49 protein-coding genes, 1 tRNA gene and 2 riboswitches (1 of these 52 running past the window's edge) are annotated in these 57,291 nt (G+C 66.2%); of the genes, 33 read left to right on the forward strand and 17 right to left on the reverse strand.

Annotated elements, in window-relative coordinates:
- From atpA to ACIP1U_RS11060, 13 genes are all read left to right on the forward strand, one after another.
- Positions 1–1,012: F0F1 ATP synthase subunit alpha (gene atpA / locus ACIP1U_RS11000; RefSeq protein WP_400314650.1), on the forward strand; the 1,012-nt coding region annotated here is incomplete at its 5' end.
- A gap of 74 nt (positions 1,013–1,086) precedes the next feature.
- The gene (gene atpG, locus ACIP1U_RS11005) at positions 1,087–1,962 is read left to right on the forward strand and encodes a F0F1 ATP synthase subunit gamma (protein ID WP_400314652.1); all 876 of its coding nucleotides are present in this window, start codon (positions 1,087–1,089) and stop codon (positions 1,960–1,962) included.
- A 33-nt stretch (positions 1,963–1,995) separates the two neighbouring features.
- Entirely contained in the window at positions 1,996–3,399 is a 1,404-nt protein-coding gene (gene atpD / locus ACIP1U_RS11010) for a F0F1 ATP synthase subunit beta (protein ID WP_400314653.1), read from the forward strand.
- Between the two features lie 96 nt (positions 3,400–3,495).
- Positions 3,496–3,912: a F0F1 ATP synthase subunit epsilon gene (locus ACIP1U_RS11015; RefSeq protein WP_400314654.1), complete on the forward strand. Its 417-nt coding sequence runs from the start codon at positions 3,496–3,498 to the stop codon at positions 3,910–3,912.
- A 758-nt stretch (positions 3,913–4,670) separates the two neighbouring features.
- Positions 4,671–5,111: a CoA-binding protein gene (locus ACIP1U_RS11020; RefSeq protein WP_400314655.1), complete on the forward strand. Its 441-nt coding sequence runs from the start codon at positions 4,671–4,673 to the stop codon at positions 5,109–5,111.
- Between the two features lie 48 nt (positions 5,112–5,159).
- Complete coding sequence (locus tag ACIP1U_RS11025; protein WP_400314656.1) at positions 5,160–6,110, forward strand: alpha/beta hydrolase; 951 nt, start codon at positions 5,160–5,162, stop codon at positions 6,108–6,110.
- 98 nt (positions 6,111–6,208) lie between these two features.
- On the forward strand, positions 6,209–7,300 hold the full coding sequence (hemE, locus tag ACIP1U_RS11030) for a uroporphyrinogen decarboxylase (protein WP_400314657.1): 1,092 nt from the start codon (positions 6,209–6,211) through the stop codon (positions 7,298–7,300).
- A 522-nt stretch (positions 7,301–7,822) separates the two neighbouring features.
- Complete coding sequence (locus tag ACIP1U_RS11035; RefSeq protein ID WP_400314658.1) at positions 7,823–10,120, forward strand: primosomal protein N'; 2,298 nt, start codon at positions 7,823–7,825, stop codon at positions 10,118–10,120.
- Between the two features lie 193 nt (positions 10,121–10,313).
- On the forward strand, positions 10,314–14,303 hold the full coding sequence (gene putA / locus ACIP1U_RS11040) for a trifunctional transcriptional regulator/proline dehydrogenase/L-glutamate gamma-semialdehyde dehydrogenase (protein ID WP_400314659.1): 3,990 nt from the start codon (positions 10,314–10,316) through the stop codon (positions 14,301–14,303).
- Between the two features lie 191 nt (positions 14,304–14,494).
- Complete coding sequence (locus tag ACIP1U_RS11045) at positions 14,495–15,646, forward strand: branched-chain amino acid ABC transporter substrate-binding protein (RefSeq protein ID WP_400314660.1); 1,152 nt, start codon at positions 14,495–14,497, stop codon at positions 15,644–15,646.
- A 166-nt stretch (positions 15,647–15,812) separates the two neighbouring features.
- Positions 15,813–17,771: a tetratricopeptide repeat protein gene (locus ACIP1U_RS11050; protein ID WP_400314661.1), complete on the forward strand. Its 1,959-nt coding sequence runs from the start codon at positions 15,813–15,815 to the stop codon at positions 17,769–17,771.
- A gap of 158 nt (positions 17,772–17,929) precedes the next feature.
- Positions 17,930–19,153, forward strand: coding sequence for a cation:proton antiporter (locus ACIP1U_RS11055; protein ID WP_400314662.1), 1,224 nt, complete (start codon positions 17,930–17,932; stop codon positions 19,151–19,153).
- The gene (locus ACIP1U_RS11060; RefSeq protein WP_400314663.1) at positions 19,153–20,268 is read left to right on the forward strand and encodes a YbdK family carboxylate-amine ligase; all 1,116 of its coding nucleotides are present in this window, start codon (positions 19,153–19,155) and stop codon (positions 20,266–20,268) included. Before ACIP1U_RS11055 ends, ACIP1U_RS11060 begins: the two co-directional genes overlap by 1 nt.
- A gap of 64 nt (positions 20,269–20,332) precedes the next feature.
- On the opposite strand, the gene ACIP1U_RS11065 is transcribed toward ACIP1U_RS11060, so the two are convergent.
- The 8 genes from ACIP1U_RS11065 to ACIP1U_RS11100 all read right to left on the reverse strand — a co-directional run bounded on the left by ACIP1U_RS11065 (position 20,333) and on the right by ACIP1U_RS11100 (position 29,484).
- Positions 20,333–21,166: an alpha/beta hydrolase gene (locus tag ACIP1U_RS11065; RefSeq protein ID WP_400314664.1), complete on the reverse strand. Its 834-nt coding sequence runs from the start codon at positions 21,164–21,166 to the stop codon at positions 20,333–20,335.
- 10 nt (positions 21,167–21,176) lie between these two features.
- Positions 21,177–21,650 carry an OsmC family protein gene (locus ACIP1U_RS11070; RefSeq protein WP_400314665.1) on the reverse strand — a complete coding sequence of 158 codons (474 nt, stop codon included), beginning with the start codon at positions 21,648–21,650 and terminating at the stop codon, positions 21,177–21,179.
- A 26-nt stretch (positions 21,651–21,676) separates the two neighbouring features.
- Positions 21,677–22,414 (reverse strand): MBL fold metallo-hydrolase, encoded by a 738-nt coding sequence (locus ACIP1U_RS11075; RefSeq protein WP_400314666.1) that lies wholly within the window; start codon positions 22,412–22,414, stop codon positions 21,677–21,679.
- 213 nt (positions 22,415–22,627) lie between these two features.
- Positions 22,628–24,004, reverse strand: a complete 1,377-nt coding sequence (locus ACIP1U_RS11080; RefSeq protein WP_400314667.1) for an L-serine ammonia-lyase — start codon at positions 24,002–24,004, stop codon at positions 22,628–22,630.
- 150 nt (positions 24,005–24,154) lie between these two features.
- A complete protein-coding gene (gene gcvP, locus ACIP1U_RS11085; RefSeq protein WP_400314669.1) occupies positions 24,155–27,085 on the reverse strand; it encodes an aminomethyl-transferring glycine dehydrogenase in 2,931 nt (976 codons plus the stop codon).
- Between the two features lie 105 nt (positions 27,086–27,190).
- The gene (gene gcvH, locus ACIP1U_RS11090) at positions 27,191–27,571 is read right to left on the reverse strand and encodes a glycine cleavage system protein GcvH (protein WP_029046545.1); all 381 of its coding nucleotides are present in this window, start codon (positions 27,569–27,571) and stop codon (positions 27,191–27,193) included.
- A 99-nt stretch (positions 27,572–27,670) separates the two neighbouring features.
- Entirely contained in the window at positions 27,671–28,798 is a 1,128-nt protein-coding gene (gene gcvT, locus ACIP1U_RS11095) for a glycine cleavage system aminomethyltransferase GcvT (protein WP_400314670.1), read from the reverse strand.
- A 95-nt stretch (positions 28,799–28,893) separates the two neighbouring features.
- Positions 28,894–29,019, reverse strand: a riboswitch (glycine riboswitch).
- Between the two features lie 21 nt (positions 29,020–29,040).
- Positions 29,041–29,127, reverse strand: a riboswitch (glycine riboswitch).
- A 129-nt stretch (positions 29,128–29,256) separates the two neighbouring features.
- Positions 29,257–29,484, reverse strand: coding sequence for a glycine zipper 2TM domain-containing protein (locus tag ACIP1U_RS11100; protein ID WP_013958366.1), 228 nt, complete (start codon positions 29,482–29,484; stop codon positions 29,257–29,259).
- Positions 29,485–29,733: 249 nt separating this feature from the next.
- On the opposite strand from ACIP1U_RS11100, the gene ACIP1U_RS11105 reads away from it, so the two are divergent.
- On the forward strand, positions 29,734–31,830 hold the full coding sequence (locus ACIP1U_RS11105; protein ID WP_400314671.1) for a UvrD-helicase domain-containing protein: 2,097 nt from the start codon (positions 29,734–29,736) through the stop codon (positions 31,828–31,830).
- A gap of 225 nt (positions 31,831–32,055) precedes the next feature.
- Here the strand turns inward: ACIP1U_RS11105 and ACIP1U_RS11110 are convergent, their stop codons facing one another.
- The gene (locus ACIP1U_RS11110) at positions 32,056–32,424 is read right to left on the reverse strand and encodes a hypothetical protein (RefSeq protein WP_400314672.1); all 369 of its coding nucleotides are present in this window, start codon (positions 32,422–32,424) and stop codon (positions 32,056–32,058) included.
- A gap of 47 nt (positions 32,425–32,471) precedes the next feature.
- Positions 32,472–33,593 (reverse strand): ABC transporter substrate-binding protein, encoded by a 1,122-nt coding sequence (locus tag ACIP1U_RS11115; protein WP_400314674.1) that lies wholly within the window; start codon positions 33,591–33,593, stop codon positions 32,472–32,474.
- Between the two features lie 220 nt (positions 33,594–33,813).
- Here ACIP1U_RS11115 and hemN point away from each other — a divergent pair, with 220 nt between their 5' ends.
- Complete coding sequence (hemN, locus tag ACIP1U_RS11120; RefSeq protein WP_400314676.1) at positions 33,814–35,295, forward strand: oxygen-independent coproporphyrinogen III oxidase; 1,482 nt, start codon at positions 33,814–33,816, stop codon at positions 35,293–35,295.
- Between the two features lie 74 nt (positions 35,296–35,369).
- Here hemN and ACIP1U_RS11125 read toward each other — a convergent pair whose 3' ends face one another.
- Positions 35,370–36,248, reverse strand: a complete 879-nt coding sequence (locus ACIP1U_RS11125) for a c-type cytochrome (RefSeq protein ID WP_400314677.1) — start codon at positions 36,246–36,248, stop codon at positions 35,370–35,372.
- 453 nt (positions 36,249–36,701) lie between these two features.
- Between ACIP1U_RS11125 and ACIP1U_RS11130 the strand changes: the two genes are divergently transcribed.
- From ACIP1U_RS11130 to ACIP1U_RS11185, 12 genes are all read left to right on the forward strand, one after another.
- Positions 36,702–36,777, forward strand: a tRNA-Arg gene (locus ACIP1U_RS11130).
- 592 nt (positions 36,778–37,369) lie between these two features.
- Entirely contained in the window at positions 37,370–37,699 is a 330-nt protein-coding gene (locus tag ACIP1U_RS11135; RefSeq protein WP_400314678.1) for a hypothetical protein, read from the forward strand.
- A gap of 2 nt (positions 37,700–37,701) precedes the next feature.
- Positions 37,702–38,892, forward strand: coding sequence for a phage/plasmid replication protein, II/X family (locus ACIP1U_RS11140; protein ID WP_400314679.1), 1,191 nt, complete (start codon positions 37,702–37,704; stop codon positions 38,890–38,892).
- A gap of 10 nt (positions 38,893–38,902) precedes the next feature.
- Positions 38,903–39,232, forward strand: a complete 330-nt coding sequence (locus ACIP1U_RS11145; protein WP_400314681.1) for a single-stranded DNA-binding protein — start codon at positions 38,903–38,905, stop codon at positions 39,230–39,232.
- A 13-nt stretch (positions 39,233–39,245) separates the two neighbouring features.
- A complete protein-coding gene (locus ACIP1U_RS11150; protein ID WP_400314683.1) occupies positions 39,246–39,443 on the forward strand; it encodes a hypothetical protein in 198 nt (65 codons plus the stop codon).
- The gene (locus ACIP1U_RS11155) at positions 39,436–39,774 is read left to right on the forward strand and encodes a hypothetical protein (protein ID WP_400314685.1); all 339 of its coding nucleotides are present in this window, start codon (positions 39,436–39,438) and stop codon (positions 39,772–39,774) included. Before ACIP1U_RS11150 ends, ACIP1U_RS11155 begins: the two co-directional genes overlap by 8 nt.
- 354 nt (positions 39,775–40,128) lie before the next feature.
- Positions 40,129–40,374: a hypothetical protein gene (locus ACIP1U_RS11160; protein ID WP_400314687.1), complete on the forward strand. Its 246-nt coding sequence runs from the start codon at positions 40,129–40,131 to the stop codon at positions 40,372–40,374.
- 81 nt (positions 40,375–40,455) lie between these two features.
- Entirely contained in the window at positions 40,456–41,964 is a 1,509-nt protein-coding gene (locus ACIP1U_RS11165) for a hypothetical protein (protein ID WP_400314688.1), read from the forward strand.
- Between the two features lie 8 nt (positions 41,965–41,972).
- Entirely contained in the window at positions 41,973–42,302 is a 330-nt protein-coding gene (locus ACIP1U_RS11170) for a DUF5455 family protein (RefSeq protein WP_400314689.1), read from the forward strand.
- Between the two features lie 2 nt (positions 42,303–42,304).
- Positions 42,305–43,117, forward strand: a complete 813-nt coding sequence (locus ACIP1U_RS11175) for a zonular occludens toxin domain-containing protein (protein ID WP_400314691.1) — start codon at positions 42,305–42,307, stop codon at positions 43,115–43,117.
- 183 nt (positions 43,118–43,300) lie between these two features.
- The gene (locus ACIP1U_RS11180) at positions 43,301–44,065 is read left to right on the forward strand and encodes a hypothetical protein (RefSeq protein WP_400314693.1); all 765 of its coding nucleotides are present in this window, start codon (positions 43,301–43,303) and stop codon (positions 44,063–44,065) included.
- 20 nt (positions 44,066–44,085) lie between these two features.
- Positions 44,086–44,349: a hypothetical protein gene (locus ACIP1U_RS11185; RefSeq protein ID WP_400314694.1), complete on the forward strand. Its 264-nt coding sequence runs from the start codon at positions 44,086–44,088 to the stop codon at positions 44,347–44,349.
- A gap of 187 nt (positions 44,350–44,536) precedes the next feature.
- On the opposite strand, the gene ACIP1U_RS11190 is transcribed toward ACIP1U_RS11185, so the two are convergent.
- A complete protein-coding gene (locus ACIP1U_RS11190) occupies positions 44,537–44,902 on the reverse strand; it encodes a hypothetical protein (protein WP_400314696.1) in 366 nt (121 codons plus the stop codon).
- On the opposite strand from ACIP1U_RS11190, the gene ACIP1U_RS11195 reads away from it, so the two are divergent.
- Complete coding sequence (locus tag ACIP1U_RS11195; RefSeq protein ID WP_400314697.1) at positions 44,892–45,833, forward strand: tyrosine-type recombinase/integrase; 942 nt, start codon at positions 44,892–44,894, stop codon at positions 45,831–45,833. The genes ACIP1U_RS11190 and ACIP1U_RS11195 overlap by 11 nt on opposite strands.
- Before the next feature lie 125 nt (positions 45,834–45,958).
- Here ACIP1U_RS11195 and ACIP1U_RS11200 read toward each other — a convergent pair whose 3' ends face one another.
- Positions 45,959–47,710, reverse strand: coding sequence for a diguanylate cyclase (locus ACIP1U_RS11200; protein WP_400314698.1), 1,752 nt, complete (start codon positions 47,708–47,710; stop codon positions 45,959–45,961).
- A gap of 308 nt (positions 47,711–48,018) precedes the next feature.
- On the opposite strand from ACIP1U_RS11200, the gene ACIP1U_RS11205 reads away from it, so the two are divergent.
- Positions 48,019–48,846, forward strand: a complete 828-nt coding sequence (locus ACIP1U_RS11205; RefSeq protein ID WP_400314699.1) for a MipA/OmpV family protein — start codon at positions 48,019–48,021, stop codon at positions 48,844–48,846.
- 52 nt (positions 48,847–48,898) lie between these two features.
- Entirely contained in the window at positions 48,899–49,303 is a 405-nt protein-coding gene (gene arfB / locus ACIP1U_RS11210; RefSeq protein ID WP_400314701.1) for an alternative ribosome rescue aminoacyl-tRNA hydrolase ArfB, read from the forward strand.
- Between the two features lie 26 nt (positions 49,304–49,329).
- On the opposite strand, the gene htpX is transcribed toward arfB, so the two are convergent.
- Together htpX and ACIP1U_RS11220 are read right to left on the reverse strand one after the other, a co-directional pair.
- Positions 49,330–50,208: a protease HtpX gene (htpX, locus tag ACIP1U_RS11215; protein ID WP_400314703.1), complete on the reverse strand. Its 879-nt coding sequence runs from the start codon at positions 50,206–50,208 to the stop codon at positions 49,330–49,332.
- Between the two features lie 147 nt (positions 50,209–50,355).
- On the reverse strand, positions 50,356–50,706 hold the full coding sequence (locus ACIP1U_RS11220) for a hypothetical protein (protein ID WP_400314704.1): 351 nt from the start codon (positions 50,704–50,706) through the stop codon (positions 50,356–50,358).
- Between the two features lie 193 nt (positions 50,707–50,899).
- Between ACIP1U_RS11220 and ACIP1U_RS11225 the strand changes: the two genes are divergently transcribed.
- The 3 genes from ACIP1U_RS11225 (at position 50,900) to ACIP1U_RS11235 (ending at position 52,961) form a co-directional block, all read left to right on the forward strand.
- Positions 50,900–51,361, forward strand: a complete 462-nt coding sequence (locus ACIP1U_RS11225; protein WP_400314706.1) for a Cd(II)/Pb(II)-responsive transcriptional regulator — start codon at positions 50,900–50,902, stop codon at positions 51,359–51,361.
- A 487-nt stretch (positions 51,362–51,848) separates the two neighbouring features.
- Entirely contained in the window at positions 51,849–52,277 is a 429-nt protein-coding gene (gene rnk / locus ACIP1U_RS11230) for a nucleoside diphosphate kinase regulator (protein ID WP_400314708.1), read from the forward strand.
- Positions 52,278–52,547: 270 nt separating this feature from the next.
- Entirely contained in the window at positions 52,548–52,961 is a 414-nt protein-coding gene (locus ACIP1U_RS11235) for a hypothetical protein (RefSeq protein WP_400314710.1), read from the forward strand.
- Positions 52,962–53,160: 199 nt separating this feature from the next.
- On the opposite strand, the gene ACIP1U_RS11240 is transcribed toward ACIP1U_RS11235, so the two are convergent.
- Both ACIP1U_RS11240 and ACIP1U_RS11245 read right to left on the reverse strand, forming a co-directional pair.
- A complete protein-coding gene (locus tag ACIP1U_RS11240) occupies positions 53,161–56,307 on the reverse strand; it encodes a multidrug efflux RND transporter permease subunit (protein ID WP_400314711.1) in 3,147 nt (1,048 codons plus the stop codon).
- 436 nt (positions 56,308–56,743) lie between these two features.
- A protein-coding gene (locus ACIP1U_RS11245; protein WP_400314713.1) for a neutral zinc metallopeptidase crosses the window boundary here: on the reverse strand, positions 56,744–57,291 show its 3' portion. Its footprint extends 322 nt past the window's final position; 548 of the gene's 870 nt are visible here — the last part of the coding sequence; its start codon lies off the right edge, out of view; its stop codon occupies positions 56,744–56,746.

Genomic DNA, 57,291 nt, shown 5'->3' on the forward strand with positions numbered 1-57,291 from the left:
CGTCGCTGTCGACGCCATCATCAACCAGAAGGGCAAGGGCGTCTTCTGCGTGTACGTGGCAATCGGCCAGAAGGCTTCGACGATCGCCAACGTGGTGCGCAAGCTGGAAGAGCACGGCGCGATGGAATACACCGTCGTCGTGGCCGCCGCCGCTTCGGACTCGGCCGCCATGCAGTACCTGGCTGCCTACGCCGGCTGCACGATGGGCGAGTACTTCCGCGATCGCGGCGAAGACGCGCTGATCGTTTACGACGATCTGACCAAGCAAGCCTGGGCGTATCGCCAGGTGTCGCTGCTGCTGCGCCGCCCGCCGGGCCGTGAAGCCTACCCGGGCGACGTGTTCTACCTGCACTCGCGCCTGCTGGAGCGTGCTGCCCGCGTGAACGCCGAGTACGTCGAGAAGTTCACCAACGGCGCCGTCAAGGGCAAGACCGGTTCGCTGACCGCGCTGCCGGTGATCGAAACGCAGGCCGGCGACGTGTCCGCGTTCGTGCCGACCAACGTGATCTCGATCACGGACGGCCAGATCTTCCTGGAAACCGATCTGTTCAACGCCGGTATCCGCCCCGCCATCAACGCCGGTATCTCGGTGTCGCGCGTCGGTGGTGCTGCACAGACCAAGGTGGTGAAGAACCTGTCCGGCGGTATCCGTACCGACCTGGCCCAGTACCGTGAACTGGCTGCGTTCGCGCAGTTCGCCTCGGACCTGGACGATGCCACCCGCAAGCAGCTCGAGCGCGGCCGCCGCGTGACCGAACTGCTCAAGCAGCCGCAATACCAGCCGCTGCAAGTGTGGCAGCTGGCCGCGTCGCTGTTCGCCGCCAACAACGGCTTCCTCGACAACGTGGAAGTGAAGGACATTCTGCCGTTCGAGAAGGGCCTGCACGACCATCTGAAGACCAAGTACGCCGACCTCATCAACCGCATTGAAGAGACCAAGCAGCTCTCGAAGGAAGATGAGCCCGCCCTGCGTGCCGCTGTCGAGGATTTCAAGAAGTCCGCCGCGTTCTAACCGCGTGATTCCACGACACCGCCGCCGCGCCTGGCTCACGCCGGCGCGGCGATGGTTCGGATGGAGAGGAAGATATGGCCGGAACGAAAGAGATTCGAACCAAGATCAAGAGCGTGCAGAACACGCGCAAGATCACCAAGGCGATGGAGATGGTCGCCGCATCCAAGATGCGCAAGGCGCAGGAGCGGATGCGCCATGCCCGTCCCTACGCCGAGAAGGTGCGCAACATCGCGGCGCACCTGGCTACGGCCAACCCCGAGTTCAAGCACCCATTCATGCAGGAACGCGACGTCAAGCGCGTCGGCATGATCGTGGTCACGACCGACAAGGGGCTGTGCGGCGGCCTGAACACGAACGTGTTGCGCGCCGTGACCAACGAACTGAAGTCCCTGCAGGGCCGCGGCGTGGAAGTGCAAGCCACCGCCATCGGCACCAAGGGCATGCAGTTCCTGGGCCGTGTCGGCGCGAAGGTGATCTCGCACGTGGTGCACCTCGGTGACACCCCGCATCTGGAAAAGCTGATCGGCGCGATCAAGGTCCAGCTCGATGCCTTCACCAATGGTGAGGTCGACGCGGTGTACCTGGCGTACACCAAGTTCATCAATACGATGAAGCAGGAACCGATGGTTGAGCAGCTGCTGCCGCTCGCCGCCGACAAGCTGGTCCAAACCGAAGAAGAGAAGCGCGCCTACTCGTGGGATTACATCTACGAGCCCGACGCCCAGACCGTAGTGGAAGAGCTGCTCGTCCGCTACGTCGAGGCGCTGGTGTACCAGGCCGTGGCCGAGAACATGGCGTCCGAGCAATCGGCGCGCATGGTGGCCATGAAGGCTGCGTCCGACAACGCCAAGAACGTGATCGGCGAACTGCAACTGGTCTACAACAAGACCCGTCAGGCCGCGATCACCAAGGAACTGTCGGAAATCGTCAGCGGTGCAGCTGCGGTCTAAGGCGTCACGAATTCAAGCTATCGGAGATACGAAATGAGTATCGGAAATATTGTGCAGTGTATTGGCGCCGTGGTGGACATCGAGTTCCCCCGCGACGCAATGCCGAAGGTGTACGACGCGCTCGTGCTGCAAGACAGCGGCGAGGGCTCGTTCGCCGAGAAGGGCCTGACCTTCGAAGTCCAGCAACAGCTCGGTGACGGCGTGGTGCGTACCATTGCCCTGGGCTCGTCGGACGGTCTGCGCCGCGGCATGGCAGTGAAGGGCACCGGCGCCCCGATTTCGGTGCCGGTTGGCCACGGTACCCTGGGCCGTATCATGGACGTGCTGGGTCGCCCGATCGACGAAGCCGGCCCGATCGAATCGGACGAACTGCGTGCGATTCACCAGAAGGCACCGAAGTTCGACGAACTGTCGCCTTCCGTTGACCTGCTCGAAACCGGCATCAAGGTGATCGACCTGGTCTGCCCGTTCGCAAAGGGCGGCAAGGTGGGTCTGTTCGGTGGTGCTGGCGTGGGCAAGACCGTCAACATGATGGAGCTCATCAACAACATCGCCAAGCAGCACAGCGGTCTGTCGGTGTTTGCCGGCGTGGGCGAGCGTACCCGTGAAGGGAACGACTTCTACCACGAAATGAAGGACTCGAACGTGCTCGACAAGGTGGCCATGGTGTTCGGCCAGATGAACGAGCCGCCGGGCAACCGTCTGCGCGTGGCGCTGACCGGCCTGACCATGGCCGAGCGCTTCCGTGACGAAGGCCGTGACATCCTGTTCTTCGTGGACAACATCTACCGCTACACGCTGGCCGGTACCGAAGTGTCCGCACTGCTGGGCCGTATGCCTTCGGCCGTGGGCTACCAGCCGACGCTGGCTGAAGAAATGGGCAAGCTGCAGGAACGTATTACGTCGACCAAGACCGGCTCGATCACGTCGATCCAGGCCGTGTACGTGCCTGCGGATGACTTGACCGACCCGTCGCCTGCCACCACCTTCCTGCACCTGGACTCGACCGTGGTGCTGTCGCGTGACATCGCTGCGCTGGGTATCTACCCGGCAGTGGATCCGCTGGATTCGACCTCGCGCCAGCTGGACCCGCAGATCGTCGGTACGGAACACTACGAAGTGGCCCGCCGCGTGCAGCAGACCCTGCAGCGCTACAAGGAACTGCGCGACATCATCGCGATTCTGGGCATGGACGAACTGTCGCCGGAAGACAAGCTGGCAGTGAACCGCGCTCGGAAGATCCAGCGTTTCCTGTCGCAGCCGTTCCACGTGGCGGAAGTGTTCACGGGTTCGCCGGGCAAGTATGTGCCGCTGAAGGAAACCATCCGCGGCTTCAAGATGCTGGTCGACGGCGAGTGCGATCACCTGCCCGAGCAGGCGTTCTACATGGTCGGCTCGATCGACGAAGCCTTCGAGAAGGCCAAGAAGCTCCAGTAAGCCTTGTTTCAATGCCCCCGCGTTTGCGGGGGCGGCGGTGCATCGCGCCAAGCGGTGCAGCCGTCAGAAGCGAAGCGATTGGAGAAAGGATCAGATATGGCAACCATTCTTGTAGACGTCGTCAGCGCGGAAGCGTCGATCTTCTCCGGCCAGGCGAAGTTCGTTGCGCTGCCGGGCGAGTCGGGTGAGCTGGGCATCCTGCCGGGCCACACGCCGCTGATCACGCGCATCCAGCCGGGTGCGGTGCGCATCGAGAAGGAAGACGGCAGCGAAGAGTTCGTGTTCGTTGCCGGCGGCATTCTCGAAGTGCAGCCCAAGCTCGTCACCGTGCTGGCCGACACCGCAATCCGCGGTGGCGACCTGGACGAAGCCAAGGCCCAGGAAGCCAAGCGCGCGGCCGAAGAGCTGATGCAAAACCAAAGCAGCGATCTGGACCTGGCACGTGCCCAGAGCGAGCTCGCCGTGGCGGCTGCGCAGCTGGCTGCCATTGCCCGCCTGCGTCGTAAGAAGTAACTGCTTCGGTAGTGCTGTCGCGTTGTTGTTTTTTCGATGCGACATTTAAAAAAGGCAGCCGCAAGGCTGCCTTTTTTGTAGGCCCAGCGATATGCTTTCGCTTGCCTTGGACAAAAAAAAGCGCGCGGGCCGGGGAGGCTCCGCGCGGACGGGAAAATCCCTTCGAGGGGTCAATTCGAAGGAACGGGTTCGGTCCAGGTGACAATCAAAGCGCATCGGATACCTGATATCCGCTACAGGCTGCAAAGGCCACGCGCTAAACGGTCTTCCTGGTGCTCCGGTCCAGCGGCGTTTTTGCTGGATCGGAAAATCGGGTTGCTGCAAGAAACGCTACAAAAAGGCTTTCTTCACCACGCCCCTTTTAGGTCTGCACAGCAATCTTTGCTGGGGCGCCGCACCCAGACAGCGGGTGTGTCAATGCATTGTGGGGGAAACTCCCCGGCATGGCAGTAACAAAATGTATCGTTTTGCAAGAAGTTGAAAGTCTCTTGCACCGACATCCGCTGCGTTCACCACATTTCTTCGCGTTGACATCACGTTCGCCGCTGAAACGTGCCGATATCGTATCATTCACGGGTCGTTTTTCGTGTTCGCTCTCGCACTATGTCCATCCGGTGATTCGCGGTTACGATTCGACGCGTCCACCGCGCTGGACGGCCCCCGGCTGACGGAAGCGACACGGTTGTCCCCGGTTATCCAGTAGTTGTCCAGCCGTTATCCCAAGACTTGTCCAGTAGTTGTTCACAGCCGGAGGCGGAATGCACCCAGAGATGCAGCCAGCGATACAAGCCATGCTGGCGATGAAGACTGTGGCGGTGGTTGGCCTGTCCGACCGCCCCGAGCGCGCCAGCCATGAAGTGGCGGAATTCCTGCGGGGCCACGGCTTCCGTATCGTGCCGGTAAATCCACGCCACGCCGGCGAGCGCATCCTTGGCGAGACCTGTCACGCGAGTCTGCAACAAGCCTCCGAGGCGATGGCCGCCAGGGGAGCCCGTATTGAATGGGTCGACATCTTTCGCCGTGCCGAAGACACGCCCGGGGTGGTCAATGACGCCATCGCCATCGGTGCGCGCGGGGTCTGGCTGCAGCTTGGCATCGTCAATGACGAAGCCGTGCGCCGAGCCGCTGCGGCGGGACTGCTGGCGGTCCAGGACTGCTGCAGCAAGATTGAACTGACGCGCGCACTGGCGCCGCGCTGAGCCCCGCCAGCACTGACCCGTTTTCGTTTTTACAAGCCCTCGCCGACCATGGCCATCGATCCAGAACTGACTGCCTACTACCGCGGCCTGGCCGAGCGCTATGCCGGCGTGCCCGCGCCTGCAGACGCCGCCGCGCGCCGCGCCCGCTTCGCCGAGATCGTCGCGACTTCGCTGCTGCCGGACCCCGAGGGTATCACCGTGCAGGACCTGCAGATCCCGCTGCCGGGCCGCACGCTTGGCGCGCGGCTGTTCCGGCCACAGGCCGAAGCCCGGCCGCGGCTGATCGTGTACTTCCATGGGGGCGGCTGGGTCATCGGCTCGCCCCAGACCCACCATACTGTGGCGGCATTGCTCGCCGCGGATACCGGTTGCACGGTGGTCAGCGTCGACTACCGGCTGGCGCCCGAGCATCCATTCCCCGCGCCTTGCGACGACGCCGTGGAAGCGGTGGCGTGGCTGGCGGGCCAGCGGCAGGCGCTGGGCCTGGCACCAGACTTCCTGGCGCTGGCCGGCGACAGCGCAGGTGGCCACCTGGCAGCGCAGGCAGCACAGCAGCTCAACGGCGGCAATGCGGTGCGGGTCGACGCCCAACTGCTGATCTACCCGGTCACGGCGCCGGTACTGGCCACGGAAAGCTACCGAGCCTTTGCCGATGGCCCTGGGCTGACGCGCGACGAAATGGCCTGGTTCTGGACTCAGTTCATCGGCGCCGAGGCCCTCGCGCAAGGCGCGGCGCATGTCGACCCGCGCGTGCACCTGATGGCCGCAGCACCGGTTCGGCCGCCCGCGACCGTGATCGTGGTCGCGGCCCACGACGTGCTGCGCGACGATGGGCTGGCCTATGCCGACTACCTGGTGCGCCACGACGCACCGGTGATTACCATCGAGGCCAGCGGCATGGCCCACGGCTTCGCGCGGCTGCAGCCTGAAGCCCGGCGTGCGCGCGAATGGATGCGGCGTGCCGCCGGAGCCTTCCGCGACCTGCTCGACGACGCCTGAGCCGTAGCCACGGCGCGTCGGGCGCGCACCCGGAGCACACCCTGAAGCGCCGGTGCGCGCCGCCCATCCCTTAGAATAGCGGTCTTACGAGGATGACCATGACCGCACTGCAGAACGATACCTTCCTGCGCGCGCTGCGCCGCCAGCCCACCGAATACACGCCGCTGTGGCTGATGCGCCAGGCAGGCCGCTACCTGCCCGAGTACAACGCCACGCGCGCGCGCGCCGGCAGCTTCCTCGGGCTGGCCAAGAACCCGGCTTACGCCACCGAGGTGACACTGCAGCCGCTGGACCGCTATCCGCTGGACGCGGCCATCCTGTTCTCCGATATCCTGACCGTTCCCGACGCCATGGGCCTCGGCCTGTCGTTCGCCCAGGGCGAAGGCCCGCGCTTCGCGCATCCGCTGCGCACTGAAGCCGACGTGCAGAAACTGGCCGTGCCCGACATGTCTTCGCTGCAGTACGTGTTCGACGCAGTCAGCGAGATCCGCCGGGCGCTGGTGCAGGACGGCCGCCAGCGCGTGCCGCTGATCGGCTTCTCGGGCAGCCCGTGGACGCTGGCGTGCTACATGGTCGAAGGCGGCGGCTCGGACGACTTCCGTACGGTCAAGGCGATGATGTATGCCCGCCCGGACCTGATGCACCGCATTCTGGAAATCAACGCGCAGGCCGTATCGGCATACCTGAACGCCCAGATCGAGGCGGGCGCGCAGGCCATAATGATCTTCGACACCTGGGGCGGCGCGCTCGCCGACGGCATGTACCAGACGTTCTCGCTGGCCTATATGCGCCGCGTGCTTGCCGGACTGAAGCGCGAGCACGCTGGCGAGCAGGTGCCGGCGATCGTCTTTACCAAGGGCGGCGGACTGTGGCTCGAGGCGCTGGCCGATACCGGCGCCGACGCGATCGGGCTGGACTGGACTGTCAACCTGGCCGCGGCGCGCCACCGTACCGGCGGGCGGGTGGCTTTGCAGGGCAATATCGACCCCACCGTGCTGTTCGCGCCCGAGGCGGCGATCCGCGAGCAGGTGCGCGGTGTGCTGGACAGCTACGCGGCGGGCGGCGGCAGCGACGGCCATGTGTTCAACCTTGGCCACGGCATCTCGCAGTTCACCCCGCCCGAGCATGTCACCGTGCTGGTCGACGAAGTGCACGCCTACAGCCGCAAGCTGCGCACCGCGCAGAAGTGACCCGGGCGATATGCGTCGCTGCGGCCGGGCTCGCCGCGCCCCGCGCTGCAGCGAAACGCGGCGGCGCGTACCCGGTGATGCGGGAGCCGCGCCGCTCACGCCTGTCAAGTTAACTTTTTTGCCAGCATTCGCCAAAAAGGTGCCCGGAGTTGATTGTCGGGGCTTGACTTATGCACACCGATAGGTTTGCCGCAGTGCAAGAGAGGGTAACGCCTTAACCTATACGGGGGATGTTTGCAAGGTCTTGATTTTTAAGGATTTGGAAGATTTGCAAAGCGCGGGCCGATGCCAGTGGAATCCTTGATTTCCGGGCCTTCCGGGCGCTCCCGAGCGACTTTTCAACAAAGTTATCCACAGGGGCGTTGGAATTAGTGGAAAACCAGTCATCTATCATCGACTTAGGGCCACATTTCAAGTTTTACTTTAAGTTGATGTTGCGCTGCACACAAAACCGCCCGCTCCCGCCGTGCTGCCGCCCCGTGCACAGCCATTGCGCAATTGGCATGCACCAGGTCAGGTCCGATGGCGGACGATAGCAGCGCCGCGACCATATCGAGTGGCGGCCCGGCCATCGCGCTGCCGATCGTCCGTGTGGCCCTGGATACACCCGCTGACGATTGCTTCGACTACCTGGCGATGCCCGAGGTAGCGCCCGGCGACCTGGTCGTGGTGCCATTTGGCCGCCGCAACCTGGTCGGCATGGCTGTGGAGCGCGCTGTCACTTCCAATGTGCCGCCCGACCGACTGCGCCCGGTGGCACAGCGCCTGGACTGGATGCCGCCGCTGCCGCCCGACTGGATCGCGCTGGCCGCATTTGCCGCGCGCTACTACCAGCGCCGCCTGGGCGAAGTCATGCTGCCGGCGCTCCCGCCGGCGTTGCGCGAAGCCGAAAGTTGGCCGGGCTTGGCGCAGCGTGCCCGCACCGACGAATACCGCCTGTTGCCTGCGCATGTGGAAAACTTGCTGGCCGCTGTGCCGCCGCGTGCCCGCAGCGTGCGGGCGCTGGCACAGGCGCTCGCCGAACGCGTGGCCGCCGGCACGCCACTGGCGCTGGCCGATGCGCGCGCGCTGTGCGCTGCGGCACCGGCTCGGCTGGCCGAATGGCAGGCTGCCGGCTGGGTCGAAGCCGATCGCATCGCCCGGCCGCTGCTGCCAACCGCCCCAATGCAAGCGCCGTCCGCGGCCCCCGCTTTGCACGACGAGCAGCGCGCCGCGGTGCAGGCGATCGCCGAAGCGCAGGGTTTCGCTTCGTTCCTGCTGCACGGCGTCACCGGCAGCGGCAAGACCGAGGTCTACCTGCACGCCATGCAGGCCGTGCTGGAGCGCGATCCGCACGCCCAGGTGCTGATGCTGGTCCCCGAAATCAACCTGACGCCGCAGTTGCAGACGCGCATCGCCGCGCGTTTCCCGCACCTGCCGCTGGCGGTGCTGCACAGCGGCCTGGCCGACCAGGAGCGCAGCCTGCAGTGGCTGGCAGCGCACTGCGGCGAGGCCCGTATCGTGCTGGGCACGCGCATGGCCGTGATGGCGTCGTTGCCGGCGCTGGCACTGATCGTGATCGACGAAGAGCACGATACCTCCTACAAGCAGCAGGAAGGGCTGCGCTACTCGGCGCGCGATCTGGCGGTGTGGCGCGCCAAGCAGCGAGGCATTGCGGTCGTGCTCGGTTCGGCCACGCCCTCGATGGAAACCTGGTGGCGGGCAGGGCAGGGCACTTACCGCAAGCTGGTGCTGCGCGAGCGCGCCCAGGCCGATGCCGCGCTGCCAGTGGTCCGGCTGGTCGACCTGAACCATGAGCGGCAGCGCCAGCGCGCGTTGTTCGAGGGGTTGTCGGTGCCGCTGCTGGAAGCCATCGACGCCCGGCTGGCGCGCGGCGAACAGAGCCTGCTGTTCCTGAACCGGCGCGGCTACGCGCCGGTGATTGCCTGTGACAGCTGCGGCTGGCTGTCCAACTGTCCGCGCTGCTCGGCGTATTTGGTGCTGCACCGGCCGGAGCGGCGCCTGCGCTGCCACCACTGCGGACTGGAGGCCCCGGTGCCGCACCACTGCCCGGACTGCGGCAATGTCGATATTGCGCCGCTTGGTCGCGGTACCCAGCGCATCGAGGAAGCGCTGGCGTCGCGTTTCCCGCAGGCCCGCATCGCCCGTATCGACGCCGATTCCACCCGGCGCAAGGGCAGCGCGCAGGCGATGTTCGACGAAGTCCACGCCGGCGAAGTCGACATCCTGGTGGGCACCCAGATGGTCGCCAAGGGTCATGACTTCCAGCGCGTAACGCTGGTCGGGATCGTGCATCCGGACGCCGCCATGTTCAGCCACGATTTCCGCGCCGCCGAGCACCTGTTCGCGTCGCTGATGCAAGTGGCGGGGCGCGCCGGGCGCGCCGGGCTACCGGGCGAGGTGCTGATCCAGACCCGCTATCCGGACACCCCGGCATTGCAGGCGCTGACGCGCCATGACTATGATGGATTCGCGGCCAGCCAGTTGCGAGAGCGGCGCCAGGCCGGGTTACCCCCGTTCTGCTTCCAGGTGCTGGTCACCGCGGAGCACGGCGAGTTGGAGCGGGCCCTGCAGTTCCTGCAGGCAGCGCGGCGGCACGCCGACTCCTGCCAGTTGGCGGCCGAGGTGCAACTGCACGACCCGGTGCCGATGTCGATGGTGCGCATCGCCAACCGCGAGCGCGCCCAGATGCTGGTCGAGGCGACCTCAAGGCCCGCGCTGCAACGGTTCGTGGCTGAGTGGGTACAGACTTTCGCGGAGGCAGGGAGGGAGGCGAAAGGGGTGCGCTGGCAGCTGGAAATTGATCCGCTCCGGATATGAGCCCGGTGCGGCGGGCGGTATGAGTGCAACCCACTTATCAGGGTTAACGTTAGGGTTGCACTAGGTTGCACCTTTAGGTTTTTCGGGAGTAAGATCGCGCCAGCTCAAAGGCTGCGGCCGGTCGTGCGTCCGTGCCTTGTGGCATCGGCGCGGTATTACCGGCGGCGCCCCAGTTTTTCGGAGAACTGCCCGCATGGCCACCACCACTCTCGGCGTCAAGCTCGACGACGCCTCGCGCGATCGCCTCAAGCGTGTCGCCCAATCCATTGACCGCACGCCGCACTGGCTGATCAAGCAGGCCATCTTCACTTACCTGGAGCAAGTCGAGCGCGGGCACCTGCCGCACGAGACCAGCGCCGCCGGTTCGGCCGACGCCGATGGTGCCGACGCCTCCGACCTGGTCCCGGCCGACGGCGCGCCGCAGCCGTTCCTGGAATTCGCGCAAAGCATCCAGCCGCAATCGGTGCTGCGCGCCGCCATCACCTCCGCCTACCGCCGTCCCGAGACCGACTGCGTGCCGGTGCTGCTGGAACAGGCGCGCCTGCCGCAGCAGCAGGCCGAAGCCGCCATCAAGATGGCCAAGACGCTGGCCACGCGGCTGCGCGAGCAGAAGGTCGGCACTGGCCGCGAAGGCCTGGTGCAGGGCCTGATCCAGGAATTCTCGCTGTCGTCGCAGGAAGGCGTGGCGCTGATGTGCCTGGCCGAGGCGCTGCTGCGCATTCCCGACAAGGCCACCCGCGACGCGCTGATCCGCGACAAGATCAGCGGCGCCAACTGGCAGTCGCACCTGGGCCAGAGCCCGTCGCTGTTCGTCAACGCCGCCACCTGGGGCCTGCTGCTGACCGGCAAGCTGGTCGCCACGCATACCGAATCGGGCCTGACCAAGGCGCTGACGCGCATCATCGGCAAGGGCGGCGAGCCGCTGATCCGCAAGGGCGTGGACATGGCGATGCGCCTGATGGGCGAGCAGTTCGTCACCGGCGAGACCATTTCCGAGGCGCTTGCCAACGCGCGCAAGTACGAGGCACAGGGCTTCCGCTATTCCTACGACATGCTGGGCGAAGCGGCCATGACCGAGGCCGATGCCGTGCGCTACCTGGCTTCATACGAGCAGGCCATCCACGCCATCGGCCAGGCCTCGCGCGGCCGCGGTATCTATGAGGGCCCGGGCATTTCGATCAAGCTGTCGGCGCTGCATCCTCGCTACAGCCGTGCGCAGCATGAGCGTGTGATCGGCGAACTGTACGAGCGCCTGAAGTCGCTGACGCTGCTGGCGCGCCAGTACGACATCGGCATCAATATCGATGCCGAGGAAGCCGACCGGCTGGAGATTTCGCTCGACCTGCTCGAACGCCTGTGCTTCGAGCCCGAGCTGGCCGGCTGGAACGGTATCGGCTTCGTGGTGCAGGGCTACCAGAAGCGCTGCCCGTTCGTGATCGACTACCTGATCGACCTGGCCCGCCGCAGCCGCCACCGCCTGATGATCCGCCTGGTCAAGGGCGCCTACTGGGACAGCGAGATCAAGCGTGGCCAGGTGGAAGGGCTGGAGGGCTATCCGGTCTACACGCGCAAGGTCTACACCGATGTGTCGTACGTCGCTTGCGCGCGCAAGCTGCTGTCGGTGCCGGACGCGATTTATCCACAGTTCGCGACGCACAACGCGCATACGCTGTCCGCTATCTACCAGATCGCCGGCCACAGCTACTACCCCGGCCAGTACGAGTTCCAGTGCCTGCACGGCATGGGCGAGCCGCTCTACGACCAGGTGGTTGGCCCGACCGCCGACGGCAAGTTCAACCGGCCGTGCCGCATCTACGCGCCGGTCGGCACGCATGAAACGCTGCTGGCCTACCTGGTGCGCCGCCTGCTGGAAAACGGCGCCAACACCTCGTTCGTGAACCGCATCGCCGACGACACCATCTCGCTGGACGAACTGGTCGCCGACCCGGTCGCCGTGGTCGAGGCCATGCATCGCGACGAAGGCACGCTGGGCCTGCCGCATCCGCGCATTCCGTCGCCGCGCACGCTATATGGCAAGAGCCGTCCCAACTCGGCCGGCATCGACCTGGCCAACGAACACCGCCTGGCGTCGCTGTCGTCGGCCTTGCTGGCGGGCGCCAGCGAGCGCCAGGTCGCCGAGCCGATGCTGGGCGCCGCGCTGGTCGCTGATTCGCCGCGCGCTGCCGACGCCATCACCACGCCCGTGCTGAACCCCGCCGACCACCGCGACGTGGTCGGCCAGGTCACGGAAGCCAGCCAGGCCGACGTCGACGCCGCGCTGCAGGCCGCCGTCAACGCCGCGCCGATCTGGCAGGCCACGCCGCCGGACGTGCGCGCCGCCGCGCTGGAGCGCGCCGCGGACCTGATGGAAGCCCAGATGCAGTCGCTGATGGGCATCATCATGCGCGAGGCCGGCAAGACCTTCTCCAACGCCATTGCCGAAGTGCGCGAGGCGGTGGACTTCCTGCGCTACTACGCCGCCGAAGTTCGCCGCGGCTTCGACAACGAGACCCACCGGCCGCTGGGCCCGGTGGTCTGCATCAGCCCGTGGAACTTCCCGCTGGCGATCTTCACCGGCCAGGTGGCCGCGGCGCTGGCCGCCGGCAACCCGGTGCTGGCCAAGCCCGCCGAGCAGACGCCGCTGATCGCCGCCGCAGCGGTGAAGCTGCTGCGCGAAGCCGGCGTGCCGGCCGGCGCGGTACAACTGCTGCCGGGCCGCGGCGAGACCGTCGGTGCCGCGTTGGTGGGAGATGCCCGCGTCAAGGGCGTGATGTTCACCGGCTCGACCGAGGTCGCGCGCATCCTGCAGCGTAACGTCGCCGGGCGTCTGGACGCCGCCGGCCGCCCGATCCCGCTGATCGCCGAGACCGGCGGCCAGAACGCGATGATCGTCGACTCCTCGGCGCTGGCCGAGCAAGTGGTCGGCGACGTGGTCAACTCCGCCTTCGACTCGGCCGGCCAGCGCTGCTCGGCGCTGCGCGTGCTATGCCTGCAGGAGGACGTGGCCGACCGCGTGCTGGAGATGCTCAAGGGCGCGATGCAGGAACTGACCATGGCCAACCCGGATCGCCTGTCGACCGACGTCGGCCCGGTGATCGACGAAGAGGCGCGCGCCAACATCGTGCGCCATATCGACGCCATGCGTGCCAAGGGCCGTCGCGTCCACCAGGCCGATCCCAACGCCGCGCAGGGCGCCAGCTGCCGCAATGGCACCTTCGTGCCGCCGACGCTGATCGAGCTGGACAGCATCGAGGAACTGAAGCGCGAGGTGTTCGGCCCGGTGCTGCACGTGGTGCGCTTCCCGCGCGCGGCGCTCGACACCATGGTCAGCCAGATCAACGGCACCAACTACGGCCTGACGCTGGGCATCCATACCCGTATCGACGAGACCATCTCGTTCATTGTCAGCCGCGCCCATGTGGGCAACCTGTACGTGAACCGCAATATCGTCGGTGCCGTGGTCGGCGTGCAGCCGTTCGGCGGCGAGGCGCTGTCGGGCACCGGTCCCAAGGCGGGCGGCCCGCTGTACCTGCACCGGCTGCTGTCGGTGTGTCCGCAGGACGCGGTGGCACACAGCGTGCGCGCGGCCGACGTGACAAACCATGCCGAGCCGGTCGGCGCGGACGATGAAGCCGCGCGCGCCGCCGAGGCCTTCCGCAACTGGGCCGCCACCGAGTTGCCCGCGGTCGCCGACGCCTGCGCGCGATTTGCCGCGGCATCGCCGTCGGGCCTGGCGGTGACGCTGGCCGGTCCCACCGGCGAGCGCAACACCTACACGCTGCTGCCACGCGGACGCGTGCTGTGCCTGGCCGCGCAGGAAGCCGACCTGGCGCTGCAGCTGGGTGCCGTGCTGACCGTCGGCGCGCACGCCGTGTGGCCGGAAAACCCTGTTGCGCGGGGGCTGTTTGCACGGCTGCCTAAGGGCGTACAATCGCGCGTCCGCATGGTGGCTGACTGGACCGCCGAGGACATCGCCATCGATGCGGTGCTGCACCACGGCGACTCCGACCAGCTGCGCACGGTGTGCGAACAGGTGGCGGCGCGCCCGGGGCCGATCATCGGCGTGCAGGGCCTGGCGCAAGGCGAACCGACCGTCGCGCTCGACCGCCTGCTGATCGAGCGCTCGCTGTCGGTCAACACCGCGGCCGCGGGCGGCAATGCAAGTTTGATGACGATCGGCTGAGGCATTCTCGGACGCGCGTCTTGTCGAAGCGCGCGGCGGCGGCAGCGATCCTGCCCCGCCGCGTATACCAAGGAGGGCGCGGCACTGCCAGGCCGCGCCTGGAAAAATACGCCGCTCATGGCGCCATACCGGCAACACCGCGGCACCACCGCGGCACCAGAGCGGCACCAATTGGGACCCAAGGAGATCTGATGAGCTCGACATTCCACAAGACGGCAATGACCGTTGCCCTGACCCTGGCCGGCCTGACCGGCGCCTCCGCCGCGTTCGCGCAGGCACAGGAAATCAAGCTGGGCTACGCCGGCCCGATGACCGGCGGCCAGGCCCAGTATGGCAAGGACATGCAGAACGGCATCGTCCTCGCGATCGAGGACATGAATGCCACCAAGCCCAAGATCGGCGGCAAGGAAGTCAAGTTCGTGCTGGTCTCCGAAGACGACCAGGCCGACCCCAAGACCGGCTCGGTAGTCGCGCAGAAGCTGGTCGACAACGGCATCCAGGGCATGCTGGGCCACTTCAACTCGGGCACCACCATCCCGGCGTCGATGGTCTACAGCCGCGCCGGCATTCCGCAGATCGCCATGGCGACCGCGCCGGAATACACCAAGCAGGGTTTCAAGACCACCTTCCGCATGATGACCTCCGACACCCAGCAGGGTTCGGTGATCGGTGCCTTCGTGGTGAAGAAGCTGGGCGCGAAGAACATCGCCATCGTCGATGACCGCACCGCCTACGGCCAGGGCCTGGCCGACGAGTTCGAGAAGGCCGCCAAGGCGGCCGGCGGCAAGGTCGTGCGCCGCGAGTTCACCAACGACAAGGCGGTGGACTTCAAGGCCGTGCTGACCAACATCAAGCGCAGCAACCCGGACATCATCTTCTACGGCGGCGCCGAGACCCAGTCCGCGCCGATGGCCAAGCAGGTCAAGGAGCTGGGCATCAAGGCCCCGCTGGTGTCGGGCGAGATGTCCAAGACCGACAACTTCCTGAAGCTGGCCGGTCCCGCCGCCGAAGGCACCGTCGTGTCGCTGGCCGGCCTGCCGCTGGACCAGATGCCGGGCGGCGCCGCCTACGAGAAGAAGTACGAGAAGCGCTTCGGCTCCAAGGTGCAGACCTACTCGCCGTATTCGTATGACGGCGCCACCGCGATGATGACCGCGATGGTCAAGGCCGGTTCGGCCGATCCGGCGCGCTACCTGCCGGTGCTGGCCGCGACCAGCATGCAGGGCGTGACCACCAAGACGCTGGCCTATGACGGCCGCGGCGACCTGAAGGACGGCGGCATCACCGTCTACAAGGTGGTGGGCGGCAAGTGGACCGTGCTGGAAACGGTTGGCGGCAAGTAAGCAGTCATTGCCCGCCGGCAAGACGCCACCCTCGGGTGGCGTTTTGTTTTCGTTTTGTGCAAGAGCTTAAGAAAGCGGCTGCCGCGCCGATGGTTGTCCGAATGCGGATCGCCCTCATGGCGCATAATCCCGCACTCGCTTATCAAAAATGCAGAAGGAGCAGTACGTGTCCGTGCAGGAAGTCAGCTACGACCACGCCATCGAGCTTGCCAACCGGGGCCGCTTTGCCGAAGCCCTGCAGATTGCCGACCAGCTTGCGCAGGCCCGGCCCGAGGTGGTCGATTTCGTCACGCTGCGCGCGCGGCTGCACTTCGACAACGGCGATGCGGCCGCGGCGCTTGCCGTGCTGGACGAGGCGCTCGCGCGCCTGGACAGCCTGCCGCTGCAGCCGCCGCACCGCTGGGCCTCGCGCGGCGTGATCGCGCACCGCTACGGCGCCATGCTGATGAGCCTGGGCCGCGACGCCGAGGCGCGCCCGTGGCTGCATGAGGCCGCGCAGCGCAGCGGCCTGCTGTCGGGCGAATGGCCGGCGCATTTCCATGCCGGGCTGGCCGCGCTGCGCATGAACGACATGGCCGCAGCGGCACGCTACTGGCACGATTTGATGTTCCGCAATCCCGACCTGGGCGCCGAGGACATCGCGCCGCTGGTGCGCGACTACATTGCCCGTGCCGAGGCCGCCGGCGCGCCGGTGGAGCCGCTGATGCGCGTCTGCCTGGGGCGCGTGGCGCTGGATAACCCGCACCTGCTGCAGCTCGATGCCGGTGCCGGCGACGCGCTCGCCGCCGACCAGGCCGCCCGCGTGCTGGCCGAACATCCCGACCATCCCGAGGCGCGCCGGCTGCGCGCGCCGCTGCGCTGGGGCGTGGGCGACACGCAGGGCGCGCTCGACGACCTGGCGGTCTACCTGCGCCAGGTGCCTGACCCGCAGGCACAGGTACGCGAACTGGCCTGGCGCCATCAACTGGCCAAGGCCGGCGCGCAGGATGCCGAACGCGAGCCCTGGCAGCGCTTTGCCATCACCGACAAGTCCGACGATGGCGCCGCGTACTACCGGGCCGCAATGGCACTGGGCGAGTTCATCGACGAAGTCCCCGCCGCCGAGGCGGCGCTGCGCCTCACGCTGGTGGCCGCTTGCCGCCACGGCGTGAGGTGCTACGACCAGTATTTCGCCACGGGCCAGGGCGATGCCGCCGGGCACGGCGGCAATGCCGATCCGCACGTGTATTCGTTGTTGTGCCGCCTGCTGGCGCGCAGCCTGCCCGCCGATGCCGCGCACCTGGAAGAACGCATCGCGCTGCATCGCCAGGGCATGGCCGCCAGCGAGTTCATCGACCACTGGATCGACCTGCTCGATTGCCATGCCGGCGCGGGCCAGCACGGCAAGGTGGTCGAGCTGGCCGGCGAAGTGCTCAACCGCTATCCGCTCGAGCGCAACCCGGCCGACGTCACCTGGGCCTTTAGCCGCCTGATCGCGGCATGGAAGGCCATGGGCGGCGCCGAACCGGCCGAGGCCGCGCGCGCCGCGATGGCGCACATGGACGCCCGCCTGGATGCGCTGCCGGTCGAGGCACGCAGCGAGGCCGCGCACCCGATGGCGCACGCGCGCGCGCATTTTTCCGCGCTGCTGCAGGCGCAGATGGCGCGCATGGACGAGCATGACCGTGCCGACGCCCTCGCCGAGATCGAGGCCCAGCAGCGCCGCGCACTGCTGGTCGAGGATGCCTGGCTGTACAACCGCTTCGGCCTGCTGTGGCGCGAACTGGGCGACACGGAGCGCGCGCTGCCGATGTTCGAGCAAGCGGTCGCACTGACCGAAGGCGATCCCGAGGACCAGGCCGGGCCGCGCGTGCAGCGCGGACTGGTCCATAACGCCGCGCGGCGCCACGAAGCGGCCATGGCGGACTTTGCCGCGGCCTTTGCGGTGCGTGACGACTGGGATGCCGAAGTATGCCTGCGTGTGGTGGAGTCGGCGCTCGGGCTGCAACAGCGTGAGACCGCGCTGGCTTACTTCGACAAGGCACGGGACCGCGGCGGCGCGCAGGGCGCCACGCGCACTTTGTACGCGCAGGTGGAGACGGCGCTGAAGTCCACGCGCCCCCGCTGGAAAGTCTGGGGCGTCTGAAGCGCCGCACCGGATCCGGCGGCCTCAGGTTCCGCGCAAAATGTAAAAAACGCCATCCCGAAGATGGCGTTTTTTGCGTGAATTTGACCGAAGTTCCTTGCTCGTTTGGTGCGGTGTCGGACAATCACTGACATGGATTGTGAAGTGCTTACATTACCATGTCGACCATGAACGGACTGAGCCAACTATTTCCAACACTCCCCCTCGCCCCAGGCGGCCTGTTCTGGGTCGGCCTGGCGCTGGTAGGCGCCGGCCTCGCGGGGGAGGTGAGCCGCCGCTGGCTGCGCTGCCCGCGCATCGTGGGCTACGCCGTCGCGGGGCTGTTCGCCGGCATGCTGGGCCGCGGCATCGTCGACGAGAACATGATCAACCAGACCCGTATCCTGATCGATATGGCGCTGGCACTGGCCCTGTTCGAACTCGGGCACCGGTTGTCGCTGACCTGGCTGCGTGCCAACCGCTGGCTGCTGCTGACCAGCGCCTTCGAAAGCCTGCTGACCTGGGGCCTGGTCGCGGCGGTGCTGCAATGGATCGGCGCCTCGCCCGGCGTGGCCATCCTGGCGGGCGGCATTGCCGTCAGCACCTCGCCCACCATCGTGCTGCAGCTCAAGAACGAACTGCGCGCAGAGGGCCAGGTCACCGAGCGGCTGATGGCGATGGCAGCGCTGAACAGCATCTATGCCGCCGCGATCGTGCAGCTGACCACCGGCTGGCTGCATTCCGAATACGGCAACCTGGGCGCCGCGCTGCTGCACCCGCTCTACCTGCTGGTGGGTTCGTGCCTGCTGGCATGGGTGGTGGGCAAGGTCGGCCACGTGATCTATGAGCGCATGTCGGCCGATGACCATTACAGCTTCCTGGTGCTGGTCGGGCTGGTGCTGTTCACGCTGGCGCTGACCCGGGTACTAAAATTGTCGATGCCACTGACGCTGCTGCTGGCCGGCGTGGTGTTCAAGCACCAGGACAGCCAGCCGCATGTCTGGCCGCCGCATTTCGGCAGCGCCGGCAGCCTGCTGATCATCGTCATGGTGGTGTCGCTGGGCCTGCCGCTGACCGCGCATGACTGGGCCGTGGGTGGCGTCTACGCCATCGTGCTGGTGCTGCTGCGCCACCTAGCCAAGTTTGCCGGCGTGGTGTCGCTGGGATCGTTCTCGGGCCTGAGCATGCGCCAGTGCATGGCGCTGGGGGTGGCGCTGGCGCCGATGTCGGGGCTGGCCTACCTGCTGATGAGCGACGTCGCGCGCATCTACCCCGGCACCGGACAGCCGCTGGCCGCCATCATCCTGTGCGCGCTGGCGATCGAACAACTGCTCGGCCCGGTGTTGGCAGCGTGGGCGCTGCGCTTCGCCGGCGAATCCCGGGCCAATGGAGGAGGGCGCTGATGTCGCTCGAATCGTTCAAGCAATCCGAGGCGCTCACCTTCGGCGTGGAGCTGGAGCTGCAGCTGGTCAACCGCCACGACTATGACCTGGCGCCGTTCGCGCCCGACCTGCTGCGCGCCCTCAAGGGCGCCGAGCATGCGGGTGACATCAAGCCGGAGATCAGCCCGTCGATGATCGAGATCAGCACGGGCATCTGCCACAGCTACCAGCAGGCGCTGGACGAGCTGACCACCATGCGCGATCTGATGGTGGCGGCCTCGCACTCGCTCAACCTGGGCATTTCCGGCGGTGGCACGCATCCGTTCATGCAATGGTCCGACCGCACCATCTCGGACTCGCCGCGCTACCAGTACATCTCCGAGCTGTACGGCTACCTGGCCAAGCAGTTCACCGTGTTCGGCCAGCACGTGCATATCGGCTGCCCGACAGCGGACGAGTCACTGTTCCTGTTGCACGCCATCGGCCGCTACGTGCCGCACTTCGTTGCGCTGGCGGCGTCGTCGCCGTATGTACAGGGTGTCGACACCGGCTTTGCCTCGGCGCGCCTGAATTCGGTTGCGGCGTTCCCGATGAGCGGGCGCGCGCCCTTCCTGCTGACGTGGGATGCCTTCACCGCGTACTTCGAGAAGATGCGCAACACCGGCGTCATCGAGAGCATGAAGGACTTCTACTGGGATATCCGTCCCAAGCCAGAATTTGGCACCATTGAGGTCCGCGTGATGGACACGCCGCTGACGGTGCAGCGCGCCTGCGATATCGCTGCCTATATCCAGATGCTGGCGCGCTACCTGCTGCTGTCGCGCCCGTTCATGCCGCAGGAAGACGATTACCTGGTGTACACCTTCAACCGCTTCCAGGCGTGCCGCTTCGGGCTGGATGGCGAATACGTGCATCCCAACGAGCTGACGCGCATGCCGATCACCGACCACATCCTGTCGATCTGCGATGCGCTGGTGCCGCATGCCGAGGCGCTCGATTCGCTGCCGGCACTGGCCAATATCCGCGCGCTGGCGGAGCGCCGCGACGGCGATGCGGAATGGCTGCGCCAGACCGATGCCGACGCGCGCAGCCAGCGCGAGACCGTGCGCAAGGCGTGCGAGCGCTGGGCGGCGTAACTCCGCCATCCGCTCACTTCACGCTGTAGCCGCGCCCCTGCATGCAGGCGGCGCACTGCGCGGATCAGCGGGCCGTGGGCGGCGCCAGCAGGAACCCGACCGCGTTGCGCCACCACGCCTCGTCGACGTAGCCGGTCCAGTCGTTATGGCCGGCATGGTCGATCACGGCCAGGCGGCGGGGTTCGTCCAGCGCTTCATAGAGCGCCTTGCCGAAGCGCGCCGGCACGATGTTGTCGCGCTCGGCCACCACTACCATCACCGGGCGTCCCAGTCCGGCCAGGTTGGCCACGTTGTCATAGCGGTCGCGCAGCAGCCAGGCGGTGGGCAGCCATGCGTAGTGGTGCGAGGCGATGCTCGCCAGCTTATCCCACGGCGTGATCAGCAGCACCGCGGCGACGTGCTCGCGCTGGCGCGCGGCGACGGCAGCGGCGACCCCGGCGCCGAGCGATTCGCCGACCAGCAGCAGCGGACCGTCGAACTGGCGGCGGGCTAGCGCGATGAGCTGCTCTGCATCGTCGACGAAACTGCGCTCGCCAAGCGCCCCGTTGCGCGGGCCATAGCCGGGGTATTCGGCCAGGATCACGCGGATGCCCAGCCGCGTCAGCACGCTGGCGTAGTAGCCGCGGTGGCCGGCGTGCCCGGCATTGCCGTGGAAGACGATGGCGGTCGCGCGGACGGGGCCGTGCGGCTCGGCCAGCAGGCCGCGAAAGTCATCCGGGCCCGGCCATGTGCGCAGTCCGGGCGCGACCATGTCGTCGACCGAGGCCTTGTCGGGAAAATAAAGGAAGCGATCCTGCAGCATCAGGATGGCTCCCAGCAGGACCACACCGGCCAGCAGCCAGCGCAGCAGGCGGCGCGCCGGCGCGGACCGTGCCGCAAGCTGCGCGGTTCCTGGCATGGCACGTCGGCTAGGCGCCGGCGACCACCGGTTCGCACCGCACCTCGGTCCGGACCGAATTGGCGATAAAGCAGGCATCGTGCGCGGCATGGTGCAGGCGCTCCAGCTCGTCGCCGGTAGGTTCGCGCTCGCCGGAGAAGGTGACCTGGGGGCGCAAGGTCACCACCGTCATCGCCATCTGGCCCTCGCGGTTCTTTTCCATCACGCCGGTGGCAGCATCCACATAGCGGTCGACGACAAAGCGCTGCTTTGCCGCCAGCGACAGGAACCACAGCATGTGGCAGCTCGACAGCGATGCGATGAACATCTCTTCCGGGTCGACCGCGCTGGCGTCCGACATCGGCAACGGCACCACATGGGGCGACGACGAACCCGGGACTTCCGCGCCGCCGTCGAAGCGCAGCACGTGCCTGCGGCTGTAGCGGTTGCCGGTGAAATCCTGCCCGTCGCGTTGCCACAGCACTTCGGCGGTATATACGGACATGCGCTGACTCCTAAGGTTGGAATGCTTCAGGCGCCGTGCGGCACGCTCTCGCCGTCGCGCAGACCCAGGCGCTGGTTGGCCGGCACCGCGATATCGATCAGCCTGGGCCGTGGCAGGTTAAGGTTGCGCATCATCTCGACGAACTCCTCGCGCGTGCGGCCCGATACGCGGCTGTTGTGCGCGCGCTCATGGCCGATGGTGGAGGAGGTCTGGCCCTTGTAGTCGTGCGCGGGATAGACCCGGGTGTCGTCAGGCAGCGCGAAGAGCTTGCGGGTCAGGCTGTCGTACAACGTGCCGGCGTCGCCCGACTGGAAATCGGTGCGGCCGCAGCCGTCGATCAGCAGTGCATCGCCGGTGAAGACGCGGCGCACGATGCCGTCGGGCGTGGGCTCTTCCCACAGGTAGCTCATGCTGCCGGCGGTGTGGCCGGGCGTATGGATCGCGCGCAGCACCTGCTTGCCGAATGCGACGGTGTCGCCGTCGATCAGTTGCTTCTGTGCTGGCCTGATATCGCAGCCCGACGGCGCCGCGGTGTGCGCGCCGGTCTGCATGGCGAGATGGCCGGCGGAGGTAATGTGGTCGGCGTGGGCGTGGGTCTCGATGACCCAGGCCAGGTGTGCGCCGGTATCCTTGATCAGCGCCAGGTCGCGTTCGAGCTGGTGGTCGACCGGGTCGATCAGCAGCGCGTCCTTCGTTTCCGCATCGATCAGCAGGTAGGTGAAGGTGGACGAGGTATCGTCAAAGAGCTGGTGGAAGGTCTGCATGGCGGGCGCTCTTGTTCTGCGGTCGGGGAACGCCGCCATGATACGCCGCAAACCATGCACGATGTACGTCGGTTTTCGCCCCTCTCCCACTGGGAGAGGGGCGGGGGAGAGGGCAGCGTCTCAACGAAGTGAGGCTTACATGCTTGCCATGCGCCGGCCCTCTCCCCCGACCCCTCTCCCGCGCGCGGGAGAGGGGGGAAAACCGCCGCGCGTTTAACACTCCACGATATTCACCGCCAGCCCGCCGCGCGCCGTTTCCTTGTACTTTGTCTTCATATCGGCGCCGGTCTCGCGCATGGTCTTGATCACCGAATCGAGCGATACGTAGTGCGTGCCGTCGCCGCGCAGGGCCATGCGCGCCGCGTTGACCGCCTTGACCGATGCCATCGCATTGCGCTCGATGCATGGAATCTGCACCAGGCCGCCGACGGGATCGCAGGTCAGGCCGAGGTTGTGCTCCATGCCGATCTCGGCCGCGTTCTCCACCTGCGCCGGGCTGCCGCCGAGCACAGCGGCAAGCGCGCCGGCCGCCATCGAGCAGGCCACGCCGACTTCCCCCTGGCAGCCCACTTCGGCCCCGGAGATCGACGCATTCAGCTTGTACAGCAGCCCGATCGCGCCCGCGGTCAGCAGGAAATCGACCACGCCCTGCTTGTTCGCTCCGGGCACGAAGCGGTCGTAGTAATGCAGCACGGCGGGAATGATGCCGGCAGCGCCGTTGGTCGGCGCGGTCACCACACGGCCGCCCGCCGCATTCTCTTCATTGACGGCGATGGCGTACAGGTTGACCCAGTCCATCACCGACAGCGGATCCGACAGTGTGCGCTCGGCGCGCTCGGTCAGGCTGCGGAACAGCTCGGGCGCGCGCCGCTTCACCTTGAACGGCCCCGGCAGTTCGCCATCGGTACGGCAACCGCGCGCGACGCAGGCCTGCATCACGTCCCAGATATGCAGCAGGCCGTCGATGACTTCTTGCTCGCTGCGCCACGTCAGTTCGTTTTCCAGCATCAGCCGCGCAATGCTCTTGCCGCTGGCCTGCGCCATCTGCAGCATGTCCTTGCCGCTGCGAAACGGGTGCGGCAGCTGCTGCGCGGCGTTAAGCACCTGGGTATTGGGCGCACCCGCCGTGACCACGAAGCCTCCGCCGACCGACAGGTAGCGCGCTTCGCGCAGGCTCGCACCGCTGGCGTCGAAGGCATGGAATTTCATGCCGTTGGGATGCTCGGCCAGTGCCTCGCGGCGGTAGAACGCGATGTGCTCCTTCTCGACGAAGGGCACGAGATGGCGTCCCAGCAGCGACAGCTCGCGCGTCTTGCGCAACGCCGCGATCCTTGTGTCGATGGAGTCGGGGTCGATGGTGTCGGGCGCCTCGCCCATCAGGCCGAGGATCACGCCCTTGTCGGTGCCGTGCCCCTTGCCGGTGGCGCCGAGCGAGCCATATAGCTCGACCCGCACGCTGGCCACCTGCGGCAGCAGGCCGTCGCGCTCCAGCCCCTGCGCGAACATCAGGGCCGCGCGCATCGGGCCCACGGTATGCGAGCTCGACGGGCCGATGCCCACCTTGAACAGATCGAAGACGCTGACTGCCACGGAATGTCTCCAGCAATGGGATGGCCTTGCAGAGGCTCTTGTTAGGCGGTCGAAGTACGGTAACGGACACCGCGGCTGGCGGGCCCGTCATCTTGAGAATAGTGCGACTGCCGTGCCACCGCAGAGGCGATGGCACGGCCCAGGGGTGCGTCAGTCGACCACGTAGTCGCTGACCGGCACGCAGCTGCAGAACAGGTTGCGGTCGCCATACACGTTGTCGGCACGGCCGACCGGCGGCCAGTACTTCTGCGTGCGCAGCGATGCCACCGGGTAAGCGGCTTCCTCGCGCGTGTACTTGTGGGACCACTCGTTGGCGGTCACCACCGCGGCGGTGTGCGGCGCGTGCTTGAGCGGGTTGTCCTCGAGGTCGAAAGTACCGTCGGCGACGCGGCCGATTTCCTGGCGGATCGCGATCATCGCGTCGATGAAGCGGTCCAGCTCATGCAGCGCCTCGCTTTCGGTCGGCTCGATCATCAGCGTGCCCGGCACCGGGAAGCTCATGGTCGGCGCGTGGAAGCCGTAGTCCATCAGGCGCTTGGCTACGTCTTCGTTGCTGATGCCGGTTTCCTTCTGCAGCGGGCGCACGTCCAGGATGCACTCGTGCGCGACCAGGTCGTGCTGGCCGGTGTACAGCACCGGGTAGTACGGCGCCAGGCGCTTGGCCACGTAGTTGGCCGCCAGGATGGCGTTCTCGGTGGCGGCGGTCAGGCCGGCCGAACCCATCATCGCGATATACATCCACGAGATCGGCAGGATGCTGGCCGAGCCGAATGGTGCCGCCGACACGCCGCCGATGCCGCGGTCGTCACGGCGGTAGCCGACGCTGTCCTGGTTAGGCAGGAAGTCTGCCAGGTGCGCGCCGACCGCGACCGGACCCACGCCCGGGCCGCCGCCGCCGTGCGGGATGCAGAAGGTCTTGTGCAGGTTCAGGTGCGACACATCGCCGCCGAACTGGCCAGGTGCGGCGGTGCCGACCATCGCATTCATGTTGGCGCCATCGACATAGACCTGGCCGCCGTGCTTGTGCACGATCTCGCAGATCTGCTGCACGCCCTGCTCGAACACGCCGTGCGTGGACGGGTAGGTGATCATGATCGCCGCCAGGTTCTTGCTGTGCTGCCCGGCCTTCTTCGCCAGGTCTTCCAGGTCGACGTTGCCGTTCTCGTCGCAGGCCACCACCACCACCTTCATGCCGGCCATCTGCGCCGACGCCGGGTTGGTGCCGTGCGCCGACGACGGGATCAGGCAGATGTCGCGGTGGCTCTCGCCGCGGCTGGCGTGATACGCATGGATGATCAGCAGGCCCGCGTACTCGCCTTGCGAGCCCGCGTTGGGCTGCAGGCTGACCGCGGCGTAGCCGGTGGCGGCGCACAGCATGGCCTCGAGCTGATCGATCATCTCGCGGTAGCCCACGGTCTGGTCCAGCGGCGCGAACGGGTGGATCTGGCTGAACTCGGGCCAGGTCACCGGGATCATCTCGCTGGTCGCGTTCAGCTTCATCGTGCACGAGCCCAGCGGGATCATGGTGCGGTCCAGCGCCAGGTCCTTGTCGGCCAGCATGCGCAGGTAGCGCAGCATCTCGTGCTCGGCGTGGTGCGTATTGAACACCGGGTGGGTCAGGTACTCGCTGGCGCGCGCCAGTTCGGCCGGGAAGGCATCATTGGTGACAGCTTCAAGCTTGTCGAAATCGAGGCCCGCCGGCAGCGGCTTGCCTTGCGTGAAGATTTCCCACAGCGCAACCACGTCGTCGCGGGTGGCGGTCTCGTCCAGCGAGATGCCGACGCGCGTGGCGCCGGCATGGCGCAGATTGATGCCGCGCGCGGTGGCGGCGGCGTGGATGGCCTCGGTGTTGAAGCCGGTTTCCAGCGTCAGCGTGTCGAAGAAGGTGGCGTTGGTGCGGGCGAAGCCGAGCTGCTCCAGGCCGGCGGCCAGCGTCGCGGCCAGGCGATGCACACGCTGCGCGATGCGCTTCAGGCCCTGCGGGCCGTGGTACACGGCGTACATCGATGCCATCACCGCCAGCAGCACCTGCGCGGTACAGATGTTGGAGGTGGCCTTTTCGCGGCGGATATGCTGCTCGCGCGTCTGCAATGCCAGGCGATACGCCTTATTGCCTTGCGCGTCGACGGTCACGCCGACCAGGCGGCCCGGCATCGAGCGCTTGAACGCATCCTTTACCGCCATGTAGCCGGCGTGCGGGCCGCCAAAGCCCAGCGGCACGCCGAAGCGCTGCGAGTTGCCCACGGCCACGTCGGCACCCCATTCGCCCGGCGCCGCGATCAGCGTCAGCGCCAGCAGGTCGGCGGCAGCCACCACCAGGCCGCCGGCGGCGTGCACGGCGTCGGCGATGGCGCGGTAGTCATGGATATCGCCGTTCACGCCCGGGTACTGCAGCAGCACGCCGAAGGCGCCCGCCGCAGCGGCGTCGGCGGCGGGGCCGACCTTGACGTCGATGCCCAGCGGCAGCGCGCGCGTGCGTACCACTTCCAGCGTCTGCGGCAGCACGTCGTCGGCGACGAAGAAGGTGTTCGAGTCGTGCTTGTTCACGCGCTGCAGCAGCGTCATCGCTTCGGCGGCGGCAGTGCCTTCGTCGAGCATCGACGCGTTGGCGATATCCAGCCCGGTCAGGTCGGTGACCATCTGCTGGAAGTTCAGCATCGCTTCCAGGCGGCCCTGCGAGATTTCCGGCTGGTAGGGCGTGTAGGCGGTGTACCAGGCGGGGTTCTCGAAGATATTGCGCAGCACGACCGCGGGCGTGACGGTGTTGTAGTAGCCCTGGCCGATAAAGCTCTTCAGCACGCGGTTCTTGCGCGCCAGGCCGCGCAGCCTGGCAAGTGCGGCTTCCTCGCTCAGCGGCTCGGTGAACTCGCCCATCGGCATGCCGTCGCGGCGGCGGATGGCGGCGGGGATGACGGCATCGATCAGCGCAGCGCGGCTGTCGTAGCCGAGCACCTGCAGCATGTGCTGCTGTTCGGGGGTATCGGGGCCGATGTGGCGGGCGGCGAAGGCGTCGCGCGCCTCCAGTTCGGCCAGCGTGGGCCGGTTACCTTGGGCGGCATTCATGGGAAGCGGGGCGTTCATTGGCAAGAACCTCGTGGGGAGCGCTGCGGCAGGTGGTCAGCCGTGCCGCAGCGCTGCAAATGCTGTGTGTCGATCCCGCGTGCAGGATCGACGGGGCCGGGGCGATCAGGCGCCGACGCTGGCCTTGTACGCGTCAGCCGACATCAGGCCGTTGACGTCGTCGCTGTTGGCCGGCTTGAGCTTGAACAGCCAGGCGTCGAAGGCGTCGGCATTGACGCTTTCCGGCGCGGCCGTGGCGGCCTCGTTGACGGCGATTACTTCGCCCGCCACCGGGGCGTAGATGTCGGAAGCGGCCTTCACCGATTCCACCACTGCCAGCGCGTCGCCGGCCCCGACCGACTTGCCCACTTCGGGCAGTTCCAGGAAGACGATGTCGCCCAGCGCGTCCTGTGCGTGGTCGGTGATGCCGATGGTGAGCGTGCCGTCGGCTTCGACGCGCACCCACTCATGCGACTCGGTATATTTGAGGTCGGCGGGGAAATTCATGAAGGTTCTCCGGATTCAGATCTGTTTCTTGTTGGGTGATGCCTGCCCGGCAACGCTGCCGGCAGGCGAGGGCGACCGTTGGGTGAGCGGGTGTTTCCCTTAGCTCACGAGTGCCTTGCCATTACGCACAAACGGCAGTTTAACCACAGTCGCGTTGAGTTTGCGGTCGCGGATCTCCACCTGCACGGTGTCGCCCACGTTCACGCCCTGTGGCAGGCGCGCGAACGCGATCGATTGCGACAGCGACGGGCTGAAGGTGCCGCTGGTGATTTCGCCGTCACCGGCGGGGGTGATGACCTTCTGATGGGCACGCAGCACGCCGCCTTTGTCACGCAGGATCAGGCCGAGGAACTGCTGGCGTGAGCCGGCCGCGGCCAGCGCCGCCTTGCCGGTGAAGTCGCGCTCGCTCTGCAGGTCGACGGTCCAGGCCAGGCCGGCGTCCAGCGGCGAGGTATTGATGTCCATGTCCTGGCCGTACAGGTTCATGCCGGCCTCCAGGCGCAGCGTGTCGCGCGCACCCAGGCCGGCCGGGCGCACGCCCGCGGCACGCAGTTTTTCCCACAGGCCGGCGACGCTGGCGGCCGGCACGACCAGCTCGAAGCCGTCTTCGCCGGTGTAGCCGGTGCGCGCGACCATGATCTCGCCGAGGGCGGGATCATGGACCACGACAGCGTTGAACGGCTTGAGCGCATCGGAAGGTTGGGTCGACGGGAAGGTGCTCCACACCTTGGCGCGGGCGTTGGGCCCTTGCACCGCGACGATCGCCAGCGGCTGCACGCCCGCGGGGGCGACGTCTTCACGGCGCGGGGTGATGGTCACGCCGCTGCCGGTGGCGTCATTGCGCGCGCGGATCCAGTCGATATCGCCGACCGCGGTGCTGGCGTTGACCACCAGGCGGAAACGGTCCTCGGCAAAAAAATAGACGATCAGGTCGTCAATGACGCCGCCTTTTTCGTCGAGCATGCAGGAATAGAGCGCCTTGCCCGGCGTCTGCAGCTTGTCGACGTTGTTGGCCAGCAGGCCGCGCAGGAAGGCGCGGGTATTGGCGCCGTTGAGATCGACCACGCACATGTGCGACACGTCGAACATGCCGGCATCGGTGCGCACGGCGTTATGTTCTTCGATTTGGGAGCCGTAGTTGACCGGCATCTCCCAGCCGCCGAAGTCGACCATGCGGGCGCCGAGGGCGCGGTGGATGGCGTTGAGGGGCGTGGCCTGGAGCGTCATGGAATCCTCGGGGGCAATGTCGGGTTGCGAAAACAAAAAAGGGCCATCCGCCGCAACGATCGCTACGCCGAAATGGCAAGCAATCCGCTGCGGCGGATGACCCCTCTGTCCTCGATACCTGAGAGATTACGAGGCGGATCCTGTGGATCCCCATCCTCGCGCGCCCCTTCGGTGGGCACGCTCGCCATGAATGGTGGGTGCCGCTCTCCAGAGTGCGGCATGCATCGTGTGCATGTTGCATGCCGATCCGAACGGTCCGTGGTGCCTGAGAGTTTTCGGGTGATACCCCTTCGGCGGCGCAGTTCTGCGCGCTCTCCCGGTCGGATGCGCGCAATGTACGGGAGGCCCCGGCCTTTGTCAAACCAAGCCGGACGGCCGCCCGGCGGCTGTACCCGTTCCTGCGCCCCGCCGCCAGGGGCGGACTGAAGCAGGATTGAAGCGAGGGTCTGTCGGGAGACTTACTTTTTCTTGTCGTCGGTCACGACGTTACCAATCACGCCGCCAACGGCCGCGCCACCCAGCGTACCCAGTGCGCTGCCCTCGGTCAGGATGGCACCACCCACAGCGCCCGCGCCCGCGCCGATGGCGGTATTGCGTTGCTTCGGGGTCATGTCCGCGCAACCGGCAAATGCCGCGACCGTCGCGCCGATCAGGGTCACCTTGGTCAATGTCTGCAGGGTTTTCATTGTGGGCTCCGAGTGATGGATATTCCATGTCCGGGACAGGCTCTGGACATAATACTTAGAGCCCGGCGCGCTCCGATTGGCTCCGGCCTTTACGAAGTGTTACGCCGGTGACACAAGGGAGGCCGGTGACGCGGCGCGCGCTGACTGACCGGCCGCGGCCAGCGTGTTAGCATCGACAGCTTTGCCGCTGGGCGCTTGTGCTGCCCCTGGCGCGCCTCGCATTCGCCCCATTTCCCGATCGCCTTTCGCATGAGCCACGGCCTGAATTCCGCCCAATCCGAAGCCGTCCGCTACCTGGATGGACCCTGCCTGGTGCTGGCCGGGGCGGGTTCCGGCAAGACCCGCGTGATCACGCAGAAGATCGCGCACCTGATCGAGGACAAGGGTTTCGAGCCGCGCCATATCGCCGCCGTCACCTTCACCAACAAGGCGGCCAAGGAGATGCAGGAGCGCATCGGCAAGCTGATGGAAGGCAAGACCACGCGCGAGGGCAAGCGCATCCCGCTCAAGCAGCTCACGGTCTGCACCTTCCACTCGCTGGGCGTGCAGATCCTGCGCCTGGAGGCGGAGCACGTCGGACTGAAGCCGCAGTTCTCGATCATGGATTCGGACGATTGCTTCGGCCTGATCCAGGAGCAGCTCGGCACCACCGACAAGAAGTTGATCCGCGGCGTGCAGAGCACGATCTCGCTGTGGAAGAACGGCATGGTCGATCCCGAGGCCGCGATCGCGCAGGCCGCCAATGCCGACGAGCACCAGGCCGCGCTGGTCTACCGCAACTACGTCGCCACGCTGAACGCCTACCAGGCGGTGGATTTCGACGACCTGATCCGTTTGCCCGCGGAACTGTTCGCGCGCAATGAAGCGGTACAGCTCAAGTGGCAGAACCGGTTGCGCTACTTCCTGGTCGACGAATACCAGGACACCAACGCCTGCCAGTACCAGCTGCTCAAGCTGCTGGCGGGCGGCTCGCACCTGCGAGCGCCGGCCTTCACCGCGGTGGGCGACGACGACCAGGCCATCTACGGCTGGCGCGGTGCCACGCTGGACAACCTGCGCGGGCTGCAGACCGACTTCCCCGACCTCAAGGTGATCAAGCTGGAGCAAAACTACCGCTCCACCGTGCGCATCCTGGAAGCGGCCAACGCGGTCATCGCCAACAATCCCAAGCTGTTCGACAAGAAGCTGTGGAGCGAGCACGGCATGGGCGATCCCATCTCCATCCACCCGATGAACGACGAGGAGCACGAGGCCGAGTCGGTGGTGTTCCGCCTGTCGGCGCACAAGTTCGAGCGCCGCGCGCAGTTCCGCGACTACGCCATCCTGTACCGCGGCAACCACCAGGCGCGGCTGTTCGAGCAGATCCTGCGGCGCGAGCGCATCCCCTACGTGCTGTCGGGCGGCCAGAGCTTCTTCGACAAGGCCGAGATCAAGGACATCTGCGCCTACCTGCGCCTGATCGCCAATCCCGACGACGATCCCGCCTTTATCCGCGCGATCACCACGCCGCGCCGCGGCGTCGGCAACACCACGCTCGAAGTGCTGGGCACCTTCGCCGGGCAGGCCAAGGTGTCGCTGTTCGAAGCGGCGATGATGGGCGGCATCGAGGGCAAGCTGCAGCCGCGCCAGCTGGAGCCGCTGCGCGTGTTCTGCGAATCAATGGTGCGGCTGGCCGACCGCGCGGCCAAGGACCCGGCAACTGAAGTGCTTGACGACCTGATGGCCGGTATCCATTACGAGGCCTACCTCTACGACAGCTTCGACGAGCGGCAGGCCCAGTCGCGCTGGACCAACACGCTGGAGTTCCTCGAATGGCTCAAGCGCAAGGGCACCAAGCCGGAATCGGCCGAGGGCGAGGAAGCCACCGGCTATGACAATGCCGACGGATTCGGCAGCGAAGGCAAGAACCTGCTGGAACTGACGCAGACCGTGGCGCTGATGAGCATGCTCGAAGGCCGCGAGGAAGATCCGGACGCAGTGCGGCTGTCGACGCTGCACGCCTCCAAGGGGCTGGAATACCCGCACGTGTTCCTGGTCGGCGTGGAAGAGGGCATCCTGCCCCACTGCCGCGAAGACGACGACATGACCGACGAGAAGATCGAGGAAGAGCGCCGGCTGATGTACGTCGGCATCACCCGCGCGCAGCGCAGCCTGCAGATCAGCTGGTGCAAGAAGCGCAAGCGTGCGCGCGAGACCTATTCGTGCCAGCCGTCGCGCTTTATCGGCGAGATGAAACTGGAAGACGCGCCGGCGCCCAAGGACGAAACGCCGGCGATGAGCCCCAAGGACCGGCTTGGCGCGCTCAAGGCGCTGCTCGGCGGCCCCGGCAAGGCGGCAGCTGGCTGACGTTCAGTACAGTCCCGATACAAAACCCTGCCAGGCCGACAAGACCGCGTGCGCCTCAGTTATTAGCATGACGGTTGTGCCGCCTGTGCTTTTCACGGCAGTGCGGCTGTGCGGCGGCAGGGCCTTTATCCGGGCCTTACCGCTCCCCCCAGGCGTCACGCTGGTTTTTCCCTGTATTTGGCCCCCGCCGCGACAGCGTGCGGGGGCAATTTTTTTGTGCGGCGCTCAGCGTCCCTGCAGCTGCGGTGCGCCCGGCGGCGGCGCCATCATCGGTCCCGGTGGCAATCCAAGCCAGCGCGCGGCATCGGGCGCGCCGCGCAGGCGCTGGACGGAATCAAGACTGTCGTCGAGCGCCAACCAGCGCTCGCGCACGGCGCGGCGGTCCTGTTCGAGCGCCTGGTGCAGGCGGTCCATGGCTTCGGCGCGCTGCCGCAGCGGGCCGTCCGGCGTCGCGTCGGCGGTCTCGCGCAGGAAGCGGGCGCCCAGTTCCAGCGCATGCGCTTCCGCCTCCACCGCGGTGCTGCGTGCGGCCTGCCAAAGCCTGGCCTGGGCCGGGTTCAGGCCGAGCGACTCGGGCGTCGCCGGGGCAGGCATGGCCGGCGGGATCGAAACGTGCGCTGCCGGACCGCGAGTTGCTGTCGCTACCGCGCGCCTGAGACCGCCAGCGTGACGTACTGCGAGCCGCGCTGGCCGTGGCTGAAGTCGAGGGTAAAGTCCCCGACGTCGACACGGCTCTGCAGCGCACGGCGCAGCTCAGCGGCACCACCGGCGCGCATACCTGCCAGCGCCCGCGCCAGCCATGCGGCGCCGATATAGCCGGCCAGCGTCGCCGAGGACGGCGGCTCATCCAGGTATTGCTTCATGCGCGCCACATGCTCCCTGACCACGCGCAGCGTGGCCTGCTGCGGACCGGGCGCGATCTGGGTCAGCACCATGCCGCCGGTGTAGCCAGAGCCGAGGATCTCGCGCGCGGCGGTGGCACTGACCGACGACAGGCCGACCAGGAAGCCATACCAGCCCTGCGCCGCCAGCGCTCGGCCCAGTCCGGCATAAGCCAGCGTATCGCCTGCCACGATCACGGCCCCGGGGCGGGCCGCTGCAATGCGCCGTGCCGCCGCGTCGGCACCCGGGTCGGCTTTGGGATCGAGCAGCACCGCGCGCGTGCCGGTCTGCGCCTCCAGCCGGGCCAGCGACGGCGTGGCGAAGTCCGGCGCCACCGCCAGCGCGATCGCGCTCAGGCCATAGCTGCGCAACTGCCGCACCGCAGCGTCGAGTTCGGCCTGGTAGTCGGCGCGGGTGAACCAGACGTTGTCCCCCGCCAACGCCAGGCCCGACAGCGGCGCGACAATCTGCACGCCGCGCCGGACCAGTTCGGCCGATGACGCCAGCGTCGGCAGGATGCGGTCGCCGGCGCCGAACAACAGTTCGGCGCGCTCGCTGTCGGCCAGTGCCACCGCCTGTGCCAGCGCGCGGCGTGGATCGGGATCGGCGTCGCGCACCACGTGGACGATCCGTACCGGGCCATTGGTAGCATTGGCCGCGTCGAACAGAACTTTGGCGCCAGCCAGGTAGTCGCGCGCCAGGTCGGCTTGCGCATTGCCGCGGTCGATCAGGTGGCCGACCACCACGGTGCGGCGCGCGGACGACTGAGCCAGCAGCGGGGCAGCGGGCAGCGCCAGGGCCGCTGCGCCGGCCGCAAGCAGGCGTCGGCGCAGCAGTAGGTACGGCAGGGAGGTCGGGGGCAGGAAGTCCGGGATCGGCATCGCACAGTAGGAAAGGGGCGCAAGTCGCGCCGGCGCGCAGCGTATCCGCCACGTATGACCGCCGTATGACCGCCGTGTGACCACCGTGTGACGCGTGGCGCCCACGCGCCCCTGAGGTGCCAGGGCCGCGCTTGACCGTGATCAACGCAACGCGCGGCGAGCGGTCCTAGCATGAGCTGTCAAAAACCGTTCCCCCGCGCCCCCCATGAATCCGCTTGCCATGACTATCCCTGCGCCCGACCGCCACGCGCTGTCGGACTTTCGCGCGCTTGCCGGCCGCATCGACGGCAACGGCCCGCGCTACACCTCCTACCCGACCGCCGACCGCTTCAAGAACGGCCCGGACCTGTCGCTGTACCACGACGCCCTGGCCGCCTGCCGTGCCGATGCTCTCGCGCCGTTGTCGCTGTACCTGCATATCCCGTTCTGCGAGAACATCTGCTACTACTGCGGCTGCAACAAGATCATCACGCGCGACCATGGCCGCAGCGCCCGCTACGTCACGTACCTGGGCCGCGAGATGGCGCTGCTGGCCGCGCAGCTCGGCACGCGCCGACGTGTGCTCCAGTCGCACTGGGGCGGCGGCACGCCGACTTTCCTGGATCCCGACGAAATGCGCCGCGTGATGGCGCTGCTGCACGAGCATTTCGAACTGCCGCCCGATGGCGAGCACTCGATCGAGATTGATCCGCGCCGCGTCGATGACACCCGCATGGCACTGCTGGCCGAACTGGGCTTCAACCGCGTCAGCCTGGGCGTGCAGGACTTCGATCCCGAGGTGCAGCAGGCCATCCACCGGATCCAGTCGTACGACGAAACCCGTGCCGTGGTCGACGCCTCGCGCCGGCTGGGCTTCCGCTCAGTCAGCCTCGATCTGATCTACGGCCTGCCGCACCAGACGGCCGCTCGCTTTGGCCGCACCATCGACCAGGTGCTGGCGCTGCGGCCCGACCGCCTTTCGGTCTACAGCTATGCGCACCTGCCGCATGTGTTCAAGCCGCAGCGCCGCATCGACGAAAGCGCGCTGCCGCCGGCCGGCGAGAAGCTCGACATCCTGGTTTCGACCATCGAACGCCTGACCGCCGAGGGTTACGTCTACATTGGCATGGACCACTTCGCGCTGCCCGACGACGACCTCGCCGTGGCGCAGCGCGAAGGCCGGCTGCAGCGTAACTTCCAGGGCTACTCCACGCACGCCGGCTACGACCAGCTCGGCCTCGGCATCTCGGCGATTGGCGCGGTGGCGGGACGCTACGTGCAGAACGCCCGCACGCTGGACGAGTATTACTCCGCGCTCGACCACGGCCGCCTGCCGCTTGTTCGCGGCGTGGCGATGACTGCAGACGATCATCTGCGGCGCGAACTGATCGGCGCGCTGATGTGCAACGGCGTGCTGGATATCCCGGCGCTGGAGCAGCGCCACGGCATCGATTTCCGCACCGACTTCGCGCCGGAACTGGTCGAACTTGCCACCCTGGCAGTCGATGGCCTGGTGCAGGTCGAGCCCGCCCGCATTACGGTCACGCCGCTGGGCCGGCTGCTGGTACGGCGCGTGGCGATGGTGTTCGACCGTTACCTGCGCGACGATGCCGCCCGCGCCGCGCTCGCCGGGCCCGAAAGCCAAGGCACGCCCCAGGCCGCCAACGACGGCGCGCAACCGATCCGCATCGTGCCGCGGGCGCGCTACTCGCGCGTGGTGTAACTGCAGCGATGCGCCAGGCCTAAAAAAACGCCCGCGAATTTCGCGGGCGTTTTTGCTTGCAGGGCAGGCGCGTCTTACTTGGCGGCGTTGGCCATGTAGTTCGACGCGGCGATCACGTCGGCGTCCGGGCCAGCGTAGCCGCCCTTGGGCGGCATCACGCCCTTGCCCTTCAGCGCGTAGTTGTGGACCGCGTCCATGCCTTCCTTCAGGCGCGGCGCCCAGGCGGCCTTGTCGCCAAATTTGGGCGCCCCGGCCACGCCGGCGGCGTGACAGGCGGCGCAGACTTGATCGTAGACCTTCTTGCCGACGTCGGCCGACGCAGCAGCCGGTGCCGCGGCAGCGGCTGACGGGGCCGCAGCAGCGGTTGCGGCCGGCGCAGCGGCAGCAGCCGGCGCGGCAGCGGCATCGGGCGCAGCGGCGGTGGTCGGTGCCGCGGCAGCCGGTGCGGGCGGTTCGGGGAATTTGGCGCCACCGGCGTCGGCCATGTAGACCACGGCGCGGGCCAGTTCGTAATCGGTGTAGTCGTCAGGCGTGCTTCCGGCGCGCGGCGGCATTGCGCCCTTGCCGGCCAGCACCGACTTCATCAGGCCGTCAAAGCCCTGGCCGATGCGCGCGGCCCAGTCGCCGGCAGTACCGTACTTGGGCGCACCCGCAGCGCCCGTGTCGTGGCAGGCCGCGCAGATTTCCTTGTAGACCTGTTCACCGGTCTTGAACACGCGCGGTGCGTTGGGGTCCTTGATTTCGAGCGACGCGACCGGCTTGATGCGGTCGTTGACGGCTTCTGCAGTGGTGACAGCGCCGGCACTTTCAGTCGAGCCGTGTCCCACAAAGTTGACCAGCAGGGCGATCACGATGATCGGTACCAGGAAAGCCGCGATCACCACAGCGATCAGCTGCTTGGGTGTCTTGATGGGAGACTCGTGTTCGTGGTGTTCGTTGTGGACGTCGCTCATACAGAACTCTCAGTTTTGCAGGAAACCTTCTGGCCGCTCACCCTCGGCTTGCTTTATCTGGCCCTCGTCTGACTGCTACATGGTCCGCAAGGGGCCAACAGAAGTCCGCCCGTGCTGCCTTGTGGCCATTGCCTGACTTGGGTCTGTCGCTATTTGCGCACTTCGGACTGTCTCCCGGACCGGGCCCCGGATTGTCGCTGAAACAAAGCCGCAAAGCCTTGATCCTGATCGACTGCGCGAGGGGCACGATTTGACGCAAATAGCTGGCGATTATAGCCCCATTCCACCCTTCGCCAGTGCCGAAAGCGGCGGTTGCGAGACGTCTGACAGCCCCTCCGGCGAGCGCGCATGGACGGCACGGGGCAAACGCGGTATGCTATACGACTTTCCTGCGGCGGCATTCGCGCGTCGCAATCGCTGTACCCGCAAAATCGGTTGAAAAACCGTCTCTGTGCGCCCGTAGCTCAATGGATAGAGTACTGCCCTCCGAAGGCAGGGGTTGCTGGTTCGATCCCAGCCGGGCGCGCCACTTCTTGTGCTTCTGCTTGTGTAGTCACGCCATTTGCGCCGACGACCGCGACCAGGACGCCAGCCACAACTCCCCCAGCTCGTTTCGCGAATAGCTCCACCAGGGAACGTTTGCCGCGTTCGCTCTGTTCGGCTTCGATTAGCGCGACCTGGGTACAGAAGTCCACGTCATAGCCGAGCGCTACACCGACGGTGACCGTGGCTGCGGTAGTCATGCGGCCGCGTTTCTTCCAGGTGCTGACCAAAGGCTGGCTCGCTCCGAGCAGGTCCTGCAGCGCCTTTTGTCCATGCGGGCTATGGCGCTCAACAAACTCATTGAAGAAATCCATCGACGTTTTCATGTGCGCTCCTTGACATAGCAGTGTGTTATCCCCGACATTCCGCATAACACGTTGCTATGTATCGCAGGGTGTTATCTGACGCGAATCATAACGGGTAAACCGGGCAGGGGGTCGAGAAATGGCGCTAGCAACTGTGCTGGGCCTCACAGTGGCCGTAGTGGCTGCGGTGGCGGTTGGTACATGGGTCGGCCTGTGGATGGCCACCAAGATTGCGTCTGCGATCGTTGACGCGCCGCGCGGCAAGGTGTCCGCATGAGCCGTCCCTTTCCCGTTCGTTCAGCGACGGCCGGTCGGCAACTGCCCGCATGGCTGGTTCTGGTCCGCAAGGAGCAAGAGGAAGCGCGCCGCGTGCGCGCTGTTGCCGTTGCTTATGCCCGGGCATCCGGCGGAATGGTCAAGGTGAAGACGATGGCGCCGGCACTCGCCACGTCCCTCGATGAGGTCAATGCAGCACTTCAACTGGCCGTAGACCACGAGTTTTTGGCCGCGCGCAGCGAGGCTGCTTTTTGTCAGGCGGGCGTGGTAGCACCGCCTGACAGTCTCACGGGCGAGACTCGAAGCGATTTCGGGGCGGGGTGCTGAGCATGGCCTATGACACGGTCCGGCTTCGGTCTCCTTATCTGGGTAACAGCGTGGTCGAGCGCATCAAGCGACAGTGCCTGCTGCGTTCCGGGATGGACTGCGCCAGCGGGGAAATCCTGTACGAATTGTTCACCGGCGAGCTGCTCGGCTCTTGGGATTCGCGGATCTCGGTGATCCCGAAGAACGAGGAATGGGTGGTCAACAAGAATGGGCGCCCCGAGCTCGTGCCCTGCGACCCGTACATCCTCATTGAGGCGTCGGTGCACAAGATCATCCATGGCCACAACGTTTATGGCGGGCCGACCGATTTCCGCCAGGCGTGCCGGGACTTCGTGCACCTGGTCGAGGATCTGCTGGAGACAGATCTCCCGGCTGCCGACTGGTGGACCGTGCATCGGGTGGACGTGGCTTCGGTGTACCGGCTGAGCAAGGCGGCCTGCAAGGAATTTTTCGACGGCCTGCAGCTCATCAGCTTCCCGCGGCGAAAGAAGGGTGCGGCCAAATACGCGATGGCGGTGTACTTCGCCGGCAAGACCACCACGGTCAAGTTTTATCACAAGGGCACTGAGTTCCAGGTGCATGACAGGGGACGCCTGCGCGGCTTCTTCCAGCAAGTGTTCAACCACCTGTACGGGCGCGACGACCAGGACAACCGCGCACGGGTGGAACGCAAGATTGAGGCGCTGCAGCGACTGGCTGACAGACGGTTGCGCGCGGAGGTCGAGATTCACAGCGACAAGCTGCAGTACGACTTTGGAAGGCATCCGAGAGTGGACGAGGTGACTGACGCCTACCTGGAGGGCGTCTTTGACACCGAGATCGAGAAGCTGTTGCGAGAGGGGAAACAGGCCATGACCACGGTGAGAGAGAGCAGGGCGGTCCTGCACCGGTTGAAGGGTGTCTACGGTGACACGCTCGGCATGCGCCTGTACGGCTTCTGGGGGTCGCTGACCACCCTCGGCGATGAGGTCACGCGCGAACACTTCGCCAAGGCCACGTTCTACCGCTGCCGCAAGCAGCTGGAGGACGCCGGCGTGTCCTGGCGCGGCACGGATGTACAGGTGATCGCGAATAACGCGGTGCTGCCGCACGATTTTAGTCCAGTGAGGACGGACCCCCGGTTGTGCCAACTCCCGGCACGCAACCGCGAGGAATACCAGGTGAGCCGGGAAACGTTGCGCTTAGCCGCTTAAGGAGTTCGACATGTCAACAGCAGCAGAAAACACGGTTCGTTCGCTTCCCTCGCAGATCAAGCCCATGCAGGTGGTCGTGCGTGGGCGTGTCGAGGCCCAACGCAGCTTCGATGGTGTGCGTTACACGCGCATTACGACTCCGGCGCCGGATCAGTACAGCCGTCCCCAGGTGGTCGAGGTACGCGGCAAGTCGAAGCTGGGCGAGCGGGGAGATGAAGTCACAGTGCTGTGCACGCTCGGGGGCTTCCAGCGCAAGGCATACCAGTTCAAGGACAAGGACACGGGCGAACTGGTAACCGTGGTGCCGGTGGACATGACGCTTGACGCCATCGAGCAATAGGAGCTGTGGGCCTGTGATGGTCTGCGTCTACCTCTCGATCTTTTTCGGCCTGCTCTCCCTGGTCGCTGACCGGGGACCGGTCTACCCCTTGCTCTGGTCGATTGGACTCGAGCCGGCCACTTTTCTTCTGACCGTGCGCCTGGTTGCCATCGGCCTGCTTCTGGTGGGCCTGATGCTGGCGCTGTTCACGCGGGGCAATCGCCATGTTTGAGACCGCCGAGGAGCTGCGCGCGCACTGGGACGAAGACAAGGAGCGCCTCGAAGAGGAGGTCGAGCACCTGGGCGAAGTGCTTCGCTACCTGGGCGTGGCGTATGACTATCTCGAAGAGGTCCTTGCTGATCGCGATAGCGGGGACATGCTGCCCTCATCGTCGTCGCGCGATCTCGATGATCTGTTCAATCGGCAGATGCAGATTTCGGATCGCATGGCCTATCGGGAAGAGGAGCGGGACAGGGCGCAGGACAAGCTTGACCGCTGGGAAGAGGATCTGGAGTGGGAGTTGGAAGCGCATGGCTTTGACCAGGGCGGGTCTGCTGTCTAAGGCATGGTCGCGTAGCCCACGCCGGTCGCGCGCAGCACGGCTGGCGGGGGCGTAGCGGGCGCGCCTGGTTCGTTGGAACGGGGCTGCTTGTTTGTTGGGGAAAAAATGGACGGCTCATATCTGATCTACGCGGGGCTGGTGGTCGTGTGCTTCGCCTTGGGCTTCATCGGGGGGCAGCAGCGATGACATTCACGACGGACGAGCTGGTCATTGCTGCCGCGTACTGCGCAGGTGCCTGGGCGACCGGGTACGTCGCAGGTGTTCTGTTTCTTAGCGTCCGGAAATTTCTGGACATGCTCTGATCGGGCTGGGTCACCTGGTCAGGGTCTTTCGACGGCCCATAGGAGAAATCACATGAAACTCATCAACATGGTTAAGAGCATCAATCCCAAGCTGGCCGCTGCCGTCGCAATGTTTGCTGCTGCCGGTGCCGCCAACGCGCAAGCGTCCACCAACGCTTCGGCCTTCCAGGCCATCTTCACGGGCGCCGCTTCGGACTTCGGCACCCTGATCGGCTACGCGATCACGCTGGCCGTGGCCGTCTGGGGTGGTCTGGTGGTCTTCAAGCTCGCCAAGAAGCTGTACAACAAGGCGACCTAATGCGGTTCCTCACCGCCATGTTGTGTGTGGCGGTGGGGGTCTCCCTCACCGCCTGTATCAACCCTAGATGGGATCCGCAATATGAGCGTCTCGCGTGCACTGGCAACGGTATCGCGTTTTGTGTCAACCCGGAGTACCGTTGATCTGTTTCTCGGGCCAGCTGCTATCACGCTGGCTCTTTTGTTTTCGCTGCTGATGCCGGTGCGAGAAGCACAGGCGCAGACGCTGACGGCGGACGGCCTCTCGTGGGGCGTCGCTAAATCCGGTCCGGATAGCGCGACGGTGCAAAATGGCGCCTTGGCTATCGCGTCGACCTTTGCCTTGACTGCTGCATGGTATGGGGTCACGAAGGTCACGCCGATTGGGCGCACGGTGACGACAGCGGCGGCGGTGGTAGGGCCTATCGCAGCAAACATGCTGCGGCAGGCTGCGGCTAAGGGGCCGCTTACCGGGGCAATGCTGGCGCTGGCTGTGGCGCTGGGTTCGGACGCGGTATATGACGCAGCGACCAACACCTTCAAGGCTCCTGTGAAGCCTACCGATGGCTCGCAGGGGTTCACGTGGCAATCCAGTTTTACGGGCACGTATGCAAACAATCCTCAGGCCGTTTGCGATGCGGAATCGGTGACGTTCGGTAGGACGCTGAAGGCCGTTGATCCATCGAATAGCGCGGCAGCGTCGGTCTACTACTGCTATTACGATGGAGCAAACAACGGCCAGTTCATCTATTCGAGCGGACGGCAGGCAAACCGTTCTCCAAATTGCCAGACTGGCTATGTCAAAAGTGGGTCGGTATGCGTATCGACGCAGCTCGGAACAGCGGATGACACGCAGTTGGCGACCGCGGCGCAGGCAGCGACCGCGCTTCCAAAAGTTTGGGATGCGGCAGGAACTGAGGATCGGGATAAGTTGATTGGCGGCGGTACACCGGGCACGCCGACTTTTCCCAGCGGGAACACAGTCACGTTTCCAACGCAGACGACGACCGGGGCGGGCACGGATGCACAGGGGCGGCCTTTCAACGGTACGGTGTCCACGGTGCCTGGCTTTCAGATCAACGCCAACACCGGTGCGGACAAGCTTGCAAATCCGGCCACGGTGACACCCACACAGACGCGCACCTGGGCCGGCACGGACAGCGCTGGCAATCCTGTCAACCAGAGTTCGACGGTGACATTTCCGCCGCAGAACGTGGCGATTCCGAACCAGCAGCAGGCCGTGTCGCCTGCATCGGCCCCGTCGATCGATACCTGTGGCTTGCCGGGAAAACCGAAGTGCCTGATCGATGAGACGGGCACGCCAAATGCAGAAGGGAAGTTCACGCAGTCGACCTCGGAATTGGCGCAGGCTCGAGCGGATGCGATCACGCAGATGCAGGACGCGGCCAAGGTGACCAGCTTCGCTTTGTCGGTGCCGACCCTTCTGCCTGGTGGAAGCTGCCAGCCGATCCAGTTTTTCAAGTGGAAGGAATTCGACGGGACCGTCGATCTGTGCGAGCGCCTCGGCTTCATCCGTACGCTGCTGGGCTGGCTGTGGGGTGCCTTGGCTGCGATCTACATCTATAACCGCGTGTCCAGCGCGAACGCATAGGAGGTGTTATGCCGTTGCTTGCATCCTTGATGGCGGGCCTGTTCGGTGGCTTCGCATCGTTCCTGGTGAAGTTTTTCAGTGAGAAGGTGGCGTTTGGCCTGGCTGCCGTGGCGACCTTTGCGACGCTGACCACCGCGCTGATCGCTGGCGCTGCGACCGCGATCAATGGCGTGCTTAGCGCCTTTCCTGCGGGCCTTGGCGCGGGTCTCGAAGTGGGGCTGTACCTATGCGCCGCCGACACGTTGAACGTGTGCCTGGCGGCGATTTTCGCCACCGATGCGGCCGTGTTCCTGTATCGCTGGAATGCGCAGAACGTCAAGCTGGTGATGGGGGGCTGACCATGGCGATCTACATGATCACGGGGCGCCTCGGTTCCGGCAAAAGCCTCTGCGCCGTGGGTCGCATCCGCGATGCCATTATCGAGGGGCGTCGTGTGGCCACGAACCTCGATCTGCACCTGGACAAGCTGCTGAACAAGGACGCCAGGCAGAGTCGGGTGATTCGGTTGCCCGACAAGCCCAGCGTGCCGGATCTCGACTGCATTGGGCGTGGCAACGAAAGCTACGACGAGACCAAGAACGGGATCATCGTGCTGGACGAGCTGGCCGCGCTGCTCAATGCGCGCAACTGGCAGGACCCTAAGCAGCAGGCACTGATCACCTGGTTGATCCACAGTCGCAAAAAGGGCTGGGACGTGTACTTCATCTGCCAGCATGAGTCGCAGGCCGATCGCCAGGTGCGCGATGCCCTGGTCGAGTACCTGGTCACGTGTCGTCGCCTGGATCGTCTCGCTATCCCCTTCGTGTCGCGCCTGGTCGAGACCGTGACGCTGGGGAAGTGGAAGCCGCGCCTGCCGCGCCTGCACATGGCGATCGTCAAGTACGGCACGGACTACAACTCCTTGGTTTCGGAACGCTGGTTCTATCGGGCCAATGACCTGTTCGATGCCTATGACACGCGCCAGGTGTTCGAGCAGCGGGATGACCAGGCGCCGTACAGCTACCTGCCACCTTGGTACACGGTGGGGCGTCTCGGGCCGCAGAAGGTGCGGGGCATCAAGGCCAAGATGGCCGAGCGTCGCCGGCTCACCGAGCTGCAGCGCCAGGGCACGATCACGTTCGACCAGTGGCGCGAATACATGCGGATGGTGTGATGCGGATCTACGGGCAGGGATTGCGGCTGGATGGGGCGCCTGCGTGGTGGTACGGGCCTCGGCGTGGCCTGCGGGTGATCTGGCTGACCGGTGATGCTAATTTTCGTTACGACGAAAGTGTAACAATAATTGAATATTCGTTACTAGTAACGTAAAATAGAATCATCGAAACGGGAGTCGAATATGCGTGACGTAACGGATAATCGGACAGGTGAGTTGGATGTGGAAGTCAAGCGTGGACGGGGCCGTCCGCGGAAGCCGGATGCAATGACCAATGCGCAGCGCCAGGCGGCCTACCGCGCGCGTCATCGTCAATCCGTTACGGTAACGAAAAACGTGCCGGCGTCGCTTGAGCTTGCTGAAGGCGAGATTAGTCAGTTGATCGCTGAGAGTGCGGAGCTGCGCGCTGAGCTGGACGCCACCAAGGCCGAGCTGGCGGAGGCACATGAGACCATCGACGAGCTCAACGGTTATGTGAACGCTCGGGACCGGGAGAATGATCACCTGGTGGAAGTTCACGACGAGCTGGTCGCGGTGCGTCGTCAGTTGGAGCTGGCCGAGCAAGAGCGCACCACGGCGTTCGCGGCCAATGCTGCCTTGCAAGCTGAAGTTGTCGAGTTGAACCAGCAGTTCGTCCATCTCGTGGCCGAGCGTGATGAGGCGTTGGCGGCTGCAAAGAAGGGCGCCGCAAAATCCGTAACGAATAACGGAAATCCTGTTGACTTCGATTTCATGCTCCAGGTGGTGAAGCGTGTTCGCTCCGCTCGGGACTGGCGCAAGCGCAGTGAGCTGTTCGACCTGGACGGGTGGAAGCGCTTTAACTGCAGTGCTGCGACGACCGACGAGATGCGCGCAGCGTTCCAAGACGCCATTACCGGCGACTCCACGTCCAGGATGATCCGCAACGCCAAGAAGCGCGCGGCGCAAGATCGTAACGAAAAGGCGTAACGAAAAAAAGGGGAAAAGTGATGGGATCGAAATCGTTGCTGGCGCCACTGTATCCGTACGGTGAGCGCGCGCAGGAATGGGTAGCTGGCTGGCTACCTGTCGTGCTGGAAACGGCGGCTGACCTGGTGCTGTTGTTCGGCCTGCTGTTCCTGGTATCGGTGCCGTTCCTGTTTGCCTGGGCTTGGTGGGCTGACCGGCGCGAGGTGAAGGCAGCCAGGGCGCGCGGTGAGAACATCGCCGCTCGGGGCATCCGGGTCAAGAATGGGCCGGAGTGGCTGCGCTAGCGGCGACTAGCGTTAGGAGTGTCCGCGCTATAGCAGGACCGAAAGGTTTCCAGAAGGGGGAAGTAACCCTCTGGGTCGTTGTCGCACGGCTAGTGCGGCCCGCGGGACCGAGTAGCGGGTACGACCAGGAGCGCCCAGCTCGAGCTCGTGGCCTGCAGGCCAGCCACCCCCCTGCAAGCCGGGCTTTTCAACAGCCGCGGGCCGCCATTTCCTCTTCAATCTGCATCAGCTGTGCACGCACATTGTCCTGCTCCAGCTTCCAACCTGTGCGCCGCAGTTGGTCGCCCAACATATTGCGGTCCACCTGCAGTCGCTGGCACCGAGCTGGCGAGGACGGCACGGTTCGTGTCGCGTCTACTGTGGCTACGCGGCTTGTATGGGTGGTCGGCGTCGGTGCCGAGTAAGTCGAGACGTTGCCGCCCATGCTGGCAGTGATGTCCGTGTAGCCGGATGGGCAGTGTTGCTCCTGGGTGTACAGGATGCCCTTGCCGTTGCGGCACTTGGCGGCGTCCGCTGGGTTAGTCAAGGTGCTGGCCAAGACGATGACTGTCAATCCCCACGCGTGTACGATAGATCGCATATTGCCGCCATTTTGTTACTGGTGGCGTAACAATAACATGCAGGGGTCGATGCTTTTTGAGGACGTGGTAGGCATTTATTTGGCAGGGTCGAACCATCGGAGTAAGCAGCGGGATCGGTATTCGCTGCAGCGCTTGCAACCCCACTTCGGCGGTAGGTCGGTGACTGAGTTGAAGCGTGCGGACGTGCGGTCGTACATTGCGCGGCGACAGGCTGAAGGCGTTAAGCAATCCACCATAGGGCGTGAGCTGAGATTCTTTTCCGCGGCCCTGAATTTCGTTCGGCTGGAGCATGATCGACCGGACATTGGCAACCCCGTGCAGCGTCTGGGCCTGGAGAATTCGGAAGGCCGGGTACGCTGGATCACGCAAGCAGAAGCTGGCCGGCTGGTGGAGGCTGCCGAGTTGTATGCGCGATGGCCGCATCTGCCTTGCTTCATCCGGCTCGCGCTCAACACGGGCGCTCGCAAGTCCGAGCTGTTGAAGCTAACCTGGTCACGCGTGGACCGGCATCGTGGGCTGTTCCTGTTGGACTCAGGGGATACGAAGTCAGGCAAGCGCAGATCCGTGCCGCTCAACGATGCGGCGTTGGATGCGTTGGCAGTCTTGAGTGGCTGGGGGCACAAGCACGCACCAGGCAATCCTTGGGTGTTCGGCCGGGATGGCGGCCGAAGGATCACAACGTTTCAGACGGGATTTGCGGCGGCTTGCGAGAGGGCGGGGATTGAGAACTTCCGGATCCACGATATGCGGCACACCTGTGCGAGTTGGCTGGTCATGGCTGGTGTGCCGTTGGGGGTGGTTAGAGACCTACTGGGGCACTCATCGGTGACGGTAACAGAGCGATACGCGCATCTTGCGCCAGACCAAATACAAAGCGCTGTGCAGCGGCTGTTGCCCTTTTGAGGCGTCTGCGGAAATACTGCCCTCCGAAGGCAGGGGTTGCTGGTTCGATCCCAGCCGGGCGCGCCAATCCCATCCGGATTCCCGCTTTTCCGCGAAGAAGAAGAACAGGCGCTTTCCGCCGATGCTCAGGCTGTCGGCGCAGGGGCGGGCACGCTGTCGCCCACCGGCTCCGGCACCCGGTCGTCGCTGACTACCCGGTTGCGGCCCGCATTCTTGGCGGCGTAGAGACGTCGGTCCGCCACCATCAGCATGGTGTCGAGGTTGTCGGTGCCGTCGGTGCCGAGATCCGACACGCCGATGGAAACCGTGAACTGGATATCGCCCATGTCGGCCGCATCGGCGGCCGGCTCGCATACTGTCTGGCTCAGGATCATGCGCAGCCGCTCAGCGGCCTCGGTTGCTTCCTCGATGCTCGTACTCGGCAGCAGTACGGCGAATTCCTCGCCGCCGATTCGCGCCGGCACGTCGATGGCCCGCACGGCCGCGCGCACCACGTCAGCGAGCTTCTTCAGCACGCGGTCGCCGCTGGCGTGGCCCCAGTGGTCGTTGATGCGCTTGAAGCGGTCGATATCGATCATCAGCATCGAAATCGGCGTGTTTTCGCGCAGGCTACGGTTGTGCTCGATGGCAAAACGCGCCTCGAACACGCGGCGGTTGGCAAGGCCGGTCAGCGCGTCGGTCTCGGCCAGTTCGCGCAGCGCTTCGCCGCGGGCCAGGTAGTGCGAGAACAGCTTGCGGAAGCCCTGCAGCGTAACCCACAGCAGCACCGCCAGCGACAGCGCGCTGGCCGCCAGCACCGCGCTCAAGTGCGAGGCCGTGCGCAGCAGCAGGTCCGTGGCGGAGAAGTAGTCCACCAGCATCAGGTTGGTGCTGCCGATGCGCTGGAACATAAGGCGGCTGCCGTCGCCACGTTGCAGCGTGCCGGATCCGCGACTGAACATCTCCTGGGGCGTGGCTTCGCGCCAGGCGGATGGCACGACCGTGGCAAATTTCTCGAGACTCTTGACGTCGCGCGTGCTGGCGCCGATCAGGTGGCCGTCGATATCGATCAGGAAGCTGCGCACGCCGTTGCGTGTGGTGTTGACCAGGTAGGCGTCCAGGCTGCGCTGCGAAATGCCGGAAATCGCCACGCCGCGGAACTGCGCGTGCAGGTAGACCGGCAGGCTCAGCGTCAGGTACATGTCGCCGCTGCCATCGGCAGCCGGCACCATCTTCCAGTGCAGGGTGCGATCGGGGTTGTTTTGCGGCAGGTGCTCGCGCATGTAGCCTGCATCGTCGACGCGCCGCAGTACGGCAACAGTAGACGCTGGCGGCACCGGCGGATAGGCGACAAAGAAACCGTTGCTGGAGACATAGAGGAGCTTGCGCGTGACCAGCGGGTTGAGCGGTTCGGCGCTCAGCAGGTGGCTGAGGCCGCGTGCCACGTACAGGCCGGGCAGCAGGTCTTCATCGCGGCGGGTAAAGCTTTCCATGCCTTCCAGCATCCGGGGGCCGGCGCCGAGCAGCACCGCATCACCTTCTGGTGCTGGCAACTGCCACAGGTCATCGTTGCGGTGCGCGTAGGCGGCTTGCAGCGGCGGGTCGGTTTCAACCGCGTGCGGCCCCATCTGCAGGCGGATCAGGTGCTCGGCGAAATTGCGGACGCTGCGCAGCCGCTCGGACTCCACGTACAGCACCGAGCTGATGCCGGCCACTTGCAGTTGCTGGGTTTGCTGCAGGGCCTGCACTTCATAATCGCGCAGCACCACCAGGCCGTATGCGGAAATTACCAGCAGCAGCCCGGAAGCGACAGTAAAGGACAGCACCACGAAGCGTTGCGGCGTGCGGACTGCCTGCTCCCAGAGGCGGTCGAGCAGTGCGGAAAGGCGCGGGCGCATGAATGACTCCAGGGGGGTTCCTGAATCCGTGCATGCAGCCTACCGCATTCGCGATCGGGTTCGTGGGCGTGGAGTTCAGCGAACGCTGATCTCATCATGCGTCATCCGGAATAAAAGACAAGAGACGTCGATACGTCATTGCGAAACAAGAAATTATTGGGGCAATTGGATGCTGATATCGGCACTTGTAAGGTGGGTATCGAAGCTCACTTAATTCGCGATGTGAAAAGTTTCATTAGGTCACGCCACTTTGCGCCACGGCCGTGCTGATAGATTCACCCAACCCCCCTGTCCTCCAATGCCCTGCCATGGTTATCTCGACAAGCCTGCTGCGCCGGCTGCGCGGCGCGTTAGCCGGCATTGCGCTGGCCGTGACCGCGTACTCTGGAGAGGCCGCACCGGTAAGCCTGCCAGGATCGCTGCCAAACATGGTCGGCCTCGGCGTCGGTTCCACCACCGAATTCGCAGGCGGAAAGGACCGCATGATCGGCGTAGTGCCCGGCGTGCGCTACGTGACCCCGGGCGGACGGCTGCTGGAGTGGTATGGGCCGTATGCGCAGTTCAATTTCGGCGGGCTGACGGGTTTCCAGTGGGGTCCGGCGGTGGGGCTGCGGCTGGGCCGCAATAACGTCGACGATGCGATGGTGGCGCAGTTGCCCGAGATCGACACAACGGTGGAGGCGGGCGGGTACATCGGCTACGAATACCTGAACCCCGGCCGCATCCCATGGCGGCTGCGCGGCGGCATCAACGTGATGACCAATGGCGGCATCGTCTACGGCGGCAGCCGCGTCACCGCCACCGGTACTTTCTGGATGCCGCTGCACCGGCGCGCCTATGCGGGGATGGGACTCGGCGCGACCTGGGTCAGCGGCAGCTTCAACCGTACCTACTTCGGCGTAACGCCGGCAGGCTCGGCGGCCAGCGGCCTGCCCACCTACAGCCCCGGCGGCGGGCTGGAGCAGCTTACCGGCTGGCTGGCGATGATCTACCAGTTCGACAAGCACTGGTATGGCGGTGCGATGCTCTACGTACAGCGGCTGACCGGCGACGCGGCCGACAGCCCCATCGTCACGCAGCGAGGCACGCGCAACCAGATCACCTATGGCATCGGCCTGGCGTATGCGTGGCACTAGCGCATGGCACTAGCACGGGCCGACGTCGTGACCGACTTGCTATGATGCAGCCATGGCCGACGAGCTAGTCATTCCCCACCACGAATACCTGATTACCGCGATCCGCGCGCAAGGCGCAGGCGGCCAGAACATCAACAAGGTATCCAACGCCGTGCACCTGCGTTACGACGTGCGGGCATCCTCGCTGCAGCCTGACCACAAGGAACGCCTGCTGGCCTTGCACGATCACCGCGTCACGCGCGACGGCGTGGTGGTGATCAAGGCGCAGCAATACCGCAGCCTCGAGCAGAACCGCGACGAAGCGGTGCGGCGCCTGCATGAGCTGGTGCGCAGCGTTGCCACGCCGCCGCGCGTGCGGCGGGCAACGCGTCCGACGCTGGCATCGCGCCAGCGCAGGCTGGAAGGCAAGAGCCAGCGCAGCCAGGTCAAGGCGCTGCGCGGCAGGGTCTTCGACTAGCCCCGGGCACGAAGGCCAGCTTCGCGTCAGCGCGCGGACTGCAGCGCGGCAATGCGTTCCTCGATCGGCGGATGGCTGGTGAACAGCGCCATCCACGACTTGCCGCCGGCAATACCCATGGCCTGCATGTTCTGCGGCAGTCCGTCCGGCTCCAGGCCGCCCAGGCGACGCAACGCCGAGACCATCGGCGTGGGCGATCCCATCAGGCCCGATGCGCCGGCATCGGCGCGGAATTCGCGCCGGCGCGAGAACCACGCCACGATGATGCTGGCCAGGATGCCGAACACGATCTCGCAGACGATCACCGTCACCATGTAGCCGATGCCAGGTCCGCTCGATTCCTCGTCGTTCTTGCGCAGCATCGAATCGACAAAATAGCCGACCACGCGCGCCAGGAAGATGACGAAGGTGTTGACCACGCCCTGGATCAGCGTCAGCGTGACCATGTCGCCGTTAGCCACGTGTGCCACCTCGTGCGCCAGCACTGCCTCCACTTCCTCGTGCGACATCGATTGCAGCAAGCCGGTGGACACCGCCACCAGCGAGCTGTTCTTGGTCGCGCCGGTGGCGAAGGCGTTGGGCTCGCCGTCGTAGATCGCCACCTCCGGCATGGGGAGGCCGGCGCGCTGCGCCAGCTTTTCCACCGTCTGCATCAGCCACAGCTCGGTGCTGGTGCTCGGGTGGGTGATGACCTGCGCGCCGGTAGACCACTTGGCGATGGTCTTGGACATCAGCAGCGAGATAAACGAGCCACCAAAGCCCATCAGCGCGGCAAAGGCCAGCAACATGCCCATGTTCAGGCCGTTGGCGGTCAGGAACCGGTTCACGCCGAGCACGCTGGCGGTAATGCTGAGGACGATCATGACGGCGATGTTGGTCGCCAGGAAAAGCAGTACGCGTTTCATGTGTGTGTGGAATGCAATCGAGTGCAATCGAAGTGGAGCAACAGTGGAGCAACTACAGCTGGGATGCGGACAAGCCGCAAGCGCGCGCCGCGCTCTCGGCACGGCGCGCAGGAAACGGCGGACGCGGACAACCGCGGCCGCGCACGCTCAGGCGCGCGGCGGGCGGGGCAGCAGCGGCAGGTCGGGTTCGGGCAGCGGGGCGCCTGCGTAGCGAGGCGGGCCGGCGCGGCCCGCCGACGCTGCGAGGCGCAGAGGAGATGCCGGCAGCAACTGCTCGGCAAGGTCGGCGCCGGGCTGCGGTTGCGGCTCGGGAGATCCTGGCGCAGGCGCAGAATCTGCCGGGATGGTCTGTTCGGCATGAACGTCATCGCTGGCCATGTCGTCGGCAGCGCGTGCAGCCGGTGCGGTGGCGGACGCCACCAGCCCGTCGTCGATCGTACCCACGGCATGCGCGAGCGCGCCTGCCCAGCCCGGAAGGGGCAGGAAGGCCAGCATCATGACCAGCAGGAGAAGCCGGAGCGAACGCACTTGGGGACGACTTATCGGTAGGTGTTAAGGGATTCTACAGGATGCGCCATGACGCCGGCGCCGGTTGCGGCACGCCGCAGCAAGGTTGCGCAGACTGCCCTACACTAGGCAAAACCCTGGAGCAATTACAGGGATTTGGCGACTTCCAAGCAGGACTTCCACCATGCGTATCGGCGAACTTTCCCGTACCAGCGGCTGCGATGTCGAGACCATCCGCTATTACGAACGCGAGGGGCTGCTCGACGCCCCGCGGCGCGAGGCCAACGGCTACCGGCGCTATGACGACGGGCACCTGGTGCAGCTGAATTTTGTGCGCCATTGCCGCTCGCTCGGCATGAGCCTGTCGGACGTGCGCAGGCTGCGCGAGTTCGAGCGCAGCCCGTCGCAGGACTGCGACGACATCAACACGCTGCTGGACCGCCAGATCGCGCAGATCCATGCGCAGCGGGTGGCGCTGGAGGCGCTGGAAGGACAGCTGCGCGCACTGCGCGAAACCTGCCACCATCACCACCACCAGCCCGCCAGCGAGTGCGGCATCCTGCAGAACCTGCAGCAGGCCGCCGCCGGTGCCGCCTGTGAATGCCATGCGCCCGCGCATGATGCCGGGCATGCTGCCAACGGGTGAGGTACGCGGGCGCGCGCTGTGCTACGATGGCTGTCACCGTGACCGCACCACAGCGGTGCACGAGCTCAGGCGGCGTCTTGCATAGTAAGCCATGACTTACGCTGCAGGCCTTACGGTTGAATGCCGCCGCACACCCAGATTTTCCACATGACCATGAACGATCGCCCGACGCCGATGTCCGCCGTGCCTGTCCGCCTGCAGCGGACCGGCCGCCCGCGCGCGTCCGCGTTCGCCATGTCCCCCCGCCGGATCAGCGCACCGCCTGCATCCGCCCGGTTCCCAGCCTGACTGTCTCCCACCACGGGGCCCGGGCCGAACCGGGCCCGAGCCAGCCTCTCCATGCTTGCCGACGACTGACACGCCGTCGCCGGCACCATTGATGTCCGCGCTGCTGCGCAAAGCCAAGACCTGATCGCGCTGCTGCCTGCCGCCTGACAATTGTCATGCGGCCGGGCAGCGCCAATCCATGACTGCCGGAGGATCCGCCATGAAGGCCAGCAAGAAAACATCCGCCCAATCCGTGTCGCTGTACCTGACTGAACTCGACGTCACGCGCCTGGAGCGCATCGCCAGCCGCGCTGGCTCGGCACAGCTCGAGGACATGCTCGACAGCCTGCTGGCGCGCGCCACTATCGTCGCGCCGGAGGAGATTCCGACTGACGTGGTGACCATGAACTCACGCCTGGTGTGCACGCTGCCCGGCGACCCGGCGCCGCGCAACTGGACCCTGGTCTACCCCGATGCCGCCGACTTCGATGCCGGCCGGTTGTCGGTGCTGTCGCCGGTCGGCCAGGCGTTGCTGGGCGCACGCGCCGGCCAGACCGTCGGCTACCGGCTCCCGGACGGCCGCGAGCAGCAGGTGACGATCAGCGAGATCGCTTTCCAGCCGGAAGCCAGCGGCCAGTACACGCTCTGAGCGGCCGCTGCACCCCGCGCCAGCGCGTGCCGCGCGGGCCACACGCACGCCGCGCCGCGTGCGCGCCAATGGCGATCCGTGGACACCATTCATCCGCAAGCGAGTCGTTTCACGACTCGCAACGCACCATTCGTCGCAGCGGTATTTCTGCTTGCGCGCACTGTGACTAATCTTCAGTCCGTGCTCGTATCGCAACATAGATTGCCGGGCGGTCGGAGTTTCACCCCGGCCAAAAATAAGACAGACGAAATCAGTTGAAGGAGTCCCGAAATGATCGCCAGACGTATCCTTGGCGGCGCGCTTGTGTTCGCGGCAGTTGCCGCGTCCGCTGCGGCGTTGGCTGCCCCCGCCACCAGCAAGGTCGGCAAGTTTGATGTGTATGCCGATGCGCTGCGCGCCGGCAAGTACGACGTGTACACGGACGGCGCCAAGCAAGGCAAGTTCGATACATACACCGATGGCGCCCGCACCGGCCGCTTCGATGTGTACTCGGAAGGCTCGCGCCGGGGTGGCAAGTTCGACACCTTTACTGAAGGCACGCATACCTTCAGCGGCGAGATCTCCAAGCAAGGCAAGTTCGACACCTTCAGCGAAGGGACGCACACCTTTAGCGGCGATATCGCTGACCGCGCGCTCGACAACTCGCGCACCGGTGACGGCTCGCTGTACGGCTATCGCGTCTGAGCGGCGCAGCCAAACGCCTGACCTTTCCGGTCCTCACCCGACCTGAAGCGGCCACCACGGTGGCCGCACGTTTTCTCTCCCGCCTGCCCGGCCGACCTCCTCCTCCTTCTCTCTTCGCCTGGCAGGCGTTTTTCTCCCCTTCCCCGTTGCGCTGTTTGTGCTGTTTGCACGCCCACTGCTGGGATAGCCTGCGCGCGTCTCATGCCGCCGGCGGCTGCGTGGCAGCGGCGTCCTGCTCGTCAGGCTGCGCCTTCGGCAGCCTGCGTGCGATCGCCGCGTACAGCAGCGGCACCACCAGCGTACCCAGCACCGTTGCACCCAGCATACCGCCCAGCACGCCGGTGCCGACCGCCTGCTGCGCGCCGGCGCCGGGACCGGTGCTGATAGCCAGCGGCACCACGCCCAGCACGAATGCGAGCGAGGTCATCACCACTGGCCGCAGGCGCTGGCGTGCCGCGCGCCCGGCAGCCTCCACCACGCTGGCCACGCTGGTTTCGCCCTCGCGCCGCAGTTGCTCGGCGTACTCGACAATCAGGATCGCGTTCTTGGCGGCCAGCCCCATGATCACCACCACGCCCACCTTGAAGTAAACATCATTGGGCATGCCGCGCAGCCAGATCGCCGCGGCGGCACCCATCAGGCCGGTCGGCACGATCGCGATCACCGCTAGCGGCAGCGTCCAGCTCTCGTACAGCGCCACCAGGCACAGGAAGATAAACAGCAGCGACAGCGCGAACAGCCATGGCGCCTGCGTGCCGGTCTGCTGCTGCTCAAAGGCACGGCCGGTCCAGCGCACGTCGTACTCTGGCCCGAGCCCGCGCACCAGTTCCGTCAGCCGCGCCATCGCTGCACCGGTGGTGTGGCCCGGCGCGACCTCGGCATTGATGCGCACCGAGCTGAAGCCGTCGAAGCGCTCCAGCGTGACCTCGCCATTCCCCCATTCGAGCGAGGCAAACGCCGCCAGCGACACCATCGCGCCCTGGGCATTGCGCACGTGCACGCGCGCCAACTGCTCCGGATGCATGCGGAACGGCGCGTCGGCCTGCAGGATCACGCGGCGCACGCGGCCCTCGCGCGCGACCTCGTCGATATAGCGCGAGCCCAGTGTGGCCGACAGCGTATGGTGGATCGCCTCGGCGTCGACACCGAAACTCTCCGCCTTGCGGTAGTCGATCTTCAGGTCAAGCGCGGGCGCCGGCTGGCCGGTGGTGGCGCGCACTTCGCCCAGCACCGGGTCGGACTTGGCGCGCTCGATCAGCTTGTCGCGCGCGGCGAACAGCGCATCGCGGCCGACCGGCTGGCGTGCGACCAGGCGCATGTCGAGACCGCCGATGCTGCCCAGTTCCGGCAGCGCCGAGCTGTTGTAGGCGAACAGTTGCGCCGCGCCACGGCCGGGCCACGCTTCCAGCCCGGCCGACAGCCGCGCCAGCACCGCGTGCGCATTGTCCTTGCGTCCGCGCACCTTCCAGTCGGTCAGGCTGATGAAGAGGCTGGCGCGCTGCTCGCCGCTGCCGCCGCTGGACCAGCCCAGCACGGCAAACGTGGAATGCACCGGGAAGCGCTGCTGCTGCATCCATTGCTCCAGCGATGCCACCAGCCGGCGCGTATCGGCTTGCGTGCTGCCGGCCGGCAGTTCGACGTCGACCACGATCTCGCCGGTGTCTTCCTCGGGCAGGAAGCCGCTCGGCATCTTCCACAACGCATAGCCACACGCCAGCGTCAGCGCCAGGTACACCGCCAGCCAGCGCATGCGGCGACGCTGCAGCGCGCTGACCCAGCCCGCGTAGCGTTCGGTGAAGGTGGCGAAGCGCGCATCGAACCACGCCAGCGGCCCGCGCGCGGGCGCCGCGCTGTGGCGCAGCAGGCTGGCACACATCGCCGGCGCCAGCGTCAGTGCAAAGAACAGCGAGAACGCGATCGACACCGCCAGCGTCACGGCGAAATGCCGGTAGATCACGCCCACCGCGCTGCCGAAGAACGCCATCGGCACGAACACCGCGCACAGCACCAGCGTCACCGCCACCAGCGCGCCGGAGACTTCGCGCATCGAGCGCGCCGCGGCCTGCATGGCGTTGACGCCGTCGGTGCGCATGATGCGCTCGACGTTCTCGACCACGACGATGGCGTCGTCGACCAGGATGCCGATCGCCAGCACCACGCCGAACAGCGTGATCACGTTCAGCGACAGGCCCAGCGCGTACAGGCACGCGACCGTGCCCAGCAGCGACACCGGCACCACGATGCACGGGATCAGCGTCGCGCGCAGGTTGCCGAGGAACAGGTACAGGATCAGGAACACCAGCACCGTGGCTTCCATCAGCGTCAGCAGCACGCGCGAGATCGATGCCTGCACGAAGGCGGCGCCGTCATACGAGATCTCGTAGCGCACGTCGCCCGGGAAGCCGCGGCTGGCTTCGTCCAGCGCCGCTCGCACGGTGCGCGAGGTCTGCAGCACGTTGGCACCGTCGGCCAGTTTCAGGCCGATCGAGGCGGCGTTGCGCGTGTTCAGCGTCGAGCCGTAGCGATAGTCGCTGGCCGCCAGTTCCACCCGGGCCACGTCGCGCAGCAGCACCGCCGAGCCGTCGGCCGCGGCGCGCACCACGATGCGCTCGAAGGCCCGCGGATCGCTCATCGGCGCGGGCGGTCGCACCACCGCCTGGAACGGCTGTCCCGGTACCGCGGGCGCGGCGCCCAGCTGGCCCGGCGTCACGTTGCCGTTGCGGGCGCGGATCGCGGCTTCAACGTCAGCGGTGGTGAGGTTGTAGGCGTTCAGCTTGTCGGGATCGAACCAGATGCGCAGCGCGTACTCCGCGCCGTACGGCTCGGCCTTGCCGATGCCGGGCAGCCGGCGCAGCAGCGGCAGCACCGATCCTGCGGCGAAGTCGCCCAGCGCGGTCTCGTCGAGCTGGCCGCTGTCCGAGACCAGCGAGACGTACAAGAAGGCGCTGCTGCTCGCCTGGTCGACATACACGCCACCGCGCCGCACCGCCTCGGGCAGCAGCGGCTCGGCCTGCGCCACGCGGTTGCGCACGTTGACCTGCGCCAGCTGCGGATCGGTGCCCTGGCGGAAACCCAGCGTCACGGTGGCGGTGCCGCCTTCGCTGCTGGAATCGAGGTAGAGCAGGCCGGGGATGCCGTGCATCTGCTGCTCCAGCACGGCGGTCACGCGATCTTCCACGGTGCGCGCGGACGCGCCCGGGTAATCGGCGTAGATGATCACCGTGGGCGGCGCCACCGCCGGGTACTGGGCGATGGGGATGCGGTTCAGGGCCACCAGGCCGGCGACGACGGTCAGGATGGCCAGCACCCAGGCAAACGCCGGGCGCTTCAGGAAAAACGACGCCATGTCAGGTCAGGGCTGGCACGGGCGCACGGCAGCAATAGATCGGCCGTGGCTCCGGTGCGGTTGGAACGGAACGGCTTTCGGGTGGAGACGCCGCCGCCATCGACAGCATGGGCGGCAAGCGGCAGCGACATGGCGGCGCGGCTTGCCGCGCGGCGGTGGCAGGGCCATGCAGGCCGTGCCGGATGTCGTGGTGCCGGTTCAGTCAGGGGGCGCGTGGCCCGCAGACCGGGTCCGGCGCGGGCCGCGGCGCATAGGGGGCCCGGAGGACGGGCCCGGCGCTGCGGCGCAAGGGGTCAATGAAGCTTCAAAGACCGGCGCCGGAGACTGGCCGTCGTGATGCGGCCTTGGCGCGATTATAGACACGGAAGGGCGCGCGGGACAACGCAAGCGTCACATCGCCGCACCCCTCCGGCGTTGGGGGTGAAACGCCAGGGCTTCAGGGCTCGCGCGCGGCGAAGGTGTCGCACTTGCGGACGTCGCCCGACTCGATGCCGCGGCGCAGCCAGCGCACGCGCTGCTCGCTGGAGCCGTGGGTAAAGGCCTCGGGCACGACATAGCCTTGCGACTGGCGCTGCAGCCGGTCATCGCCGATCGCGGCGGCGGCCTTCAGGCCTTCTTCGATATCGCCCGGTTCCAGCAACTGCTGGTTGGCGCGCTGCGCGGTGGCGGCCCAGACGCCGGCCAGGCAGTCGGCCTGCAGTTCCATGCGCACCGACAACTGGTTGGCCTGCGCCTCGCCCATGCGGCGGCGGGCGGCGTCGACCTTTTCGGACACGCCCAGCAGGTTCTGCACATGGTGGCCGATCTCGTGCGCGATCACGTACGCCTGGGCAAAGTCGCCGCTGGCGCCGAAGCGCTTGCGCAGTTCGTCATAGAAGGCCAGGTCGATATAGACCTTCTGGTCGCCGGGGCAGTAGAACGGGCCCATCGCAGACTGGCCGGTGCCGCACGCGGTCGGCGTGGCGCCGGAGAACAGCACCAGCG

This window comes from Cupriavidus sp. NPDC089707 (assembly GCF_044748965.1).
Lineage (GTDB): Bacteria > Pseudomonadota > Gammaproteobacteria > Burkholderiales > Burkholderiaceae > Cupriavidus.

Bases quoted from the DNA above. Each gene is read 5' to 3' on its own strand.
- ACIP1U_RS11110 (WP_400314672.1), bottom strand. From the start codon at position 32,424: ATGCCTGCCCCGGCGACGCCCGAGTCGCTCGGCCTGAACCCGGCCCAG.
- ACIP1U_RS11070 (WP_400314665.1), bottom strand. From the start codon at position 21,650: ATGTCCGTATATACCGCCGAAGTGCTGTGGCAACGCGACGGGCAGGAT.
- ACIP1U_RS11170 (WP_400314689.1), top strand. From the start codon at position 41,973: ATGCCGTTGCTTGCATCCTTGATGGCGGGCCTGTTCGGTGGCTTCGCA.
- putA (WP_400314659.1), top strand. From the start codon at position 10,314: ATGGCCACCACCACTCTCGGCGTCAAGCTCGACGACGCCTCGCGCGAT.
- gcvP (WP_400314669.1), bottom strand. From the start codon at position 27,085: ATGAACGCCCCGCTTCCCATGAATGCCGCCCAAGGTAACCGGCCCACG.
- ACIP1U_RS11045 (WP_400314660.1), top strand. From the start codon at position 14,495: ATGAGCTCGACATTCCACAAGACGGCAATGACCGTTGCCCTGACCCTG.
- ACIP1U_RS11025 (WP_400314656.1), top strand. From the start codon at position 5,160: ATGGCCATCGATCCAGAACTGACTGCCTACTACCGCGGCCTGGCCGAG.
- ACIP1U_RS11180 (WP_400314693.1), top strand. From the start codon at position 43,301: ATGCGTGACGTAACGGATAATCGGACAGGTGAGTTGGATGTGGAAGTC.
- ACIP1U_RS11155 (WP_400314685.1), top strand. From the start codon at position 39,436: ATGTTTGAGACCGCCGAGGAGCTGCGCGCGCACTGGGACGAAGACAAG.
- ACIP1U_RS11140 (WP_400314679.1), top strand. From the start codon at position 37,702: ATGGCCTATGACACGGTCCGGCTTCGGTCTCCTTATCTGGGTAACAGC.
- ACIP1U_RS11135 (WP_400314678.1), top strand. From the start codon at position 37,370: ATGAGCCGTCCCTTTCCCGTTCGTTCAGCGACGGCCGGTCGGCAACTG.
- hemE (WP_400314657.1), top strand. From the start codon at position 6,209: ATGACCGCACTGCAGAACGATACCTTCCTGCGCGCGCTGCGCCGCCAG.
- ACIP1U_RS11240 (WP_400314711.1), bottom strand. From the start codon at position 56,307: ATGGCGTCGTTTTTCCTGAAGCGCCCGGCGTTTGCCTGGGTGCTGGCC.
- ACIP1U_RS11015 (WP_400314654.1), top strand. From the start codon at position 3,496: ATGGCAACCATTCTTGTAGACGTCGTCAGCGCGGAAGCGTCGATCTTC.
- ACIP1U_RS11220 (WP_400314704.1), bottom strand. From the start codon at position 50,706: ATGATGCTGGCCTTCCTGCCCCTTCCGGGCTGGGCAGGCGCGCTCGCG.
- ACIP1U_RS11165 (WP_400314688.1), top strand. From the start codon at position 40,456: ATGAGCGTCTCGCGTGCACTGGCAACGGTATCGCGTTTTGTGTCAACC.
- ACIP1U_RS11105 (WP_400314671.1), top strand. From the start codon at position 29,734: ATGAGCCACGGCCTGAATTCCGCCCAATCCGAAGCCGTCCGCTACCTG.
- ACIP1U_RS11145 (WP_400314681.1), top strand. From the start codon at position 38,903: ATGTCAACAGCAGCAGAAAACACGGTTCGTTCGCTTCCCTCGCAGATC.
- hemN (WP_400314676.1), top strand. From the start codon at position 33,814: ATGACTATCCCTGCGCCCGACCGCCACGCGCTGTCGGACTTTCGCGCG.
- ACIP1U_RS11075 (WP_400314666.1), bottom strand. From the start codon at position 22,414: ATGCAGACCTTCCACCAGCTCTTTGACGATACCTCGTCCACCTTCACC.
- ACIP1U_RS11065 (WP_400314664.1), bottom strand. From the start codon at position 21,166: ATGCCAGGAACCGCGCAGCTTGCGGCACGGTCCGCGCCGGCGCGCCGC.
- ACIP1U_RS11115 (WP_400314674.1), bottom strand. From the start codon at position 33,593: ATGCCGATCCCGGACTTCCTGCCCCCGACCTCCCTGCCGTACCTACTG.
- arfB (WP_400314701.1), top strand. From the start codon at position 48,899: ATGGCCGACGAGCTAGTCATTCCCCACCACGAATACCTGATTACCGCG.
- ACIP1U_RS11175 (WP_400314691.1), top strand. From the start codon at position 42,305: ATGGCGATCTACATGATCACGGGGCGCCTCGGTTCCGGCAAAAGCCTC.
- atpG (WP_400314652.1), top strand. From the start codon at position 1,087: ATGGCCGGAACGAAAGAGATTCGAACCAAGATCAAGAGCGTGCAGAAC.
- ACIP1U_RS11020 (WP_400314655.1), top strand. From the start codon at position 4,671: ATGCACCCAGAGATGCAGCCAGCGATACAAGCCATGCTGGCGATGAAG.
- htpX (WP_400314703.1), bottom strand. From the start codon at position 50,208: ATGAAACGCGTACTGCTTTTCCTGGCGACCAACATCGCCGTCATGATC.
- ACIP1U_RS11235 (WP_400314710.1), top strand. From the start codon at position 52,548: ATGATCGCCAGACGTATCCTTGGCGGCGCGCTTGTGTTCGCGGCAGTT.
- ACIP1U_RS11225 (WP_400314706.1), top strand. From the start codon at position 50,900: ATGCGTATCGGCGAACTTTCCCGTACCAGCGGCTGCGATGTCGAGACC.
- ACIP1U_RS11205 (WP_400314699.1), top strand. From the start codon at position 48,019: ATGGTTATCTCGACAAGCCTGCTGCGCCGGCTGCGCGGCGCGTTAGCC.
- ACIP1U_RS11060 (WP_400314663.1), top strand. From the start codon at position 19,153: ATGTCGCTCGAATCGTTCAAGCAATCCGAGGCGCTCACCTTCGGCGTG.
- ACIP1U_RS11100 (WP_013958366.1), bottom strand. From the start codon at position 29,484: ATGAAAACCCTGCAGACATTGACCAAGGTGACCCTGATCGGCGCGACG.
- ACIP1U_RS11195 (WP_400314697.1), top strand. From the start codon at position 44,892: ATGACTGTCAATCCCCACGCGTGTACGATAGATCGCATATTGCCGCCA.
- atpD (WP_400314653.1), top strand. From the start codon at position 1,996: ATGAGTATCGGAAATATTGTGCAGTGTATTGGCGCCGTGGTGGACATC.
- ACIP1U_RS11160 (WP_400314687.1), top strand. From the start codon at position 40,129: ATGAAACTCATCAACATGGTTAAGAGCATCAATCCCAAGCTGGCCGCT.
- ACIP1U_RS11035 (WP_400314658.1), top strand. From the start codon at position 7,823: ATGGCGGACGATAGCAGCGCCGCGACCATATCGAGTGGCGGCCCGGCC.
- gcvH (WP_029046545.1), bottom strand. From the start codon at position 27,571: ATGAATTTCCCCGCCGACCTCAAATATACCGAGTCGCATGAGTGGGTG.
- ACIP1U_RS11125 (WP_400314677.1), bottom strand. From the start codon at position 36,248: ATGAGCGACGTCCACAACGAACACCACGAACACGAGTCTCCCATCAAG.
- ACIP1U_RS11055 (WP_400314662.1), top strand. From the start codon at position 17,930: ATGTCGACCATGAACGGACTGAGCCAACTATTTCCAACACTCCCCCTC.
- gcvT (WP_400314670.1), bottom strand. From the start codon at position 28,798: ATGACGCTCCAGGCCACGCCCCTCAACGCCATCCACCGCGCCCTCGGC.
- ACIP1U_RS11185 (WP_400314694.1), top strand. From the start codon at position 44,086: ATGGGATCGAAATCGTTGCTGGCGCCACTGTATCCGTACGGTGAGCGC.
- rnk (WP_400314708.1), top strand. From the start codon at position 51,849: ATGAAGGCCAGCAAGAAAACATCCGCCCAATCCGTGTCGCTGTACCTG.
- ACIP1U_RS11200 (WP_400314698.1), bottom strand. From the start codon at position 47,710: ATGCGCCCGCGCCTTTCCGCACTGCTCGACCGCCTCTGGGAGCAGGCA.